The sequence below is a fragment of the Actinospineispora acaciae DSM 45401 genome (genome assembly GCF_000620785.1).
Classification (GTDB): Bacteria; Actinomycetota; Actinomycetes; order Mycobacteriales; family Pseudonocardiaceae; genus Pseudonocardia; species Pseudonocardia acaciae.
Genome location: NZ_JIAI01000014.1, coordinates 1 through 55,288, shown reverse-complemented (window position 1 = coordinate 55,288; position 55,288 = coordinate 1). Strand labels below are relative to the sequence as shown.

Below are 55,288 nucleotides of genomic sequence, written 5' to 3'. Positions count from 1 at the left end.
CGACCCGGATCCGTACCACCTCCTCGATGTCCACCCGAAACTCCTGGCCGGGGGTCTCGCCGGTCAGCTCCCGGGTGTAGACGGCCCGGCCGGCGATCTTGGCGTCGCCCTGCCAGCTCGATGGGGCGTCCTCCGGGGGGTCGACCGACGGGCTGTGCAGCGCCAGCCTGGGGTCGCGCACGAGGTCGGCGCCCTTGCGAGCGCCCGGCATCGAGCCGAAGGTCAGCTCGCCGCCCGCGAACTCCGCCTCGATGCCGCTGATCCTCGGCGCCCCGTCGGCCCGGAGCGTCGCGATCGTCTTGTGCTTGCCCTTGTCGAAGATCGCCCGCACGCCGGCCGCGAACTCCGGCGCCGATGCCTGTACATCCGCCCAGCTCACCATGTGCCCAGCGTGCCCGACGCCCCCGACAGTTTCAGCGCGGCAGGATCAGGTGCAGGTCGCCGAACTCGTGCCAGCGGTAGCCGTGCGCCAGCGCCTCGGCGTAGGACTCGGCCAGCAGCGCCCTGCCGGCGATCGCCTCCAGCATGAGCAGGTGCGAGGCCGCCGGCTCGTGCCACCCGGTGAGCAGGCCGTCCACCGTCGGTGCCCCGCGCGCCGGGGTGATCACCAGGTCGGTCCAGCCGGACGCGGCGCGCCCGCCCGCCGACTCCAGCGCGCGCACCACCGTGGTGCCGACCGCGACCACCCGGCCCCCCTCGGCCCGGGTGGCCGCGACCGCCTCGGCGGTGGACGCCGGGACCTCGAACCACTCCGGGTGCGGGCCGTCGCCGGGGTCCAGCGAGGACACCCCGGTGTGCAGCACCAGCCCGGCCACCCGCACCCCGCGCCCGGCCAGCCGGCGCAGTACCCGAGGGGTGAGCGCCCGGCCGGCGCTGGGCATCTCGGCGCTGCCCGGGGTGTCCGCGTACGGCGTGCGGTACGCCGAGAGCGGCCAGCGCGCCGAGACGTACCGGTAGCGGATCGGGTCGCCGTGCTCGGTGAGCCAGGCCAGCAGCGGCGCGGGCGTGCGCAGCTCGGCCGACCACAGCCGCCGGCTCGCGGTCGGGGCCAGCACGTCCAGCGCGCCGCCGCCGGCCAGCCGGATCCGGGCGCCGGTGCGGTCGGCCTGGGACGGCTCGCCGCCGAGCGGCCCGGCCGGCCAGCGCGGCCCGGTGCGGACCTCGACGACCCAGCGCGACGCGGTGGCCCGCAGCGCGGCCGGATAGCGGTAGTCGCCGCCCGGCTCCAGCGTGGACAGGTGCGCCTCGACGCGTTCGCCGTCGGCGGTGACGCCGGTCAGCGCGGCGGGCAGGGTGTCCGACGTGTTGACCACCAGCAGGTCGCCGGCCCGCAGCGCGCCGGCCAGGGTGGCCGCCGTGCGGTGCCGGAGCCCGTCCGGGCCGGCGACCAGCAGCCGCACCCCGTCCCTGGCCAGCCCGCGCGCCTCGGCCGGGGCGGTGGCCAGCGCGCCGTCGGGCAGGGTCGACGGGAGCGCGGCGGTCACGTGCCGGCCTCGGCGAGCAGGTCGCGCGCGGCGTACCGGCCGGATGGCAGCCCGCCGTCGATGAGCCGGCGCAGCGCGGGCACCGCCGTCTCCGGCTCCGGCCGGTCGCTGATGTCCTCGCCGGGGTAGGCCGCCGCATGCATCCGGGTGCGCAGGTCGCCGGGGTCCACCGAGTACGCCCGCAACCCGGGCTCCTCCGCCGCGAGCACTCGAACCAGCTGCTCCAGCGCGGCCTTGCTCGCGCCGTACCCGCCCCACCCGGGGTAGCCCTCGACGGCGGCGTCGCTGCTGATCGCCAGCACCGCCCCGGCCGCCGCCCGCAGCGCCGGCAGCGCGAGCTGGACCAGGCGCAACGGCGCGACGGTGTTCGTCTCCAGCACCGCGCGCAGCTCGTCGAGCCGGTACTCGGCCAGCGGCGGCAGCGGCGCCTGGCCGAGCGAGGAGGCGTTGAGCACCAGCAGGTCGAGCCGGTCACCGGCGGCGGCGACCAGCTCGACCCGATGGTCCTCGGAGGTGACGTCGCCGGGGATGTCCGTGGCGCGCGGCCAGGGCGCGGCGGCGTCGTACAGCTCGGTGGCGGTGCGGGCGTCCACGACGAGACGCCATCCGCCGGCGGACAGGTCGGACGCGAGCGCCCTGCCGAGCCCGGTGGACGCTCCGGTGATGATCGCGGTTGGCATGCCTCCACGCTGCGCTCCGACCGCGTCACCGCCCTCGGCCGCGAGCCCGGACCCGGTGCGACCTTCGTCCTAGGACCGCTCGGCGCGGACGTCAGCCGGCCGCGAGCAGGGTGTCGAGGGCGGCGTAGCTGGCGTTGAGGCCGTGCTCCATGCCGGAGTGGAGCATGCCGTCGCGCTCCTCGTCGGTGTGGAACAGGCTCTCCACCGTCACCTTGGTGCGGCCGTCGCCGAGGTCGGTGAACGTCGCCGTCTCGACGCAGACGTGGCCGGGCATGCCGTCCCACTCGAACGTCTGGACCAGCCGCTCGATGGGGGCGATCTCCCGGAACCGGCCCTCGAATCCGTGCGTTCCCGCGGCGTCCTCTTCGGAGTGCTCGACGAACCGCCAGTGGCCGCCGCGCTCGAACTCCCAGCGCTCGATCACCAGCTTGTTGCCCCGGCCCCACCACTGGGCCAGCTGCTCGGGCACGGTGTGCGCGTCCCACACCCGCTCCCGGGAGGCGTTGAACACCCGCTCGGTGCGGATGGTGCGGTCGGACGGGGTGGTGATCGTGGTCATCGGTCGTTCTCCGTTCGGTCGAGGAACTCTTCGAGGCGGTCCATGCGGGCGGCGAGGTCGCGCTGGTAGCCGCGGATCCACGCGACCTCGCGTTCGAGCGCGTTGGCGCCGAGCCGGCAGTAGCGGACCCTGCCGCGCTTCTCCGTGACGACCATGCCGGCGTCCTCGAGCAGACCGATGTGCTTCTTCATGCCGGTCAAGGTCATCTCGAAGCGCTCGGCCAGCTCGGTCACCGACGCGACACCCCGCGCGAGCCGCTCCAGGATGCCCCGTCGGGTGGGGTCCGCGAGCGCCGCGAACGAGGCGTCGAGGCCGTAACGCTGAACCATGTGGTTCAGTATTGCGCCGGTCGCGTCCCGTTGTCAAGGACGTGTCGAGCTAGCCGAGGCCGTCGCGGATGGCCAGCAGGGCGGCCTGGGTGCGGTCGGCCACGCCGAGCTTGGCGAGCACGGCGCTGACGTGCGTCTTGACGGTCTTCTCGGACAGCACCAGCTCGCGGGCGATCTGCCGGTTGGACAGCCCGCGCGCGATCAGCCGCAGCACCTCGCGCTCGCGCGGGGTGAGCGGGTCGTCGGTGGTGACCGAGCGCATCACGGTGGCGGCCACCGTCGGGTGCAGCGGCGACCCGCCGGCGTGCACCGCGCGCAGCGCGTCGGCCAGCTCGCGCGGCCCGACGTCCTTGAGCAGGTAGCCGTCCACCCCGGCGCGCACCACCGGGAGCACCTGGTCCTGGCCGGAGAACGAGGTCAGCACGACGATCTTGACGTCCGGGTGCGCCGCGCGCAGCGCCCGGGCCGTGTCCAGCCCGCTCATCCCGGGCAGCACCAGGTCCAGCAGCACGATGTCCGGCGCGGCCGAGGCGACCAGGGCCAGCGCCCGCTCGCCGCTGCCCGCCTCGCCGACCACCGCCATGTCGGCCTGCAGCTCCAGGAAGGTGCGCAGGCCCACCCTGACCAGCTCGTGGTCGTCCACCAGCAGCACGCGGATCACGCGCGTCATGGCAACGGCACCTCCAGCGTCACGGTGGTGCCGGCCCCGGGCGCGGTGTCGATGTCCAGCGTCCCGCCCAGCGCCTCGGCGCGCTCGCGCATGCTGGCCAGCCCCAGCCGCCGCGACGTGCGCAGGGTGGCGGCCAGGTCGAACCCGGCGCCGTCGTCGGACACGGTGAGCCGCGCGGTCGGGCCGGTCGCCTCGAGGCGGACGGTCACGCGGGCCGCGTCCCCGGCGTGGCGCAGCGCGTTGCCCACCGCCTCGTTCGTGATCTTCAGAAGCTCCCGGCCGAGCGCCTCGCCGACCGGGCGGGTGGCCCTGGCGTGCAGCGCGATCGGCACCCCGTGCACCGCGCGCAGCAGGTCGATCCGGGTGCGCAGCGCGCTGGCCAGCCCGTCGCGCCCGAGGTCGGCCGGGCGCAGCGTGTCCACCAGCTCGCGCAGCTCGTCCAGCCCGAGCTGGGCCAGCTCGCGGACCCGGTCCAGCTGTGCGCGCAGCTCCCCGGCTCCGTCCGGCGGGGCCAGCGCGGACGCCGACTCGGCCGCGAGGCTCAGGCTGAACAGCGTCTGGGTCACCGAGTCGTGCAGCTCACGGGCGATCCGGGTGCGCTCGGACACGATGGACAGCTCGCGCAGCCGCTCCAGCCGCTGCGCGGTGACCACCGCCAGCGCGGCGTGCCCGGCCAGCGCCTCCACCACGTGCAGGTCGGCGTCGGAGAACTCGGCGCCGCCGGCCGGGTTGGCCAGGAAGACCTCGGCCACCACGTCGCCGCCGGCCATGATCGGCACCGCCAGGAACGCCCCCATGTCCGGGTGCGCGCCGGGCCAGCCCCGGAACCGGGGGTCGGCGCGCACGTCGGCCAGCCGCAGCGCGTTCGGGTCGCACAGCACCACGCCGAGCAGGCCGTGCGTGCGGGGCAGCGCGCCGATCCGCGACCAGGTGGCCGAGTCGATGCCGGAGGTGAGGAACCGCTCGAACCCGCCGGCCCCGTCCGGCACCCCGATCGCCGCGTAGCCCGCGCCGGTCAGCTCGCGCGCCGCGTCCACCACCCGCCGCAGCACCGGCTCCACCCGGCGTTCCGCGCCGAGCCGCAGCACCACGTCGAGCAACTGATGCAACGTGCCCGTCCCCATGCGGCTCATGCTCCCGGAATTTCTGGCAAGTTGTGGATGCATGCGTGTAATACTGTAAGCATCGAACGTGAGACAGGGGAGTTGACGATGATGGTGGGACGCACGCACCGGGGATGGCCCGGCCGAGGCCCGGGACGCGGTCACGGGCGCGGCGGGTGGCAGCAGGCCGACCTGCCGTCCGCCGAGGACGCCGCGGCCTGGCTGGGCGGCCGGTTGCCGGACGGCTGGTTCACCGCCGCCCCCGAGGTCAGGGTGGACCGGGAGGAGATCCTGGTGATCGGCGAGCTGCCGGCGCTGACCGAGGAGTTCGCCGACGACGACGCCGGGCGCGCCAACCGGGCCGCGGCGATCTCCGGCCGGATCTCGCGGTTCCGCGAGCAGACCCGCGACGAGCGCATCGATATCGCGCGCCAGGCCGAGCACAAGTATCGCCGCAAGGTGGCCTGGGGAGCCCGGCTTGGGGGGACGGAGGAGCTGTTCACCACGCTGTCCGTGCCGGTGATGACCCGGCTGCGCCAGCCGGAGCGGATCGTGCTGGACACGCTGGTGGACGCGGGCGTGGCCCGGTCCCGCTCGGACGCGCTGGCCTGGGCGGTGCGGCTGGTCGGCCAGCACACCGAGGACTGGCTGTCCGAGCTGCGCGACGCGATGGCCAAGGTGGACGAGCTGCGCGGGCGGGGCCCCGACGGGTCAGGAACTGACTAGCACGAACCAGATGGCGACGTAGTGGCAGAGCGCGGCGAGCACGGTGGCCGCGTGGAAGAACTCGTGGAAGCCGAACGTCTCCGGCCAGGGGTTCGGGCGACGGATGGCGTAGCAGACCGCGCCGATGGTGTAGAGCAGGCCGCCGGCGAGCAGCAGGATCAGCGCGGTCGCCCCGGCCTGGCGCCACAGGTCGGGCAGCACGAACAGGGCGACGTAACCGAGCGCGAGGTAGAACGGCACGCCGACCCAGCGCGGCGCGCGCGGCCAGACCAGCTGCAGCGCCACACCCCCCAGCGCGCCGCCCCACACCACCGCGAGCACCACCACCCTGGTGTTCGAGCCCAGCGCCATGGCGGCCACCGGGGTGTAGGTGCCGGCGATGAACAGGAAGATCATCGAGTGGTCCAGGCGGCGCATCCAGGAGCGGGAGCGCTCCGAGCGCCACGGCCAGCGGTGGTAGAGCGAGCTGATGCCGAACAGGCCGAGCACGGTGGCCACGTAGACGGCGGTGGCCGCCACCGCGAGGCCCGAGCTGGTGATCGCCGCGGTGGTGACCAGGGTGGCTCCGGCCGCCATGGACGCGATGAATGACGCCTGGTGCAGGCGGCCGCGCAGCCGGGGCTTGGGCGGCATCGTCGAGAGTGCGTCGGCGGTGGTCGTCCCGCTGCTCACCCCTGAGATGGTAGGCCACGGCGGCGGGGTGTTCAGGACATTAGGACGGACTCGTGGTGACGGACACAGGTGCCGGCGGAGGGTGAGCGCGCGGGGGGTCGTTGCCACCGGCGTACTCTTCTCGTCCGTGGGCGTGCGCAACCTGCTGTATTCCGCATATGAACGGAAGCTGCGACGGCAGCTTGCGACGGCGCAGCGGCCCCGGCACGTCGGCGTCATCCTGGACGGCAACCGGCGCTGGGCCCGCGACGCCGGGCTGCTGGACGTCAACGACGGCCACCGCGCCGGCGCGTCCCGGATCACCGACCTGCTCGGCTGGTGCCGGGAGGCGGGCGTCGAGCTGGTCACGCTGTGGCTGCTGTCCACCGACAACCTGACCCGGCCGGACAACGAACTGCGCCCGCTGCTGGACATCATCGTCGGCGTCGTCGACGAGCTGAGCTCGCCGGGCCGGCCGTGGCGGGTGCGGGTGGTGGGCGCGCTGGACCTGCTGCCCACCGAGGCGGCGAGCAAGCTCAGCGGCGCGGCCGCGCGCACCGCCCAGCGCACCGGCATGCAGGTCAACATCGCGGTCGGCTACGGCGGGCGCCGCGAGATCGCCGACGCGGTGCGCAAGCTGCTGCTGCGCCACGCCGAGAGCGGCACCTCGATCGAGGAGCTGGCCGAGGTGCTGGACGTGGACCACATCGCCGAGCACCTCTACACCTCGGGCCAGCCGGACCCGGACCTGGTGATCAGGACCTCCGGCGAGCAGCGGCTGTCCGGGTTCCTGCTGTGGCAGTCGGCGCACTCGGAGTTCTGGTTCTGCGAGGCGTACTGGCCGGAGTTCCGCCGGGTGGACTTCCTGCGCGCGCTGCGCGACTACGGCATCCGGCACCGCCGCTTCGGCTCCTGACGCTCACCACGCTCCTCACGACATGCGAAAGGCGCCGGACCCAGGTGGTCCGACGCCCTTCGGTGCGGTGAGTGCTCAGTTCTCCGAGCTGTTGCTCTGCTCGCAGTCGCCGCTGTTGACCTGCTCGTTGCTCGCCTTGGCGCCGGGGCCGCCGGCGTAGGCACCGCTGCCGCCGCCGTGGTTGTTGCACGCCTGGATCGGCAGCTGAAGCGTCGTACCGTTGATGTTGACGTCGCCATGCTGGTCGGTGTCGCTCGCGAACGCCAGGGGGCTCACGGCGAGCAGACCGGCGGCGGCCGCCGCCACCACGATTCCAGCCTTTTTCAGCACGGTTGTTCTCCTGTTCGATCGGCGGCACCGTTGCCGCCCGGGGGTCGCGCCGGTAGTTGGTGGGGAGCCCTTACCGACGGGTAACGAGAGTACCGAACCCACTCGAGAATTCAACAGCCCTTAGCTTGATAACGAAAACTACTCAGTGCATTTCCGTCGGGAGTTATGCCCACTTTCGGGTGACCGACCCGCACCGGCCGTGTGACCGGCCCTAACAGACGAGAAGGGCGCCGGACCCGAGGTCCGACGCCCTTCTCAGGCAGTACTCAAGCTCAGTTCTCGGAGCTGTTGTTCTGCTCGCAGTCACCGCTGTTGACCTGCTTGTTCTCGGCCTTGCCGCCGATCCCAAACGCACCGTCGACGACGCCGACGTGGTTGCTGCAGGCCTGGGCGGGCGCCTGCACGGTGGTGCCGTTGACGTTGACGTGCCCGTCCTGCTCGGTGTCCGCGAAAGCGAGAGGGCTCACGGCCAGCAGACCAGCGGCGGTAGCCGCGACCACGATTCCAGCCTTCTTCAGCACAGTATTTCTCTCCTGTTGATCGATCGGCGGCAACTGCACCCGCCCGGGGGTCGTGCCAGTGGCATTTGGTTGGGGAGCCCTCACTGGCACTGATAAGTGTAACGGATCTTCTCAGGGGCTCAACATCCCCCACGCACTTTTACGAGGTTGCGCTGTGTATCGGCCTCGCGAGTTACGGTCACGTTCGAGTGAATGAGGCAGCTATCTTGTATAGCGAACGGCTGATGGGTGCCCTACACGCGCCGGAGGGGCGCCGGACAGCGGTCCGACGCCCCTCCGGGAGCGGTGCGGCGAGCTCAGTTCTTGGAGCTGTTCTCCTGCTTGCAGTCGCCGCTGTTTTCCTGCTCGTTGCTCGCCTCGGACTTAAGGCCGAGGGCGAATGCGCCATCGATGATCCCGACGTGGTTGTCGCAGGCCTGCGTCGGGTGCTGGCGGGTGTTGTTGTTGGAGTTCCAGTAGCCACCACTCTGGTCCGTGTCGCTCGCGAACGCGAGAGGACTCACGGCCAGCAGGCCGGCGGCGGCTGCCGCCACCACGATCCCAGCCTTTTTCAGCACGGTTGTTCTCCTGTTCGATCGACGGCACCGTTGCCGCCCGGGGGTCACCAGTGGCGTTCAGGTGGGGAGCCCTCACTGGCAGGTTTGAGTGTAACGAACCCTCTCAGGAATTCAACAGGTGCAAGTCCTTTTTACGAGGTTGCCGTGCGTATCGAGGGCGCGAGTTACGGCCACTTTCGGGTGAATAAGGTAGCTGAATTTCGGTCGAGCACGATCCTGGCCGGTCAGCCGCCCGTGACCGGACATGCAAGAAGGGCGCCGGACCGAGGTCCGACGCCCTTCTTGGCGGAAACGCTAAGCTCAGTCGTTCTCGGAGCTGTTGTCCTGCGAGCAGTCGCCGCTGTTGACCTGCTTGTTCTTGGCCGAGCCCAGGATGCCAAACGCGCCATCGACGATGCCGATGTGGTTGCCACAGGCCTGGATCGGCACCTGCACGGTCGTGTCATTGACGTTGACCAGGCCGTGCTGCTCGGTGTCCGCGAAAGCGAGAGGGCTCACGGCGAGCAGACCGGCAGCGGCAGCCGCCACCACGATTCCAGCCTTCTTCAGCACAGTTACTCTCCTGTTCCATTGGCGGCATCGTTCCGACGCTCGCCCCGTGGTTCGTCAGCGGTTGTTTGGGGAGCCCTCGCTGACAGGTCCAATATACCCGGTCTTCTCAGGGATCCAAAATTTGGGGCCGGAATTGGCACCCCAAGCAATCCACCAAAAGTTACGGCCACTTTCGGGTGAATCGGAAGATCGGCCCTGAGACATGCAGAAGCCCGGTGACGCACCGACAAAGGTGCATCACCGGGCTCCGGTCGAGCATTGCCCGCAGGGAAGTACGCCCGAGTGCTCGGGCGCGCCTCCCCGCAGGTCAACGACATGTCAGTCGTTGACCTGCTTGTTCTCGGCCTTGCCCAGGATGCCGAAGGCACCGTCGAGGATGCCGACGTGGTTACCGCAAGCCTGGATCGGAACCTGAGCGGTGGTGTTGTTCAGGTTGACGAGCCCGCTCTGCTTGGTGTCGCCGTTCTCCGAGCTGTTGTCCTGCTCGCAGTCGGCCTTCTTGGCGTGGTGGTGGCTCTTGCCGCCGTCGCCATCGTGGCCGCCATCGCTGTCGCCGTCGTAGTCGCCAGCGAAGGCCAGCGGGCTCACGGCGAGCAGACCGGCCGCGGCAGCAGCCACTACGATTCCAGCCTTCTTCAGCACAGTGTCATCTCCTGGATCGAGTCAACCAACGCCTGTGACGGCGTCGGCCCCCTTCTCACGACGTCAGCGATGGATGCTTGGGGAGCCCGCGCTGACTGGGACGAAACTACTGCCGAGATCGTCCCCGGCAAAACCACGTACCACTATCGTGTGACTTGACGCGTTTTGCCGAGGTTATGCCTCCGATCGGGTGACTTTTCAGAGCTCCGTCACCACTCATTTGCCGACGGAGCGTAGCACAGGGTAGTTGGTTCGTACCCGGATGGGGCAGCTACCCGCGGGTACCGCCCACATGGCGGCAGGCGGCGGAGAACGGCGAGAGACGCCGCGGTTGACGGGCCGGCCGAGTAGCATCCCGCGCCCGTGAAGGCCGGAGCGGTGGCGCGCGAGTACGTACTGCTCGGGCTGCGGTGCGGCCGGGTGCTGCCGGGCCTCGTCGACGCGTTCAGCGGCGACCCCTCGTGGCGCTCGGCGGTGGCGTCCGGGCCGCTGCCGGCCCCTGGTGAGCTGGCGGAACGGGCCGCTCGGCTGCGTGGCGAGGTGGCATCGGCGGGGTTGCCGGCGCGCCGGGCGGACTTCCTGGACCGCCAGCTCGCGGCGCTGGAGTGCGCGATGCGGCGGCTGGTCGGGCCGGCCCCGCCGTTCCGCACGGAGCTGCGCGCGTACTTCGACACCGAGGTCGAGTGGGGCGAACCGGACGACTACCGGGCCGCGCACGCCGAGCTGGCCGGGCTGCTGCCCGGCGGCGGGCCGCTGGCGGCGCGGATGGCGGCGTACCGCAAGCGGGAGGAGCTGCCCCGCGCGCTGCTCGGACCGGCGGTGCAGGCGTTGTCCGGCGCGCTGCGTGCGCTGACCGGTCGGACGGTGGAGCTGCCGGCCGGCGAGACCGTGTACTACGAGCTCGCTGGCGACCGGCCGTGGAGCGGCTTCAACCACTACCTCGGCGGCTACCGGTCCAAGGTGGTGGTCAACGCGGACATGGCGCGGCGGGCGTCGACGCTGCCGCACCTGGTGGCGCACGAGGCGTACCCCGGCCATCACACCGAGCGGTGCCGCCGCGAGCTGGTCCAGGTGCGCGGCGCGGGCTGGCCGGAGCACGGCCTGTTCCTGGTGAACACCCCGGAGTGCCTGGTCTCCGAGGGGCTCGCCGAGCTGGGCCTGGCCGCCGCCGTCGGCCCGGGGTGGGGGCGGTGGGCGCAGGGCGTGCTCGCCGAGCTGGGCATCCGGATGGACGGCGAGCTGGCCGAGCGGGTGGAGCTGGCGGCGGCCCGGCTGATGCCGGCGCGCCAGGACGCCGCGCTGATGCTGCACGAATCGGGCGCGGACCCGGACGAGGTGGTGGCCTACCTGCGGCGGTGGCTGCTGGTGAGCGAGGCGCGGGCGGTGCAGATGCTGCGGTTCATGCGCCATCCGCTGTGGCGGGCGTACACCACCACCTACGTCGAGGGGCACCGGCTGGTGGGGCGCTGGCTCGCGGCGGCGGCGCCCGGCGAGCCGGTGCTGGCCAGGTACGCGACGTTGCTGGACGGGGCACTCACCCCGTCCGCCGTGCGCGCGGCGCTGGCCATACCTGCCGGTGGTGACACCGACGTTAACGCTGGGTAGTTCTTGTCGATCTTTAAACGTCGTGCGGTTGACCTGGTGCGGCAAGCGGTAACTCGACCCGGTTGTTGCTCGTCACAGATCACGGAATGTGCCCGCGTTTTGTTGACCAGACCCCGTCCGGCGCCGGTAGCGTGCACCTTGGCGGGCCGTATCCGATGCGGGCCGCCCGGGAGGCCCAGATCGTGGCTGTCACTAGCACGGGGGGCCGGCACCCGGCCCTCGCGGCCGTGGTGAGGGGCGTTCGGTAACAGCGCCGACGTCCCGAGGCCACGTCCGGTCGGGGCCAGCCGGCCCACCACCAGTGCGGGTGCGGTGCCGTACCCGCGAGGGAGTAGCCGTGACCGCACGACGTCCCGCCTCCAGCTCCGCCCCGACCGCCGCCGCCAACGGCGTGACCGGGTCAGCAACCACCACACCGGCGGCCGGCCCCGGCCGCCGCTGCTACGTCCTGGACACCTCGGTGCTGCTGTCCGACCCCTGGGCGGTCACCAGGTTCGATGAACACGACGTGGTCCTGCCGCTGGTGGTCGTCTCCGAGTTGGAGGGCAAACGGCATCACCCGGAGCTCGGCTGGTTCGCCAGGGAGGCGCTGCGCCTGCTGGACGACCTGCGGGTCAAGCACGGACGGTTGGACACGCCGGTGCCGGTGGGCGACGGCGGCGGCACCGTGCGGGTGGAGCTGAACCACACCGACCCCGAGGTGCTCCCCGCCGGGTTTCGGACGGACACCAACGACAGCCGCATCCTGGCCTGCGCGCTGAACCTCTCCTCGGAGCGCGACGGCTCCGGCGTCACGCTGGTCACCAAGGACATGCCACTGCGGGTCAAGGCGGCCGCCGTGGGGCTGGTCGCCGACGAGTACCGCGCCCAGGACGTCGTTCCCTCCGGCTGGACCGGGCTGGCCGACGTCGAGGTGACCTGCTCGGACGCGGTGGACGCGCTGTTCAGGGACGGTTCGCTGGATCCGGCGGGGACGGAGCTGGAGTGGGTGCGCGAGCTGCCCTGCCACACCGGGCTGCGGCTGCTCGGCGCCGGCACCGCCGCGCTGGGCAGGGTCGCGCCGGACAAGCGGATCAAGCTGGTGCGCGGCGACCGGGAGGCGTTCGGGCTGCACGGGCGCTCGGCCGAGCAGCGGATCGCGCTGGACCTGCTGCTCGACCCGGACGTGGGCATCGTCTCGCTGGGCGGGCGGGCCGGCACCGGCAAGTCCGCGCTCGCGCTGTGCGCCGGGCTGGAGGCGGTGCTGGAGCGCCAGCAGCACCGGCGGGTGGTGGTGTTCCGCCCGGTGTACGCCGTCGGCGGGCAGGAGCTGGGCTACCTGCCCGGCAACGAGAGCGAGAAGATGGCGCCCTGGGCGCAGGCGGTGTTCGACACGCTCGGCGCGCTGGTCAGCTCCGAGGTGGTGGACGAGGTGCTGTCCCGGGGCATGCTCGAGGTGCTGCCGCTGACCCACATCAGGGGCCGCTCGCTGCACGACGCGTTCGTGATCGTGGACGAGGCGCAGTCGCTGGAGCGCAACGTGCTGCTCACCGTGCTGTCGCGGCTGGGTTCGGGCTCGCGGGTGGTGCTCACGCATGACGTGGCGCAGCGGGACAACCTGCGGGTCGGACGGCACGACGGGGTGGCCGCCGTGATCGAAAAGCTCAAGGGACACCCGCTGTTCGCGCACGTCACGCTGGCCCGGTCGGAGCGCTCGGCGATCGCGGCGTTGGTGACGGAGATGTTGGAAGGGGACGTCGCGTAGGTGCTACCCGTGAGTGGCTAGGGCCGTCATAGCGGCCCTAGCCACTCACGGCTTGGGGGTGCCTTCGGCGAAGCCGGACGCGGACTGGATGCCGAGGACGGCCTGGGCGTGCAGTTGTTCGAGGGTGGCGGCGCCCGCGTAGGTGCAGGCCGAGCGGACGCCGGAGCAGATCTCGTCCAGCAGGTCCTCGACGCCGGGGCGGACCGGGTCGAGCAGCATCTTGCCGCTGGAGATGCCCTCTTCGAACAGCTCCCGGCGGGCTCGTTCGAAGGCGTCCTCGCCCCGGCTTCGGGCGATCACGGCGCGCTTGGACGCCATGCCGAAGGACTCCTTGTACGGGCGGCCGGTCTCGTCGCGGAGTAGGTCGCCCGGGGACTCGTAGCTGCCGGCGAACCACGAGCCGATCATGACCGCGGACGCCCCGGCGGCCAGCGCCAGCGCCACGTCCCTGGGGTGGCGGACGCCGCCGTCGGCCCAGACGTGCCGGCCCAGCTCGCGGGCGGCGGCCGCGCACTCGGCCACGGCGGAGAACTGCGGGCGGCCCACGCCGGTCATCATCCGCGTGGTGCACATCGCGCCAGGGCCGACGCCGACCTTGACGATGTCCGCGCCCGCCGTCACCAGGTCCCGCACGCCCTCGGCGGTGACCACGTTGCCGGCCACGACCGGGACCTCGTGGTGGCCGTGACCGTCCACGGCGGCGCGCACGGCGGCCAGCGCGGCGAGCATCTTCTCCTGGTGGCCGTGCGCGGTGTCCACCACCAGCACGTCGACCTCGGCGTCCAGCAGCGCCTTCGCCTTGGCGGCCACGTCGCCGTTCACCCCGAGCGCGGCGGCCACCCGCAGCCGGCTCCGGTCGTCGAGCGCCGGGCGGTAGATGTCCGCGCGCAGCGCCCCGAGCCGGGTGAGGATGCCGGCCAGGCGTCCCTGGTCGTCCAGCCCGAGGGCGACGTGCTCGGGGCGGTGCGCCAGCGCGTCGAACACGTCCTTGGGGGCGGTGGCCAGCGGGAGGGTGACGGGGTCCGGGGTGAGCACGTCGGCGAGCCTGGTGAACCTGTCCACGCCGGCGCAGGCCGCCTCGTCCACGGTGCCCAGCGGCCGGCCGTGCTCGTCGACCACCACGACGGCGTCGTGCGCGCGCTTAGGCAGCAGGTTGATCGCGTCCGCCACGGCCTGGTCGGCGGTGAGGACCAGCGGGGTGTCCCAGACCGGGTGGCGGGACTTGACCCAGGCCACGATGTCCGCGACGGCCTCCGGGGCGACGTCCTGGGGGAGCGCGGTGAGGGCACCCCGGCGGGCCAGCGTCTCGGCCATCCGGCGGCCGGCCACCGCCGTCATGTTGGCCGCGACCACCGGGATCTGGGCGCCGGTGCCGTCAGCGGTGGCGAGGTCGACGTCGAACCTGGAGGCCACCGAGGAGCGGCGGGGGACGAGGAAGACGTCGTCGTAGGTCAGGTCGCGGGAGTGGGCGTCGTGCCCGGGTAGGAAGCGCACAGGATCTACAGGGTACGCCTGAGAAAAATCCCGACTCACCCTGACGAAAATCCCGACTCGCGGAGTTTTCGGACGGTGTCGATGGTGTCGGCGTCGGCGGGGGTCTTGTCGGGGCGGTAGCGCTGGACGCGGGCGAAGCGGAGGGCTACTCCGCCGGGGTAGCGGGTGCTGGTTTGGACTCCGTCCAGTTCGATCTCGACCACGAACTTTGGGGGGAGGTGGACTACGTGGCCGTCGGTGTGTTGGGCGTGTTCGGAGAACGTTTTGGTTTGCCAGTCGAGGAGGTCGTCGGTCATGCCTTTGAAGGTCTTGCCGACCATGATGGGCGGGCCGCCGTCGGGGTCGCGGGCGCCGAGGTGGATGTTGGAGAGCTTGCCGGTGCGGCGGCCGTAGCCCCATTCGACGGCGAGGACCACCAGGTCCAGGGTGTGGGCGGGCTTGACCTTCTGCCACGAGCGGCCACGGCGACCCGCGGCGTAGGGGGCGTCCAGGGACTTGACCATGACGCCTTCGTGGCCGTCGGCGAGGGCCTTGTCGAGCAGGGCGGCGGCGTCGGGCTCGGACGGCTCCATGAGGCCGGGCATTCGGAGTGGGGCTGCGACCTTGTCCAGGGCGGTCAGGCGCTCGTGCAGGGGGGCGTCCAGGAGGTCGACGCCGTCGAGGTGCAGGCAGTCGAAGAAGCGCGGCCGCTGCACGCCGGCGCTGGTGTTGCTCATGGACTCCTGGAACGGGCGGGGGCGGCCGTCGTCGGTGAGCGCCAGCGACTCGCCGTCCAGCACCACCGAGCGGCAGGGCAGCTCGCGGGCCAGCGCCACCAGCTCGGGCACCCGGGCGGTGACGTCGCGCAGGGTGCGGGTGAACACGGCGATCTCGTCGCCATCGCGGTGCACCTGGATGCGCGCGCCGTCCAGCTTGTACTCGACGGTGACGCGCCCGCCCAGCTCGGCGAGGGCGGCGTCCAGGGAGTCCGCCGGCGAGGCCAGCATCGGCCGGACGCCCCGGCCCACCTCCAGCCGGAACGCGGCCACCGCGTCCGCCCCGCCGGCCAGCGCGGCCCCGGCCGTCACGCCCAGGTCGCCGGACAGCATCAGCCCGCGCCTGACCAGCTCGGAGGGCACCTCGGAGGCCGCCGCCACCGCCTCGGTGAGCACGCCTTCCAGCGCGCCCTGCCGCAGCTCGCCGGTGAGCAGCCGGAACAGGAAGCGCTGCTCGTCCTCGGTGGCCGCGCCCCACAGCTCGGCGAGCAGCTCGGAGCGGCGGCGCGCCGAGCCGGCCCCGGTGTTGGCGGCGAGCGCGGACAGCGCGGCGTCCACCCGCTCGACGGCCAGCGTTGGGGCCGGCGCCGGCGTGACGTCCAGGGCGGCGAGGGTCCGCCAGCCGGTGCCGATGCGGCCCTGCCGGGGCTCGCCGGACAGCCAGGCCACGGCGGGCGCGACCTCGGCGTTGTCCAGCGCGCGGAGCAACCCGGCCAGCGCGGCGACCTTGGCCTTGCGCGACCGGGTGGCTCCCACGGCGGCGGACACCGCCACGACCTCGGCGAACAACACGCCCTCGATTATGACCTCGGGTCGGGCAGGCCGGCGGCGAGCACGCCGATGCCGATCGAGGACAGCACCTGCACCGAGGAGACGATCACCAGCGCGTACAACATGTCCACCGAGCTGAGCGCGGCGAACAGGCCCCGCCGACGAGCAGACCGCCGGGACGCTGCACCGGTTCCTGGGCTAGTCGGAGTCGAAGAGCTTCATCGGAGACGATCGACTGATGGTGTCAGCGCGCCGCCGGATCGCCTCCGCTGAGCGCTGACGCCGCCAGCGGGCGCCGCGAGCCCTGGCCAAGTACCACGCCAGCCAGTCTCGGAACGTCACACGCTCCAGTCGCGTCGCAAACCTGCGCTGACGCCACCGCTGGATCGCTCGCACAGGCTAGTATTCAGAGATACATTGAATATGCAAGCTACATTGACACACTCGCTGATCCGACTTGGACGAGATCGCCGCGTTCGCCCATCTGGTAGGCGCGGGCGAGCAGCTGGGATGGCTCGAAGCGGAACTCATCCCGGAGGTTTGATCGTCATGGATGCCGACGAGCTCGGCGGCTTCATCGACCAGCGTTTCCGGCTTCCTGGAGATCGTTTGTTCCGGATGGAGGTGCTGCCCGCGTACGAGGTTGACTCCGACGGCGACGACTACCGGCGCTGGCTCGATGGCGCCACGGAACCCACCTGGTCCCGGAAGCAGCCGTGGCTGGACTCGCTCCGCCGGGAGCGGGACAACGGACAGGTCTCCACCCGGGTCCGGGTGTTGTCCGACGAGCTGACCACATACGAGCGTTACGCCTGCGAGTTCGGCTACGTGCACAACGCGTCGGCCGGGGAGGACATCCGGGTCCTGCATCGAGGCGAGCACGCGCTCCCGCATGAGCTCCAGGAGGAGGACTTCTGGGTGATCAACGACGATATCGTCGTCCCGATGAGATACGACCAGCACGGCCGGTTCGAATCTGCGTACGTCGCGGAGCACGACGAGGTGGCCACCTATGTCCGCGCCCGCGACGTCGCATGGGCGGCTGCCGAGCCCTTCCTCGCCTGGTGGGCTCGGCACCCCGAGCTTCACAGGAGGACAGCCCAAGCCCAGTGACCGACGCACCCCACAGCCACGACGACCTGCCGAGCATCCTTGTCGCGTTGCGCACCAACGCCGGGCTCCGGCAGGTCGATGTCGCGTCGCGTGCCGGTATCGCCCAGGCGCGTATATCCCGGGCCGAGAACGGCCACGCCCTGCTCACCGTCGACGAGGTCAACTCGCTCGCGCGCCTCTACGGCGCGGATGAAGCGGACAGCGCGATCCTGCTGCGGATGACCCGCGATGCCCACGCCGGCTACGTCGATGCCCGGGTCGTCCTGCAGACCGGGACGACGGCGAACTTGCAGCGCAGGTTTGCCGCACTGGAACGCAACGCGACCCAGGTCCGGGCGTTCCAGCCCATGATGGTGCTCGGCGTGCTGCAGACCGCCGGCTACGCGGCCGTTGCCTTGGAGACCACGGTCGACGACCGACTGGTGCGCGATCGGCTGAACCGGCAGCGCCACATGCTGGAAGACGACCGACGGCACTGGGTGCTGGTCCAAACCGAAGGCTCGCTGCGTTGGGCGGTGCGCTCCGCCGGACTCATGGCGGAGCAGATTGAACACCTGATCGGCCTGAGCCGCCTACCGAACGTCGACCTGGGCGTGATCTGCTGGGAGACGGCCGTCGAGGTGTTCCCCGCAACGGCGTTCCACCTGTATGACCGGGCCACGGCGGTGGTCGGGACACACGACGGCACGGCGATCATTACCGAGACCGAGCGGATAGCCGGTTACCGCGCGTTGTTCGACCGGCTGGCTGCCTCGGCCGTGTTCGATGACGAATGCCGGACCCGGCTCGACCGCATCGCCGAGGACTACCGCGCATTGCGCTAGCCGTTTCTGGTCATGGCTAGGACGTCGAGGGCGGCGTCGAGTTGTTCGGCCGTCAGCTTGCCGTTGGTGACGTGGCCGCGTTCGAGGACGACGTCGCGGATGGTCTTGCGCTCGGCCAGGGCCTGCTTGGCGATGGACGCGGCCTCCTCGTAGCCGAGGTAGCGGTTGAGCGGGGTGACCACGGACGGGGAGGACTCGGCGTACTCGCGCATCCGGTCGGTGTCGGCGCGGACGCCGGCCACCACCTTGTCCGCCAGCAGGCGGGAGACGGCGGCGAGCAGGCGGGCGGACTCCAGCACGTTGCGGGCCATCACCGGCATCATCACGTTCAGCTCGAAGTTGCCCTGTGCGCCGGAGAACCCGACGCAGGCATCGTTGCCGATCACCTGCGCGGCCACCATCATGGTCGCCTCGCAGATCACCGGGTTCACCTTCCCGGGCATGATCGAGCTGCCGGGCTGCAGGTCGGGCAGGTGCAGCTCGGCGAGGCCGGTGCGCGGGCCGGAGCCCAGCCAGCGGATGTCGTTGGCCACCTTGAACAGCGCGACGGCCGCGGCGCGCAGCCCGCCGGACGCCTCCACCAGGCCATCGCGGGCGCCCTGCGCGGCGATGTGGTCGGCGGCCTCGGAGAGCACGTCAAGGCCGGTGGCGGCGCGCAGCTCGTCGACCACCGCCGCGCCGAAGCCGGCCGGGGCGTTCAGGCCGGTGCCGACGGCGGTGCCGCCGATGGGCAGCTCGGCCAGCCTGGGCAGGGCGTCGGCCAGCCGCGCGGCGCTCTGCTCCACCTGGGTGGCCCAGCCGCCGGCCTCCTGGCCGAGCGTGATCGGCACCGCGTCCATCAGGTGGGTGCGGCCGCCCTTGACCACGTCCTTCCACTCCTCGGCGCGGGTGCGCAGCGTCTGCGCCAGGTGGCCGAGCGCGGGGATGACCTCGGCCGCCACCGCCTCGGTCGCGGCCAGGTGGATGGTGGTGGGGAACACGTCGTTGGACGACTGGGACGCGTTGACGTGGTCGTTCGGGTGCACGTCCGCACCCAGACGTTGCCGCGCGAGCGTGGCGATGACCTCGTTGGCGTTCATGTTCGACGACGTGCCGGAGCCGGTCTGGAAGACGTCGACCGGGAAGTGCTCGTCGTGGCGGCCGTCCGCGACCTCGTCGGCCGCCGCCGCGATGGCCTCCGCGAGTTCGGGCGACAGCGCGCCGCCGCGCCCGTTGACCCGCGCGCAGGCCGCCTTGACCAGCCCCAACGCCCGGATCTGGGCGCGCTCCAGGCCCCGCCCGGAGATCGGGAAGTTCTCCACGGCCCGCTGCGTCTGCGCGCGCCACAGCGCGTCGACCGGAACCCGTACCTCACCCATCGTGTCGTGCTCGACCCGGAACTCGCTCATGATGCCGACGCTACTTGACCACCTGGACGACGTCGCCGACGCTCAGCGTGGCGAAGAACCTGCGCGCCACCGGGTCGGAGAGGTGGATGCAGCCGGCGGACTGGCGGCTCAGGCTGCCGGTGTGGAACGCGATGCCGCCCTCGGCGAAGAACACCGACCACGGCATCGGCGCGTCGTCGAACTCGGTGCTCTTGTGGTTGGCGTCCTTCCAGCTCACCCGGTGCAGGCCGACCGGCGTGCGTTTCCCCTTCCCGCCGCTGGTGATCGTCACCGGGCCGAGCACCACCCTGCCGTTCGAGATCAGCCAGGCCTGCTCGGTGGAGAGCTTGACGCAGGCGCTGGCGTTGCTCATGCACGGCGTGCCCTTGACCGGCTTCGGCGGTGGCGGGGGAGGAGGGGGAGGCGGCGGCGGTGGCGGCGGCGGGGTCAGGATCAGCGGGTTCGGCCGCCCCGGCGGGTCGGGCAGCGGCGGCACGGGTAGCGGTGGGAGCGCGGGCGGTGACGGTGCTGGCGTTGGGTTGAGGCCGGCGCGAGTCGCCGCCGTGGCGTCGGCGCGCTGCTCGGCGGCCATCCGGCCCTGCATGGACATGCCGGTGACGACGCCCACCGCCGACACCACGACGACCACCACGGCCAGCGCCGCGCGGACGATCATCCTGTCCAGAACGCTCGGACCCGCGATATCACATAAGGAATGACGCGGCCGGCCGCGTTGGGATGCGGCCGGCCGCGATTCTCACCGGATCAGGGCAACGGGGGTTGTTCGTGCTCCCCGCCGTGCTCGATGTCGTAGTTCACCGAGGAGTACGCCCGCAGCTTGGTGAGCCGGTGGTAGCCGTCGATCATGCGCACGGTGCCGGACTTGGAGCGCATCACGATGGACTGCGTGGTGCAGCCGCTGCCCGGGTTGTAGTGCACGCCACGCAGCAGGTCGCCGTCGGTCACCCCGGTGGCGCAGAAGAACACGTTGTCGCCGGCCACCAGGTCGTCGGTGGTCAGCACCCGGTCCAGGTCGTGCCCGGCGGCCAGCGCCTTCTCCCGCTCGGCGTCGTCGCGCGGCCACAGCCTGGCCTGGATGGCACCGCCCATGCACTTGAGCGCGGACGCCGCGATGATCCCTTCCGGGGTGCCGCCGATGCCGGCCAGCATGTCCACCCCGGTGCCGGGGCGGGCCGCCGAGATCGCGCCGGCTACGTCGCCGTCGCTGATGAAGTGGATGCGCGCGCCGGTGCGCCGCACCTGGTGCACCAGCTCCTCGTGCCGGGGCCGGTCCAGGATGCAGACCGTGACGTCGGCCACGTCGATGGACCGGGCGGCCGCCACCCGGCGCACGTTCTCCTCGATGGGCGCGGTGATGTCGATCGCCTCCGCCGCCTCCGGGCCGACCGCGAGCTTCTCCATGTAGAACACCGCGGACGGGTCGAACATCGCGTCCCGCTCGGCCACCGCGAGCACCGCCAGCGCGTTCGGCATGCCCTTGCTCATCAGCGTGGTGCCGTCGATCGGGTCCACCGCGACGTCGCACTCCGGCCCGGTCCCGTCGCCGACCAGCTCGCCGTTGTACAGCATCGGGGCCTCGTCTTTCTCGCCCTCCCCGATCACCACCACCCCGCGCATCGAGACGCTGTGGATGAGCTTGCGCATGGCATCCACCGCGGCCTGGTCGCCACCGTTCTTGTCGCCGCGCCCGACCCATCGGCCGGCGGCCATCGCCGCCGCCTCGGTGACCCGGACCAGTTCCATCGCCAGGTTCCGGTCGGGTGCTTCTCGCCGTCGCTGTGCCGTCTGGGGGGCTGGTTCCGAGGTGTTCATATCAGTAGATCCTGACAGACCGGGCCGACGACCAGGTCGGGTTGAGGAACACAATGGGTACGTGAGCACCCAGGAGCCGCCCCCGACCCGGGCGAAACGCGGCAGCGCGCTCGGCGCCCGGCCCCGTGACATGGTGCTGTCCCTGCTCATCCTGTTGCCGGTGGTCGCGCTGTTCGCGCTGTTCGGCAGCCGCTGCTCGTTCAGCCCGGCCGGACCCACGGTGGACCCGTCCGCGCTGCCCCGGGTGGACGTGCACGCCGGCCTGGTCAGGGCCGCGCGCCAGGTGCCGTTCGCCGTGCGCGAGCCCTCGGTGCCGGCGGGCTGGCGGGCGAACTCCGTGGACCAGCGGAAGGCCGACACCGTCCGGGTCGGATGGGTCACCGAGGGCGGCCGCTACCTGCGCCTGGTGCAGTCCAGCGCCGAGGAGGGCGCCCTGGTCGCCGCCGAGACCGGGGGACCGCCGAGGGCCGCCGCGCCGATCGACGTGGCCGGCGTGGCGTGGGTGCGCTACACCGGCGGCAACGGCGAGCAGGCCTGGGTCCACCAGGCCGACGGCGTCCGCTGGATGATCACCGGGGACGGCCTGGAGCCGGAGTTCCAGCGGCTCGCCACCTCGGTGGCCGCCGCACCCCCGCTGCCTCGCTGATCCGACCCATGACCGCGGCACAGGTTCCGCACAGGTTCGCTAACTACTATCTCGGTACGTAGATAGGAGTTATTCCCGCGAGCCATTGAAGGTGGTCACCGTGTTCTTCGTCGTGCCCGTCACGGTGTTCGTCCCGGCCCTGCTGCGCAAGCTCGACGACACGCTCCTCGGCCTCGCCTGCGGGCACCGGGCCGCCTGGCCGGTGGGTGACCCGCTGCTGGAGTGCACCGACCCGGCCGACGACGACGTGCCGAGCACCACGCACGGTGCCTGAGTCAGTCCTCGTCCGGGGACTCGGCGCGCAGCACGGCGTCGACGCGGTCGCGGGCGCCGGCGAGCTGTTGTTCGCAGCGGCGGGCCAGGCGCTCGCCGCGTTCCCAGAGCGCGAGCGCGTCGTCCAGGCTCAGGCCGCCGACCTCCAGCGCCCTGACCACCTCGGCCAGCTCGTCGCGGGCCTGTTCGTAGCCGAGCTGGTCGATCTCGTTCTCTGTGCTCACGCCGGCCATGGTGCCGCACGCCTCAGTCGGCGGTGCGGTCGGTCAGCGTGATCAGGGCGTGCGCGAGCGCGGCGTCGTAGCCGGCGCAGGCCTCGGCGAACTCCTCGCCGTCCCCCTCGGCGAGCGCGTCGGCGGCCCACCGCTCGAACTCGGCGACCCTGGCCCGGTGCGTCCGGCCGGCGTACGCCCCGGCGGCCTCGGTGAGCTCGCGCAACTGGTCGGGGAAGCGCCGGCGGTGCGCGCACGCGCAGTCGCCGAGCAGCGCCTGCCAGCTCAGCGCGGCGGCGGCCTCGGCGCGCCGGGCGCGGTCGGCCAGCGAGCCGAACTCCCCGGCGCGCAGTGTCGACAGGGTCAGCGGCAGGAACGCGCCGTCTCCGGTAGCGGGTGCCGGGGATCCCGGCAGGTCCACCGAGGGCATGACGTGTCCTCCCCGCCCGACCTCAGGTGGGGTCGGGTTCGTCCACCACCGCCGGGATCGCCCCGTCGGTGAGCCGGATGCGTAGCCGGGCGCCCGGTCGGGCATCGGCCACCGAGCGCAGCACCGGCGTTGTGTCGTCGGTCACGAGCTGCACTACCGCATATCCACGCGCCAGGGTGGCCGCCGGTCCGAGGCTCGTCAAGCGCGATTGCAGGTGAGACAGGTCGCGGGCGCGTTCGTCGAGGGCGCGCAGCGTGGCGGTGCGGACGCTCTGGCGCAGCGTCTCGACGTCGCGGGCGCGGTCGTCCAGGCCGCGGTAGGGGTCGGCGAGCACCGGGCGGGCGCGCAGCGCGTCGAGCAGCCGGCGCTCCCGGTCCACCCAGCCGGCCAGCGCGCGGCGGGCCCGGTCACGCAGGCCGGCGATCCGCGCGGTCTCTTCGGCGAGGTCGGGCACGACCGTCCGCCCGGCCGCCGTCGGGGTGGAACAGCGCAGGTCGGCGACGTGGTCGAGCAGCGGCGTGTCCGGCTCGTGGCCGATCGCGGAGATCACCGGGGTGCGGGCGGCGGCCACCGCGCGGCACAGCGCCTCGTCGGAGAACGGCAGCAGGTCCTCCACGCTGCCGCCGCCGCGCGCGATCACGATGACGTCGGTCTCGGGGTCGCGGTCCAGGGCCTCCAGCGCGTCGATGAGCTGCGGCACGGCCAGCGCGCCCTGGGTGGCGGTGTGGCAGATCCGGAACCGGACGGCCGGCCAGCGGTGTGTCGCGTTGGACACCACGTCGTGCTCGGCGGCGCTGGCCCGGCCGGTGATCAGCCCGATCTGGTTCGGCAGGAACGGCGGGCGGCGCTTGCGCTCGCGGTCGAAAAGGCCCTCGGCGGCGAGCAGCTTGCGCAGCCGTTCGATCCGGGCCAGCAGCTCGCCGATGCCCACCGAGCGGATCTCGTCCACCCGCAGCGAGAACGAGCCTCGGGACAGGAAGAACGTCGGCTTGCCGTGCACGATCACCCGGCTGCCGTCGGCGATGGTGACCTGGTTGCTCACCGCGTCGCGGATCAGGCCGATCGGACAGGTCAGGGTGAGCGACACGTCGGCGGCCGGGTCGCGCAGCACCAGGAACGCGGTGCCGGTGCCCGGGCGGGCGTTGACCTGGGTGACCTGGCCCTCCACCCACACCGAGCCGAGCCGCTCGATCCAGGCCGCCACCTTGCGGGCGACCGTGCGCACCGGCCACGGCTGTTCCGGGCTGGTCGGGCCGGCGTTCACCGCCCGGTGACGCTGGCGATCCGGTTGCTGAGCATGGTGACGTAGGGCGGCCGGTCCAGGTGGGTGGTCTCCCAGGCGAGCAGCTCCTCCAGCTCCTCCAGGCTCAGCCGGCGGAACCGGCCGCGCAGCTGCGGCAGGCTCCAGTGCTCGTACTCGGGCTGGCTCGGCGGCCCGGCGGCGGGCGGGGTCTCCGGCTCGGCGGCCTTGGTCTCGGCGGCGGGCTCGGGCTCCGGCAGCAGGCGCACCGGCGTGATCTTCGCCCCGCCGCCGGCCAGGCCGTTCGTACCGGGCGGCGGCAGCTCCTCGTCCTCGTCGAACCGGGCCCAGGTCGGCGTCTCCGGCACCGGCCGCAGCGCGCCGAGCGCCCGGTCGCCCTTGATGGCCAGCTCGGTCACCCGCTGCTGGAGCCGCATCGACGTCTGCAGCGCCCGGCTGACCGCCGTGACGGGCAGCTCGGTGAGCTTGCGGGGCAGCTCCTGCGCCTCTTCCAAGGCGGTGGCCACCAGGCCGGCAGCGATCCGGATCGGCATGGGCAGCGGTTTCATAGACGCACTCAGACACCTAGTAGCGGCAGTTGCGTCACCAGACTAGCCGCCGACCCGACCGGATCAATCGCCGCCGGTGAAACCGGGGTGACACGCGCGTCACACTGGGGCTGTGGAGCAGATCAACAAGAGGCTGCTGTCCTGGGCGTCCATGCTGGAGGACCAGGCGCGGCGGCAGGCCGTCGCCACCTCGACGCTGCCGTTCATCGCCCCGCACGTCGCGCTGATGCCCGACGCGCACTGGGGCATGGGCTCCACCGTCGGCTCGGTGATCCCGACCGAAGGTGTGGTGATGCCGGCCGCGGTCGGGGTGGACATCGGCTGCGGCATGTCCGCTACCCGCACCCGGCTGCGCGCGTCCGACCTGGCCGGCCGCGACCTCGGCCCGCTGCGCGAGGCGATCGAGCGCGAGGTCCCGGTGTCCATGGGCAAGTACCGGGCGACGCTGTCCGAGACCGCCAAGGGCCGCATCGACGAGCTGGAGCGGCTCGCCGAGCGCCAGGACGTGGACCCGGAGCGCTACGCCGGGAACTGGCGCCACCAGCTCGGCTCGCTCGGGTCCGGGAACCACTTCATCGAGGTCTGCCTGGACGAGGCGGACCGGGTGTGGGTGTTCCTGCACTCCGGCTCCCGGGGCGTCGGCAACAAGATCGCCATGCACCACGTCAAGATCGCGCAGCGGCAGTGCGAGAAGTGGTACGTCCCGCTGCCGCACAAGGACCTGGCCTACCTGCCCGAGGGGGACGACGAGTTCTGGGCCTACATCCGCGACCTGCGGTGGGCGCAGGCGTTCGCGGCGGCCAACCGCGCGGAGATGGTGGACCGGGTGGTCGGCTGCCTCGTCGAGTGGTACGGCGGTGAGGTCGGCGCGGAGGAGACGATCACCTGCCACCACAACTACACCGAGCGCGAGCGGCACTTCGGCCGTGACGTGTGGCTGACCCGCAAGGGCGCCATCAACGCCGCCGAGGGCGTGCGGGGGCTGATCCCGGGCTCGATGGGCACCCGCTCGTACGTGGTGACCGGCAAGGGCAACCGGCCCTCGTTCCACTCCGCGCCGCACGGCGCCGGCCGCAACTTCTCCAGGACCGAGGCGCGGCGGCGGTTCACCGTCGACCAGCTCGCCGAGGCGATGGCGGGCATCGAGTGGCGCCGGGACAACGCGAACGCCTTCCTGGACGAGATCCCCGGCGCCTACAAGGACATCGACCAGGTCATGGAGGACGCCCGCGACCTGGTCACCATCGACCACGAGCTGCGCCAGATCCTCAACGTCAAGGGCGACTGACGCGTCATCCACCCGGTGAGGGTCGTCCGACCACGGCCCGGATGAGGCGGATCCGTGGCTACCCTGGGGGCCATGACCGCTCGCTCCGCACACGGCACCAAGCGCGTCCTGCTCGCCAGCCCTCGCGGCTACTGCGCCGGCGTGGACCGGGCGGTGATCGCGGTGGAGAAGGCGCTGGAGCAGCACGGCGCGCCGGTCTACGTGCGCAAGGAGATCGTGCACAACCGGCACGTGGTGGACACCCTCGCCGAGCGCGGCGCGATCTTCGTCGACGAGGCCGACCAGGTGCCGGAGGGGGCGATCGTGGTGTTCTCCGCGCACGGCGTGTCCCCGGCCGTGCACGCGCAGGCCGCCGAGCGCGAGCTGCGCACCATCGACGCGACCTGCCCGCTGGTCACCAAGGTGCACCAGGAGGCGAAGCGGTTCGCGCGGGAGGACTACGACATCCTGCTGGTCGGTCACGACGGGCACGAGGAGGTCGAGGGCACCGCCGGCGAGGCGCCCGAGCACGTGCAGCTGGTGGACGGCCCGGGCGGGGTGGACTCGGTGCGGGTGCGCGACCCGGAGAAGGTGGTCTGGCTGTCCCAGACGACCCTGTCCGTGGACGAGACCATGGAGACCGTCCGCCAGCTGCGCGAGCGGTTCCCGAAGATGCAGGACCCGCCGAGCGACGACATCTGTTACGCCACCCAGAACCGCCAGGTCGCGGTGAAGGCGATGGCTCCGCACTGCGACCTGGTGCTGGTGGTCGGCTCGAAGAACTCGTCCAACTCGCAGCGGCTGGTGGAGGTGGCGCTGAACTGCGGCGCCGGCGCCAGCTACCTGATCGACTTCGCCCGCGAGATCGACGAGTCGTGGCTGGCCGGCGTCGAGACAGTGGGCGTGACCAGCGGCGCCTCCGTGCCCGAGGTGCTGGTGCGCGGCGTGCTCGACTGGCTGGCCGAGCGCGGCTGGGCCGAGGTCGACGAGGTCACCACCGCCGAGGAAACCCTGAGCTTCGCGCTGCCCCGAGAGCTGCGTCCCCGCCGCGCTCGGGGCTGACGGCCCGGACCTCAGGCGCGGCGGGCCCGGCGGGCGCCGCCGGGTGGGCGCTCGGCGCGGTGGCCTTCGCTCGGCAGCCGGCGGTCCATCGGGGGGCGCTCGCTCGGCGGGTACTCGTCGGCGCGCCGGCCGGTCGACCGCCGTCCGGACGCGCGCGTGCGCTGTCCCGGCGGGCGGCGGCGAGTCCGTACGTCCGACTTCGGCCGCCGCTGGAGCGCGTACCGCAGCAGCGCGATGGCCAGCGCGAACCCGGTGGTCACCGCCATCGTGGGGAACGCGTTGAGCAGCGGGGCGCCGATGGAGAGCAGGTGCTCGGCCATGCCGGGCGAGGAGCCGCCACCGCCGGAGAGCAGCACCACCGTGGGCACCGCCAGCGCCAGCAGCAGCGGGGGTTGCACCAGCGGACCGAACAGCGCGCGCCGCTTGACCCAGCACACCGCGAGCACGCAGCCGGCGAAGTAGCAGCCCTTGAAGATGGTGCCCAGCCCGTTGATCCGGTTCATGTCGATGAACACGCCGAGCGCGGTGAAACCTAACGCGATGCCGATGGCCGCGTAACCGGGCAGCCCGAGCACTGTGCTGAGGATGGACCGCTCGAGCACGGGCCAGCCGGAGGGGGCCGGTGGTGCGGGAGGCCGGGTCGTCACCCGGTCACGGTAGCCCGTCCGTCGTCCTCGTCGTTTTCGGCCGGGTGCGCGGACGTGAGCCCGGGCAGCGCGGGCTGGCCGGACTGGCGCTTGCGCAGCGCGACCAGCGCGTCGGCCGCCGAGGCGACCAGCTCGGGCGCCTGCACCTGGCGCGGCGCGCGCTCCACCTGGCTGGGCGCCGGCAGCTCGTCGTCGCTGACCTTCAGCTCGGTCAGCTTGCGGGCGGTGACCAGCACCCGCGACTCCAGCGAGCTGACAGTCTTGTTGTAGCTGTCCACCGCGGAGTCCAGCGTGCGGCCGAGCTTGGCCACGTGGGTGCCCATGGTGGCCAGCCTGGAATGCAGCTCGCGGCCCAGCGCGTGCACCTGGGCGGCGTTCGCGGCCAGCGCCTCCTGCCGCCAGGTGTAGGCCACCGTGCGCAGCAGCGCGATCAGCGTGGTCGGGGTGGCCACCACGACGTTGTGCGCGAACGCGTGCTCCAGCAGCGCCGGGTCCGCCCGCAGCGCCGCCTCCAGGAACGGGTCGCCGGGCACGAACAGGACCACGAACTCGGGGCTCGGCTCGAACGCCTGCCAGTACGACTTGGCGGCGAGCGAGTCGATATGCGTGCGGAGCTGGCGGGCGTGGGCGGTCAGCCGCTCGGCGTGCACGTCCGGGTCCTGTGTCTCCACCGCCTCCAGGTACGCCGCGAACGGCACCTTGGCGTCCACCACCAGCTGCTTCCCGCCGGCCAGGTGCACCACCATGTCCGGGCGGACGCCGCCGTCCTCGCCGGTTTTCACCACCTGCTGGTCGAAGTCGCAGTGCTCGACCATGCCGGCCAGCTGCACGATCCGCTCCAGCTGCAGCTCGCCCCAGCGGCCCCGGACCTGCGGCGCTCGCAGGGCGTTGACCAGCTGTTTCGTCTCTTCTTGGAGCTGCTCGGAGCCTCGGCGCATGGCTGAGAGCTGCTCGCGAAGGCCGGCGTAGGCGGACTCCCGCTCTTTCTCCACGGTGCGCAGTTGGCCCTCGACCCGGCGCAGGGTCACCGTCATCGGGTCGAGCATGGCGTTGATCGCCTGTTTGTTGGCCGTCGCGTCGCCCTCCGCCTTGGCGGTGAGCGCGGCGGTCACCTCCTTGAGCCGGCCCTCGGCGAGCGCCACGAACTGCTCGTTGTTGCGGGCCAGAGCGTCGGCGGACAGGGCCTGGAAGGTTTCCTTGAGCTCGGCGTCGCGGCGGGCCAGCAGCCGTTCGCGTTCCATGGCGGCGGTTCGCTCGGCGTCCAGCGCGGCGTTCGCCCCGACGGCCTCGGTCTCGGCTTGGCGGGCACGCTGTTCGGCGGACGCGACCTGCTCGGACATCTCGTTGATCCGCTGCATCATCGAGTCCCGCTCGACCCTGAGCGCGGCCAGCTCGGAGCGGGCGGCGGCCGAGGCATCGGCGGCGGACCGGGCGGCGTCCGCGCGAGCGACCTTGAACCGGGCGCCGATCAACACCCAGGCCACCCCGGCGCCGATCGCCGCGCCGGCCAGGAGGCCGGCCAGCAGCATGTTGAGCGCGGTGACGGTGCTCATGGCGTTCTAGGGTGCCGGGCGGGGCGACAGTTTTCGGGGAGACTCGCCGTTCGACCTTCTGTTCGAATGCTCAGGGGCGGTGAGTGGTTCGTTCGTGCTCGTGCGTGCCGTCTTGTGTTTCGTTCGAAAGTCGCTGGCGCGATTTCCGAGGACCTGAGTTTGTAGGTTGCTCGGTGCCGTCCCCGGCTGGTGGCTGGGCGCGTTGGGTGGGTTTGGTTCCGTCTGTGTCCGGGACGGCGGCGGCCCGGACGGCACCGCGACCAACACCGCCCAGGCGCTGCCGGCCGACCAGGCCGCCGCCGCGTACGAACGTCTCGACCGGCTGGCCAGGGCCGTCAAGCGCGCCGGCCACACCGGGTCGCTGGACGAGATCCGCGCCGACCTCTGCCTCGGCCTGCTCGACGGCAGCCTGCACCACCTGTCCGAGCGCGAGATCATCGCGTGCCTCCTCGGCGCCGGCTCGCGGCGGATCCGCCCGAAGGATGGGCGGCGGTGATCGCCGACATCGCCGAGCAGTACGCGAGCTGGCCGGAACGCGCCGGGCGACTGGACGGCGACCCCGGGCGGCGGCTTCCCACCACCGGACAGCGCCGATACGTCCGCCTCCGTGACCGTTCCTGCCGCGGGCCCGGCTGCCGCCGGCCCGCCGTCCGGTGCGACCAGGACCACACGATCGACTACCGCTCCGGCAGCCGGAACCGGGGGTGTTCGTTTGGATCAGCCCGCTCGGGCAGGTGTACCGGGCGCGCGGCGACCCGATCATCCCGCCGGAGGAGATCGACGAACCGCCGTTCTGACCGGCCCGACTACCCTGGACGCCCGTGAGCCTTACCCTCGGCATCGTCGGGCTGCCCAACGTCGGCAAGTCCACGGTGTTCAACGCGCTGACCCGCAACGACGTTCTTGCCGCCAACTACCCGTTCGCCACCATCGAGCCGAACGTGGGAGTCGTGCCGCTGCCGGACCCACGGCTGGACGTGCTGGCGAAGATGTTCGACTCGGCGCGGGTGGTGCCGGCCACCGTGTCGTTCGTGGACATCGCGGGCATCGTCAAGGGGGCGTCCGAGGGCGCCGGGCTCGGCAACAAGTTCCTTGCCAACATCCGCGAGTCGGACGCGATCTGCCAGGTCGTGCGGGTGTTCGACGACCCGGACGTGGTGCACGTGGACGGGCGGGTCGACCCGGCGTCGGACGTGTCCGTGATCGAGACCGAGCTGATCCTGGCCGACCTGCAGACGCTGGAGCGTGCGCTGCCCAGGTTGGAGAAGGAGGCCCGCACGCACAAGGACCGGCGGCCGGCGCTGGAGGCGGCGCAGCGCGCGCGGGAGGTGCTCGACTCCGACACCACGCTGTTCGCGGCGGGGGTGGACCGGGAGCCGCTGCGCGAGCTGGGGCTGCTCACCACAAAGCCGTTCCTGTACGTGTTCAACGCCGACGAGGCGGTGCTGGCCGACGAGGCGCGGCGCAAGGAGCTGGCCGAGCTGGTGGCGCCGGCGCAGGCGGTGTTCCTGGACGCGAAGGTCGAGGCCGAGCTGCTGGAGCTGCCCGAGGAGGAGGCCCGCGAGCTGCTGGACTCGATCGGCCAGCCCGAGCCGGGGCTGCACGCGCTGGCCAGGGCCGGGTTCGCCACGCTCGGGCTGCAGACCTACCTGACGGCCGGTCCCAAGGAGGCGCGCGCCTGGACGATCCGCGCCGGTGCCACCGCACCCCAGGCCGCCGGGGTGATCCACACCGACTTCGAGCGTGGCTTCATCAAGGCCGAGGTGGTCTCCTACGGCGACCTGGTCGAGGCCGGCTCGATGGCGTCGGCGAAGGCGGCGGGCAAGGTCCGCATGGAGGGCAAGGACTACGTCATGGCCGACGGCGACGTCGTCGAGTTCAGGTTCAACGTCTAGCTGCATCAGGCCTGATGCACGTATGATGCGGAGGTGCGTACCACCGTTGACCTGCCTCCGGCCGTGCATCAGCGTGCCTTGGAGATCGCCAAGCGCACCCACCGTTCTCTCTCGGCGGTGATCGCCGACCTCACCGTTCGCGGTTTGGGGCAGCTCGATCAACCGGTCGTGATCGGCACGGACGAGCGTTCTGGTTTCCCGGTCATCTCGATCGGTTGTCGGGTCACTTCGAAGCAGGTCGCGGCTGCGCTGGACGAGGAGTGACGACCTACCTTCTGGACGCGAACGTGCTGATCGCCCTCACGGTCGCCGATCACGAACACCATGCGCGGGCGTCCGCCTGGGCGTCGGGGATCACGAGCTTCGCGATCTGCCCTGTGGTCGAGGGCGCCCTGGTTCGTTTCCTGGTCCGTGTCGGGGAGAGTGCTGGCGTCGCGCGGCAGGTACTCGGTGCGGTTCAAGCACTCCCGGCATGCGAGTTCTGGCCGGACTCGCTCTCCTACGTCGAGGCAGACCTGGATCGTGTTCGCGGACATCGACAGGTCACCGACGCCTACCTCGTGAGTCTGGCCGCGGATCGAGCCGACGCGCGGTTGGCGACGCTGGATGAGGGGCTGGTGCGGTTGCGGCCCGAACGGACGCTCCTCGTCCCGGCTCTTCCGTGAGGTTGTTCGACAGCGAAACGTGGTCGAGTTCAGGTTCAACGTATGGCGGCATCGTGGTCGGCATCGTGCCGAATGTTCCAGACGGAGTTCTTGACCTGAAGTAAGGTTGATTGTTCACGATCGGGGCATGACCGCTGATGACCTGAACTCCGAACCGCCTCGGGCGGGGGTGCGCGAGTGGTGTGGCCTCGCGGTGCTCGCCCTGCCGTTGCTGGTGTTGGCGCTCGATGTGAGCGTGCTCTACCTGGCCGCGCCGGCGATGAGCGCGGACCTGGGCGCGACGGCCACGCAGCAGCTGTGGATCCTCGACGTGTACGGGTTCCTCATCGCGGGGTTCCTGGTCACGATGGGCGCGGTCGGGGACCGGATCGGGCGGCGCCGGCTGCTGCTCGCCGGGGGCGCGGCGTTCGCGGTGGCGTCGGTGGTGGCGGCGTACGCGCCGAGCGCCGGGGCGCTGATCGCCGCGCGGGGGCTGCTCGGCGTCGCCGGGGCCACGCTCATGCCGTCCACGCTCGCGCTGATCAGCACGATGTTCCGCGACCCCGCGCAGCGGACCTCGGCGGTGGCGATCTGGATGACGACGTTCTCCGCGGGCGTCGCGGCCGGGCCGGTCATCGGCGGGGCGCTGCTGGCGCGCTTCTGGTGGGGGTCGGTGTTCCTGCTCGGGGTGCCGGTGATGGTGGTGCTGCTGGTGCTCGGGCCGAGGCTGCTGCCCGAGCATCGGCAACCGGGGGCGGACGGCGGCGTCGACGCGGTCGGGGTGGTGTTGTCGCTGGCCGCGATGCTGCCGCTGGTCTACGGGGTCAAGGAGACCGCCGCGCACGGGCCGGCGCCGGTGCCCGCGCTGGCCGCGGCGGTCGGGCTGGTGGCGGGGTGGGCGTTCGTCCGCCGGCAGCGGCGCAGCGCCGACCCGCTGCTGGACGTGCGGCTGTTCACCAGGCGCGGGTTCGTCGGCGCGGTCGCGCTGGTGCTGCTCGGCCTGCTGGCGCTGAACGGGCTGTACTACCTGCTCCCGCAGTTCCTGCAGCTGGTCAGCGGGGTCGATCCGCTGCGCGCCGGGCTGTGGATGCTGCCGGTCGCGCTGGCCACCGTGGGCGGGTCGCTGCTGACGCCCCCGCTGGCCCGTCGGTTCGGCCGGACCCGGCTGCTCGCCGCCGCGTGCGCCGTCTCCGTGATCGGGTGCCTGGCGGTCACCAGGGTCGGCCCGGACGTCGACCCGCCGGTGCTGGTCGGGCTGCTGGCGGTGACGATCCTCGGGGTGGTGCCGACCGGCGTGCTGGGCACCGACCTGGTGCTCGGCTCGGTGCCGCCGGAGCGCGCCGGATCGGCGTCGGCGGTGACGGAGACCGCGGGGGAGCTGGGCGTGGCGTTGGGGGTGGCGGTGGCGGGCAGCCTGGTCGCGGCGGTCTACGGCGCCACGCTGGGATCGACGCTGCCCACCGGGATGCCGGCGGACGCCGCCGAGGCCGCGCGGGAGGGGCTCGCCCCGGCGCTGGGCGCGGCCGCCACCCTGCCGCCCGGCGCCGCCGCCGCGCTCACCGACGCCGCCCGCGAGGCGTTCACCACCGCGTTCACGGCGGTCGGCTGGTATGCCGCCGCCGTGCTGACGGTCGCCGTGGTGCTGGTCGTCACCGTGCTGCGCGAGCGGGCGTCACGCTGAGCCGGGGTTACAGCGCCTGGGACAGCTTGCCGATCAGCTCGAAGGTGCGGCGCTGGTCGTCGGCGCTGGCCGGGCCGGCCTGGGAGAGCACGATCTCGGTGGCGCCGGCGTCGGCGTAGCGGCGCAGCCCGTCGGCCACCTGGTCCGGCGAGCCGACCAGCGCGAGGTCACCGGCGCGGACCACCCCATCGCGGTCCAGCACCGCCCGGTAGGACGGGATGGACTCGTAGAACGCGAGCTGCTCGTACGCCCCGGCGCGCACCTCGTCGGGGCGGGAGGTCACGGTGGCCGGGACGAACGCGACGACCCGGGGCGCGGGCCGGCCGGCGGCGGAGGCGGCCTTGGTCAGGGTGGGTACCAGGTGCTCGGCCAGCGTCTTCGGCCCGGCCAGGAACGGCAGGGCGCCGTCGGCCAGCTCGCCGGTGACCCGCAGCGCCTGCGGACCCATCGCCGCGACCAGGACCGGGGGCGGGGGCTGGGCGCCGGGCAGGTCGCTGGGCCAGGGGGTGCGGGCGGTGACCAGCTCGCCGGCGTAGTCCACCTCGCCGGTGCGCAGCAGCGGGCCCAGCGCGGTGAGGAACTCGCGCAGGTGCGCGATCGGCCGGCTGGTGGTGGTGCCGAGCAGCGGGTCCAGGAACGAACCGGCGCCCAGCGCGATGCCCAGCTGGAAGCGGCCCGCGGTGGCCGCCTGCGCGGTCCTGGCCTGCGCCGCCAGCAGCACGGGGTGGCGTCCGATGATCGGCACCGCCGAGGAGCCCACGGTCAGCCCGGGCACCTCCCGACCGACCAGGGTGGCCAGCGCCGGCGAGTCGTAGCTCATGAGCTGGCCGAACCAGGCCGAGCGGACGCCCAGCTCGTGGGCCAGCCTGCCCTGTTCGATGGTGGCGTCCACGAAGTTGGACGGCTCGGGTGCGCCGGAGGGCTGTTGGGGGAAGACGGTGCCGATCTGCATATCCGTGGCCAACATTGGTGGTGGTCCGGGGATTCCGGGATCATCGGCGGGTGGACCTTCTCGCCATGTTGCCCGCGTTCGTGCTCGCCGTCGTGCTCATCTCCGCGTCCCCGGGGCCGGCGATGGCGCTGATCCTGCGCCGGGCGGCGCTGCGCGGGTTCCGGCGGACGGTGCCGATCGTGCTCGGGCTGGAGCTGGGGATCTACCTGTGGGCGGTGCTCGCGGCCGCCGGGGTGGCCGCGCTGGTCGCGGCGTCCGAGGTGGCGTTCACGGTGCTGCGGGTGGTCGGCGCGGTGGTGCTGGTGGTGCTGGGGGTGCGGGCGTGGCGGTCGGCGTGGCGTGATCGTGGTGTCACGGTGGTCACGGACGCGCCGGTCGCCGAGCGGGCCACCGACGGCTGGCGGGCGTTCGGCGAGGGCGTCATGGTGCAGATGGCCAACCCGAAGGCGGCGATGTTCATGGTCGCGTTCTACCCCCAGTTCGTGCCCGCCGACCGCCCGCTGTTCGCCACCACCGCCGGGCTCGCGCTGCTGCAGGTGGTGCTGGAGACCGCGCTGTACCTCACGCTGGCCGCCAGCGTGGCGCGCGCCGGCGCGTGGTTCCGCCGGCCCCGGGTGCGCCGCCGGCTGGAGGCGGTGACCGGCACGGTGCTGGTCGGGCTGGGTGTACGGGTGGCGGCCGCCAGCCACTAGGTACCGTGAACAGGTGCGGACGGTTCTCGTTGTCGACTTCGGGGCGCAGTATGCCCAGCTCATCGCCCGCCGGGTGCGGGAGGCCCAGGTGTACTCCGAGATCGTGCCCTCGGACACCCCGGTCGCCGACATCGTGGCGCGCGAGCCGGCGGCGTTGATCCTTTCCGGCGGCCCGGCGAGCGTGTACGCCGAGGGCGCGCCGAAGGTGGACCCCGAGCTGTTCAACGCCGGCATCCCGGTGCTCGGGCTGTGCTACGGCTTCCAGGCGATGGCGCAGGCGCTCGGCGGCGAGGTCGCCCCGGACGGCACCAGGGAGTACGGCCGCGCCGACCTGACGGTGGCCGCCGAGCACGCCGGCGTGCTGCACGGCGGGCTGCCCGGCACCCACCCGGTGTGGATGAGCCATGGCGACTCGGTGGTGCGCGCGCCGGACGGGTTCACCGTGACGGCGTCCTCCCAGCGTGCCGCGGTGGCCGCGTTCGAGGATGTTCAGCGGCGGCTGGCCGGCGTGCAGTACCACCCCGAGGTGGGGCATTCGCCGCACGGGCAGGAGGTGCTGCGCCGGTTCCTGCGCGACATCGCCGGCATCGCGCCGTCCTGGACCACGGCGTCGATCATCAACGACACCGTCGACGCGGTCCGGGCGCAGGTCGGCGACGGGCGGGCGATCTGCGCGCTGTCCGGCGGGGTCGACTCCGCGGTCGCCGCCGCGCTGGTCCAGCGGGCCATCGGAGACAGGCTGACCTGCGTGTTCGTCGACCACGGGCTGCTGCGCTCCGGCGAGCGCGAGCAGGTCGAGCGGGACTTCGTGGCGGCCACCGGGGCGCGGCTGCACACCGTGGACGCGGCGGAGAAGTTCCTGTCCGCGCTGGCCGGCGTCACCGACCCGGAACGGAAACGCAAGATCATCGGACGGGAGTTCATCAGGACGTTCGAGGACGCCACGGCATCGGTGGCCGCCTCACAGGAGAAGGTCAAGTTCCTGGTGCAGGGCACGCTCTATCCGGACGTGGTGGAGTCCGGCGGCGGGTCCGGGACGGCGACGATCAAGAGCCACCACAACGTGGGCGGGCTGCCGGACGACCTGGAGTTCGAGCTGGTCGAGCCGCTGCGGGCGCTGTTCAAGGACGAGGTGCGCCGGGTCGGCGCCGAGCTGGGGCTGCCGGAGACGATCGTCGGCCGCCAGCCGTTCCCAGGGCCGGGGCTGGCCATCCGGATCATCGGCGAGGTCACCGAGGACCGGCTGGCCACGCTGCGCGCCGCCGACGCGATCGCCCGCGAGGAGCTCACCGCGGCCGGCCTGGACCGGGCCATCTGGCAGTGCCCGGTGGTGCTGCTCGCGGACGTGCGCAGCGTGGGCGTGCAGGGCGACGGGCGCAGCTACGGCCACCCGGTGGTGCTGCGGCCGGTCAGCTCGGAGGACGCCATGACCGCGGACTGGACCCGGCTGCCCTACGACGTGACCGAGCGCATCTCCACCCGGATCACCAACGAGGTTGCCGACGTCAACCGCGTGGTCCTGGACGTCACCAGCAAGCCGCCGGGGACGATCGAGTGGGAATGAGACCTCTGGAGGACATCTACGCCGGCCCTCGCCCGGTCGTCTCCATCGAGTTCTGGCCGCCCAAGACCGAGCGCGGCGAGGCGTCGCTGTTCCGCGAGGCGGCGCTGCTGGCCGAGCTGAACCCGGCGTTCTGCTCGATGACCTACGGCGCCGGCGGGTCCACCCGGGAGCGGACCGTGGACCTGGTCGAGGCCGTGCACGGCAAGCTCGGGCTGGACGTCATGTGCCACCTCACGGTGGTCGGCCAGTCGCGGGCCGAGGTGCGGTCGGTGCTGACGCGGCTGCGCGCGGCCGGGGTGCCGAACATCATCGCGCTGGGCGGCGACCCGCCTCCCGGCGAGGACTGGGCGCCGCACCCGGACGGGTTCACGTACGCGAACGAGCTGGTCACCGAGGCACGGGCGGACGGGTTCTCGGTGGCGGTGGCCGGGTTCCCCGAGGTGCACCCGCGCGCGGAGAGCCGCGAGTCCGACCTGCGTTACCTCAAGGCGAAGGTGGACGCCGGCGCCTGCGCGGTGATCACGCAGCTGTTCTACGACAACGCCGACTACTTCAGGTTCGTCGAGGACGCCCGCCGCGCCGGCATCGAGGCACCGATCGTGCCGGGCGTGCTGCCGATCCAGTCCGCCGCGCAGATCCGCCGGTTCACCGCGCTGTGCGGCGCCCGCATCCCGGACCGGCTGGCGCGGGCGCTGGACACGGTGGCCGACGACGACGCGGCGGCCGTGCGGCTGGGCATCGACTACGCCACCGAGCAGGGCGAGGAGCTGCTGCGGTTCGGCGTGCCCGGGTTCCACTTCTACTCGCTGAACAAGTCCCGGTCCGTACTGGAGATCCACCGCCGCCTGTTCGACACGCCCGGCGATACTTCGACGCAACATATTTGATCACTGTCTAGTGATAACTGCGACGGCTGTTACCATCCCGTCCAACGTCTTACGAAGAGTGTGTGGGGGCATGCCCGCGCGAGAGCGACAAGCGCAGTTCGCGCCCGGCGATGAGGCAAGTGGCCGGGAGCGAGTCGAGCATGCGGCCTATCGACTGTTTAGTCGTCGCGGGGTGCGCGGCGTGGGCGTGGACACGGTGATCAGCGAGGCCCGCGTGGCCAAGATGACGCTGTACCGGAACTTCGCGTCCAAGGACGACCTGGTCCTCGCGTTCCTCATGCGCCGGGAGGAGCTGTGGACGCGCGGTTGGCTGTGCGCCGAGTCCACCCGGCGGGGCAGCACGCCCCGGGAGCGGCTGCTGGCCATCTTCGACATCTTCGACGAGTGGTTCCGCGACCCGGAGTTCGAGGGCTGCGCGTTCGTGACCACGATGCTGGAGTTCACCGAGCGGTCCAGCCCGGTGCGCCAGGCCAGCGTGGCGCACCTGGCCGAGGTGCGCGGCTACGTGCGGGGGCTGGCCGCCGAGGCCGGCGTGGCCGACCCGGACGCCTTCTCCCGGCAGTGGCACCTGCTGATGAACGGTTCGATCATCGCGGCGGCGGAGGGCGACGCGGACGCCGCCGTCCGCGCCCGCGACCTCGCCCTGCTGCTGCTGCGCTGCCACGGGATCTAGTGTCGTGTGAACGCGGGTAAGACGACCTCGTTTACTCGGCACTAGCCCCGGCGGCGGGTGCGCTTCGGTGAGCGCACGCTGGCGGCCAGCAGCAGCAGCCCGACCAGCACCGCCCCGGCGGCGAGCAGCCAGCGCACGTCGAACAGCGGCATCGCCGGCATCCAGCCGACCAGGGTCAGGACGGCCGCCGCGATGCAGACCAGCCCCATCATCAGGGTCAGTGCATCGGGCGTGCGCCGCCGCTTGGTGGGCTCGGCGGTTTCGCGTTCGGCCGGGCGGTTCGACTCAGCCACGACGCACCTCCACGGATCCGGTCTGGACCTTGAGGTCCAGTTCGAGCGGGCGTCCGGCGGCCACGCCGTCGGCACCGAGGTCGTCGACCGTCACGTCCTGGGACGGGCCGTCGTTCGTGCCCTCGTTCCCGAGGCAGTCCACGTCGCCGAGGTCCACCTTGCAGCGCACGTGCACGTCCGCGTTGGGCGGCAGCAGCACGACGATCTCGCCGACCTCCAGGTTGACCTTCGTGCGGGCCGGTTCGACGGGCACCTGGACCACGGCTCCTGGGGAGGCCGGGGCGCGCGGGGCCGGCGGGGGCGTCACGATCACCGTCGGCGCCGGTCCGCCGGGCGGGGCCACGATGACCGTCGGGGTCGGTGGCGCGGGTGCGGCCGATCCGGCGGGGGGCGGCGCAGAGGGCGGCGTCGGTGCCGAGGGCACGGTGGGCAGCGCGGGCACGGTGGGCAGCGCGGGCACGGCGGGCACCGCTGGCACCGAGGGTGCCGCCGCGCCGGTGAGGTCGAGCTTGCGCAGGTCGAGGGTGACCTCGCCGATCGTGCGGCCGTAGGTCGGGGCCAGCTGGGCGAGCGTCTTCGGCGCGACCCGCAGGTCACCGGCGCCCTGCCAGCGGGCCTGGATCGGCGACTTGGTGACGCCGTAGCTGAGCAGCAGCAGCGGGATGGCCGCCAGGATCAGCCCGCGCCCGGCGTGGCGCAGCGCGCCGACCAGCAGGCCCAGCCCGACCACCGCGAGCATCACGCCGAGCACCACCCGCATCCCGGCCGGACCCATCAGCGACACCGCGATCGCGGCGGTGATCCCGCCGGCGACCAGCGCCAGGCCGAGCGTGGCCATGGTCAGCTTGGAGCGTCGCCGGGGCGGCGGCTCGTCGTCGGGCGGCGGGCCGGGCTCGGGCAGGTCCCAGGCGAACGGGGCCGCCCCCAGCGGGTCCCAGGCCGGCGGGTTGGGCCGGTCGGGGGTGGTCGCCGGCACGGGGCCGGTCGCCGTGGCTGTGGCTGCCGTGGCGGTGGCGGTGGCGGTGGCGGCCGATGCGGTGGCGGTGGCCGGTTCCTGGCTCGACGGGCTCGACGGGCTCGACGGGCTCGACGTGTCCGGCGAGCTGGCCGCCGCGACATCGACGCTCGCGACCCGCTCGCCCCTGGCCTGGTGGAGCAGGTAGAGCAGCGCGCCGGCCACCCCGAGCCCGACCAGCACGCCCGGGTCGCCGGACATCAGCGAGCCGGCGCCGGCCACGCAGGCCACCACGGCGGCGATCAGCACCACCGGGTGGGCCGAGGAGCCCTTGCCGGCCAGCGGTCCGCGCGGGCGGTCGTTCGGGTCGGGCGGCAGCGCCACCCAGGCGGCCAGGTAGAGCAGGATGCCGACGCCGTAGAACGCGGCCACCACCAGCGCGATCCGGACCAGGACCGGGTCGATGTCGTAGCGGCGGGCGACCGCGGCGGCCACCCCGGCGATCTTCCGGTCGGACTGGCGGCGGGCCGGGCGGGTCTGCCAGATGGCGAGCACGGTGGCGCGTGGCTCGGCGTGTGGCTCAGGCGGGCTCATGCTGTTCACCTTGCGCCGCTCGCCACCCCGCGACATCGGGGGCAAACCCGGACATGCCCCTGATACCGCCGGTCACGGGCCGGACCGGCCCCGGCACGGACATCCGGGTCTTCCCCGATGACCGCGACGCCGCCGCGTGTGACCATGGTCGGCGTGAGTGTTAGCGAGTCGACCCGGATACCACTGCGCCGCCACCGGTCCGGGCGCATGGTCGCGGGCGTGGCCGGTGGGATCGCCGACCACCTCGGCGTGCGGGTGCTCTGGGTACGCACCGGGTTCACCGTACTCGCCGGGCTGTCCGGTGCCGGCGTGCTCGCCTACGGCCTGTGCTGGATGTTCATCGCCCAGGAGGAGGGCGGCCCGGTCCGGGAGGTGTCCGGCAAGGAGCGCCGCCAGGCCCTGGGGCTGTGCGCGCTCGGGCTGGGGGTGGCGATCGCCGCGTCGGCCGCCGGGAACGCGGCGATCGGCTGGGTGGCCGGGCCGCTCGGGGTGGCGGCGGTGGGCGTCGCGCTGGTCTGGCGGGAGGCGGACGAGACGCGCCGGCGGCGCTGGGTGTCGGCGGGGCGCTCCGGCGTGGTCGGCGGCGGCGGGCGCTCGGCGGTGGTCCGGATCTTCACCGGCGGGTTGTTCGTGGCCGGCGGGCTGGTGGTGTTCCTGATCGGCCGGCTGAACCTGGGCCAGCTTCAGTTCGCGCTGTTCGCGGTGCTGGCCACGCTGGTCGGGGTGGCGGTGCTGACCGTGCCGTTCTGGGTGCGGCTGTCCCACGAGCTCGGCGAGGAGCGCCGGGAGCGGATCCGGGGCGCCGAGCGCGCGGAGATCGCCGCGCACCTGCACGACTCGGTGCTGCAGACGCTCGCGCTCATCCAACGCCAGGCCGAGCAGCCGCGCGAGGTCCGACGGCTGGCCCGGGGCCAGGAGCGCGAGCTGCGCACCTGGCTGTACGGGCCGACCGGCTACGGCCACGCCGGCTCGCCCGCGGGCACGCCCGGCACCCCGGTGGCGAGCACCTTGGCCGAGGCGATCACCGCCGCGGCCGCCGAGGTGGAGGACACCTACGCGGTGGCGGTGCGCCCGGTGGTGGTCGGAGACTGTGGGCTGGACGACAAGCTGTCCGCGCTGGTCCAGGCGGCCAGGGAGGCGATGGTGAACTCCGCCAAGCACGCCCAGGTCGGCGAGGTGAGCCTGTACGCCGAGGTGGAGCCGCACGTCGTGCACGTGTTCGTGCGCGACAGGGGCATCGGCTTCGACCCGGACTCGGTGCCGACCGACCGGCACGGGCTGGTCGACTCGGTGCACGGTCGGATGGACCGCCACGGCGGCTCCGCCACGCTGCGCAGCGCGTCCGGCGAGGGCACCGAGGTACACCTGGAGATGCCCAGGGCGGTTGTCGACACCGAGCCGGCGCGGGCCGCCAGCAAGATCAAGAATGTTGAGGGAGCGTCATGACAACGCCAGAGAGCCCCGACGAGACCGGCCGGATCCGGGTGTTCCTCGTCGACGACCACGCGCTGTTCCGCAGCGGCGTGCGCGCCGAGCTGGACACGGTGGCCGATGACGTCGAGGTGGTCGGCGAGGCGGGCTCGGTGGCCGAGGCGGTGGCCGGGGCCAGGCACTACCTGCCGGACGTGGTGCTGCTGGACGTGCACATGCCCGACGGCGGCGGCGCCGAGGTGCTCCGCCAGGTGCGCAAGGACCTGCCGGACATGGTGTTCCTGGCCCTGAGCGTCTCCGACGCGGCGGACGACGTGATCGCCGTGATCCGGGCCGGCGCCCGCGGCTACGTCACCAAGACGATCTCCGGCCGGGAGCTGGCCGACGCGGTGCGCCGGGTCCGCGACGGGGACGCGGTGTTCTCGCCCCGGCTGGCCGGGTTCGTGCTCGACGCGTTCTCCGACCGCCCGGGCGCCGCGCCGCCGGTGGACCCCGAGCTGGACCTGCTCACCCCCCGGGAACGGGACGTGCTGCGCCTGCTCGCCCGCGGCTACGCCTACAAGGAGATCGCCGCCGAGCTGTTCATCTCCATCAAGACGGTGGAGACGCACGTGTCGTCCGTGCTCCGCAAGACCCAGCTCTCCAACCGGCACGAGCTCTCGCGCTGGGCTTCCGACCGAAGGCTCGTCTGACCCAGTTCTGTCGGGGGTCGCGTCCATACTCGCGCGCGCTGGAGCGAGCGAGAGGAGGCGCGATGCCGGAGACGATGAAGGCGGCCGTGGCGCTGCGGCCGGGTCCGCCCGAGGTGCTGTCCGTACGCGAGGTGCCCCGGCCGGAGGTGCGCGACGGGTGGACGCTGGTGCGGGTCAGGGCGTTCGGGCTGAACCGGTCCGAGCTGATGACCAGGCAGGGCCACTCGCCGAACGTCAGGTTCCCCCGGGTGCTCGGCATCGAGTGCGTGGGCGAGGTGGCCGAGTCGTCCGATCCGGCGCTGGCGCCGGGGCAGCGGGTGGCCGCGATCATGGGCGAGATGGGCCGGGAGTTCGACGGCGGGTACGCCGAGTACGCGCTGCTGCCGAACGAGCTGCTGATCCCGGTGACCACGAGCCTGGACTGGGAGACGTTCGCCGCGCTGCCCGAGACGTACCTGACCGCGCTCGGCTCGTTGGGCGCGCTCGGGGTGGACGAGGAGAAGGGCGGGCTGCTGCTGGTCCGGGGCGGTTCGTCGTCGGTCGGGATGGCGGCGCTGTCGCTGGCCAGGGACTGGGGCCTGGAGACGATCGCGACCACCCGCAACCCGGCCAAGGCCAACGGGCTGCGCGAGGCCGGCGCGGACCACGTCGTGATCGACAACGGTGACCTGGCCGACCCCGTGTGGGCGGTCGGCGCCGGCTGGCCGACGTACATCCTGGACCTGGTCGGGGCGAACACCGTGGTCGACTCGCTGCGGCTGGCCACCACCGGCGGCACCGTCTGCGTCACCGGGATGCTCAGCAATATCTGGGTGGTGCCGAACTTCGAGCCGGTGGCGATGATCCCGTCCGGCACCAAGCTCACCACGTACCACAGCGCCGACCTCACCGGCCGCGCCGCGGCACGGGCGCTGGAGGACGTCGCGCACGCGGTGGACACCGGCCGCTACCGGGCGAACGTGGACCGGGTGTTCCGGCTGGACGAGATCGTCGCCGCGCACCGCTACATGGAGAACGACAGGGCGACCGGCAAGATCGTCGTGACCACGTAGTCGCCGGTCAGCCGGCGTGGTGGCGCTGCTCCAGCGCCGTGACGAACCGCTCCAGCCCGGCGACGAACCGCTCGGCCTCCGGCTCGCCCCAGTCCGCGAGGACGTCCTCGAACAGCGCGGCGAGGGCGCGCCGGGCCGCCGCCACCGCCGCCTCGCCGCGCGCGGTCAGCTCCAGCGTGGTGGCCCTGCCGTCGCGCGCGTCGGGCACCCGGCGCAGCAGGCCCGCCGCCTCCAGCCGGCTGGCGTAGCGGGTGGTGGCGGTGCGGTCCAGCCCGATGGCCGCGGCCAGGCGGGTGGCGCTGGCCGGACCGACCCGAGCCAGCCCGGACAGCACCGGGTACGTGGTCGCATCCACCCCGTTGACGCCGTCGACCAGCCGCTCGTAGAGGTACGTCCGGTTACTCCGTACCAGAAACCGCCCGATCACGGCCTGCGCGCGCATCCCCAGCGAGCTCACCCGCGTCATATTACGTGACGCTTGCACGCATTTCGGCGTACCCTGGCCATATGCGTGCAAGTAGCACGCATATGCACCCGAGGAGGTTCCCATGAACGACTCACCAGGCGTCCGCCCCGAAGACGTCCTGCCCGACGAGGCGAACACCGTGACGATCGACGACCTGACCGTCCGCAAAGGCTCGGTCGCCGCCTTCGTCGCCAACGTCAAGCTGCTGGAGACGCTGCCCCCGGACTCGCCCGACCGGCCCGCGATCGAGGCCCGGATGCGCGCCCTCACGCCGGCGCTGCGCGCGGTCGGCGTGCTCGACGTGTTCGCGCCGAGGTCCGCCTCGGTCGCGGCCATCCTCGGCGAGGCGGGGTAGGGTCAGCCGTTGCCGACGCTGTCGATGAGCAGCTCGCCGTTGGGGCCGGTGACCAGGATCAGCCGCTGCGTCATCGTCTTGCTCTGGCCGTTCTCGGTCTGCATCCGCAGCTGAGCGCGGACCGTGCGGTCCGGCGCGGACACCGTGGTGCCGAGCAGGCGGACCCACTTGACCGGCCGCCAGAAGCCGTTGAACCCGGCCGAGCCGCCCAGCTCCTCGTGCGCCTTGGGGGTGAGCTTGGCCCAGGCGGCGGACGGGTTGGTGGGCAGCAGCTGGTAGTAGTCGCGCACCGCCGTGGTGAGGTCGACCTCGCTGACCGGCTTGGCGACCGCGGCGCTGGCGGCGGTGTTGGCCGGCTCCGGGGGCGGGCGCCGGTCGCCGAGCACTATCGAGGTGGCCACCACCGCGGTGAGCACGGCGGCCGTGGCAAGCCCGCCGACCAGCCAGCGCCGGCCCTTGGAGGACTTGGGCGCGGCGCGGTGGTGTGTCGCTCCCGGCGGCGGGGGCAGCACCCCGGACACGGGCGGGACCTTGGGGATGGAGCGCGTGCTGTCCGGCTCGGAGTCGCCGGGCGCGCCGGGGATCGGCACCGGCCGGGTGGCCAGCGCGGCGCGCTCGGACGGCCTCGGCGGCGCGACCTCGCGGGTGGGGCCGGTGCCCCCGACGTCGAGCAGGCCGGTCTCCAGCATGCCCCTGGCGTCGCCGGCGGAGGGCCGCCGGTCGGGGTCCGGGTCGAGCAGCCGGGTCAGCACCGGGGCGAGCCGGCCGGCGCGCTGCGGCGGGACGATGGCGCCGGACGCGATCACTTCCATCTGGGCCAGCGCGTTGCCGCTCAGGTCGAACGGCGGGCGGCCCTCCACGGCGCTGTAGAGCGTGGCGCCCAGGGAGAACATGTCGGCGGCCGGGGTGGGGCGCCCGCCCCTGGCCACCTCGGGCGCGGAGTACTCGGGGGTGCCGGTGAGCACGCCGGTCTGGGTGACGGTGACGTCGCCGGACGCCCTGGCGATGCCGAAGTCGGCCAGCTTGGCCGCGCCGTCCGCGCAGAGCAGCACGTTGCCCGGCTTGACGTCACGGTGCACGATGCCGACCTTGTGCGCGGCCTCCAGCGCGTCGGCCAACTGGGCGCCGATGCGTGCCACCGCGCGGTCGGTGAGCGGGCCGTCCAGGGTGATCACGCTGGCCAGGCTGCGTGCCCGCAGGTACTCCATGACCAGCCACGGCTCGCCGTCCTGCATGGTCACGTCGTAGACGGCCACCGCGTGCGGGTGCTGCAGGCGGGCCGCGATCCGGCCCTCGCGCAGGATGCGCTGCCGGGCCTCGGACGCCTGCCGGGGGTCGAGCCCGCGTTCCAGCACGACCTGTTTGAGCGCGACCTGGCGGTTGAGCCGTTGGTCAGTGCCCAACCAGACGGCACCCATCGCGCCCACCCCGATCTGGGCGAGCAGTCGGTACCGATCGGCGACGAGCAGGCCGGCATGGGCCAACGGCACAGTGGCCGAAGGCCAGCAAGGCCAGTCCGCGTCAGCCATACCAGGTTTGCTCCCTCGCGGCAGTCTAGGCCGGCTTAGTCGCCGCCGAGCAATGAGCCAACCAAACCGCCCGAATCTCCGCCACCCCGGGATCCCCCACGCGAGTTGGAGTGGCCCGAGTCACCGGACCGTCCGGAGGACTTGCCCGACCGCTCTGACCTGCTCGATCGGCCCTCTCCGTCGGAGTCGTCCGAGCCCGAGGACCGCTCCGACCTGCTCGAGGATTTCCGGGACGAGCGGCCGGAGTCCGAGCCGCCGCCGAGCAGCGAACCCACCGAACCGGTGACCGAACGCACCGCGTCACCACCGTTGCCACCGTCGCCGGCGGCGTCGCGGTGGCTGATCGGCTCGGTCAGGCTGCTCAGCGCGGACCCGGAGCGGCCGGAGGAGCGGGACGACTTCTTCTCGGCGGACCCGCCGGACTTCCCGGACCCGGTGACCGACTTGGCGCCGCCGGTCACCGCGCCGAGGCCGGACTTCGAGCCACCGACCAGCGCGCCGGTCAGGCCGCCGACCGTGTTGTCCACCGTCTTGGCGAGGGTCTTGGTGGTGCCCGACACGGTGCCGCCGAGGCCCTGCGCCACCGGGCCCACCACCGGCACCGGCAGCGCGCGACCGACCGAGCTCACCGTGGAGCCGAGCGCGCCGCCGGTACCGCCGACGACGCCGGAGACCGTGTGCACGCCCGTGTTCGCCACCGAGCCGACGGTGCCGACCGTGCCGTCCACCGTGCGGCCCAGGGTGGCCGTGGTGTTCGTGACCGTGTTGCCGAGGCCGGTGACCGGCCCGCCGACCGGGCCGAGCGCGCCGCCCAGCGAGCTGACCGTGCCACCGACGGCGCCGCCGCCACCGCCGACGAGCCCACCGACCGCGCCACCGACCACCCCGCCGGAGCCGCCGCTGCCGCCGGAGGACGGCGCGGACCGCTGGGCCGGGATCACGACAGGCGCCGCGCCGGCGGGGCCGGGGGTGGCCGCCGCGACGGCCTGGCCGGCGGGTGCGGACGCCGGCGGCTGCAGCGGCGTGAGCAGCGGATCGGCCGCGAGGTTGGCCGGGCTGGGGAACGCCACCGGGGCGACCGGGACCGGCGCGGCGGCCAGCGCGTCCGGGGCGCCGCTGACGGCCGCCCCCTCCGGTGCCCCGGCGCCGGGCGTGCCCCGCTCGGGGAAGCCGCCGTCCAGCGCGCCGGAGCCGGTCGGGCCGGGGACGGTGTTGCCGAGCAGCGCCGCCGCGCCGGCCAGTGAGCCGACGGCGATCACCGCGCCGGCCGCGTTGGCCAGCTTGCGGCGCGGGGCGGAAGACAGCCCTGGCAACGTCCGGCCGGTTCGGGGGTCGACCGGACGATCCAGGGTGTGCGGTGCGTGACCTTCTCGACGCATCAAGGTGCTGACGGATACCGCTGTGCGGATGCCGGTACGGATGCCGGGGGTGCGTCCGTCGGAAGCGCCGGTGGATCTGGACCGCCGACCGAGTAGGTCGGCAACTGTGATCACAGATCTCATGGGCTGACCACCGCGCTGGGGAGCGAAGTCTGCCACGATCGTGAGTCCTCCTGGGGGAGCTGCGGTCCCCCAGTGTTTACCGGATCGTGACCGGGCTGGCCAAGTGCTACTCAACCGTTCGTCGTCACTCACTGGAGTGGACTAATGCCCGCTCACAGATGATTACCTACCGCTCATCCCGCGACACGTCTCGCCGAACGGCAGGCCCGACCCGGTGAGAAGCGTGCTTCGCGCTGCTATACCGAAGGTCAGGAGCTGCCGCGGAACCGCTCGCGGGTCGAGTTCAGCGCCCGGTACCCGGCCAGCCCGCTGCCGCCGGCGAGCAGCAGCCCGAACACGTCGCCGACCGGACCGCTGCCGAGCACGATCAGCAGCCCGAGCAACCCGACCACCGCGAGCCCGCCGGCCAGCGCCCGCTGGCCCTTGACGTACTCCATCGTCGACTCGCCCGACAGCCCGCGCTTTTTCGCCGCCGAGGACAACATGGCCAGGTAACCGGCGTTGCCCAGGGTCACCAGGAACCCCACCAACGCCACCACCAACGCGACCACTCCGACAACCGCACCCATGACCCCAGAGTGCCACACGTCACCCCGCCCGCGCCGCCCTCGAACCACCGCCCGCGAGTCGGGATTTTCGTCAGGGCGAGTCGGGATTTTTGTCAGTCAGGCGTGCCCGAGGCGGCCTCGGCCCAGGCGCAGCAGCAGCATGGCCAGCTCGCGCCCCTCCGGCCCCAGCTCGCGGAACCGCGCCAGCACCGCGTGCTCCCGGCTGAGCACGATGCGCGGGCCGCCCTCGGCGCGGCGGATCGCCCCGATCTGGCGGGACACCTCGGTGCGGCGCAGGATCAGCCGCAGGATGTCGCTGTCCAGCTGGTCGATCTCCACGCGCAGCGCGTCGATGTCCGAGTCCGACAGCGCGGCGGCGTCGGTCGCCTCCGGTGTTTCGGGGGTGGTCACGGTTCCTCCAGGTCGGTCTGTGCCCGGTGCGCGGACCCGTGACGCGAAAACGCCCCGGGTCCGTGGACTCCGGGGCGGCGTGGGGCTGCGGTCAGGCGGCGTGCTCCACGGGCACCGGGGTCCGGTACCCGTAGGTAAACTCGCGCACGCGCGCCGACATGTTCTCGATTCTGCCACAGCCGGATCCGGACCGGCACGCCGTCGAGGTCCGACGGTAGATCGTGGGCGCCGGCCGGTACCGTGACAGGCACGATGAGCGCGCTGTTCGAACTGCCGACCCAGACCCCCTCTCGGCCGCCGAAACGGGATCCCGACGAGCTGCTGCGCGGGCTCAACCCCCGGCAGCGCGAGGCCGTGGTGCACGCCGGGTCTCCGCTGCTCATCGTGGCCGGCGCCGGCTCGGGCAAGACCCGTGTGCTGACCAACCGGATCGCCTACCTGCTGGCCGCGCGCGACGTCCACCCCGGCCAGATCATGGCGATCACGTTCACCAACAAGGCGGCCAAGGAGATGGCCGAGCGGGTCGCCTCGCTGGTGGGCCGGCGCAGCAACGCGATGTGGGTGTCGACGTTCCACTCCATGTGCGTGCGGGTGCTGCGCCGCGAGGCCAAGACGCTCGACATGGGCTCCAGCTTCTCCATCTACGACGCCGACGACTCCCGGCGGCTGATCACCCAGGTGGCCCGCGACCTGGACCTGGACGTCAAGCGGTACCCGGCGCGCGGGCTGGCGGCGCAGATCTCCAACCTGAAGAACGAGCTGCTGGACGCCTCGGACGCCGCCGACAAGGCGGGGAACGACTACGAGCGGCGGGTGGCCGAGGTCTATGGCGTGTACCAGCGCCGGCTCAAGCAGGCCAACGCGCTGGACTTCGACGACCTGATCATGACCACGGTGAGCATGCTGCAGGCGTTCCCGGACGTCGCGGAGTACTACCACCGGCGGTTCCGGCACGTGCTGGTCGACGAGTACCAGGACACCAACCACGCCCAGTACATGCTGATCCGCGAGCTGGTCGGGCACTCCGAGCGGGAGAAGGACGAGCACAAGCTGGAGCCCGCCGAGCTGTGCGTGGTGGGCGACGCGGACCAGTCCATCTACGCGTTCCGGGGCGCCAGCATCCGCAACATCATCGAGTTCGAGCGGGACTACCCGGACGCGCGCACCATCCTGCTGGAGCAGAACTACCGCTCCACCCAGACCATCCTGTCCGCCGCGAACGCGGTGATCGCCCGCAACACCGACCGCCGGGACAAGCGGCTCTGGTCCGACGCCGGGGACGGCGAGAAGATCGTCGGCTACGTGGCGGACAACGAGCACGACGAGGCCGCGTTCGTGGCCGCCGAGATCGACAGGCTGTCCGACGCGGGAACCGCGAAGAACTCCGACATCGCGGTGTTCTACCGGACGAACTCCCAGTCGCGGGTGTTCGAGGACGTGTTCCTGCGGGTCGGGCTGCCGTACCGGGTGGTAGGCGGGGTGCGGTTCTACGAGCGGCGGGAGATCCGCGACGCGCTGGCGTACCTGCGGGTGCTGTCCAACCCGGAGGACACCGTCAGCCTGCGCCGGATCCTGAACGTGCCGCGCCGGGGCATCGGCGACCGCGCCGAGGAGGCCGTGGCGCTGCACGCCGAGCGCCACCGCATCTCGTTCGCCACCGCGCTGCGCCGCGCCGCCGAGGGCGAGGTGAACACCCTCGCGACCCGATCGCAGCGGGCCATCCAGGGGTTCGTGGACCTGCTCGACGAGCTGCGCGAGCGGGTGGTGGACGGCGAGCCGGTGGCCGACCTGCTGGAGTCCGTGCTCGCGCGCACCGGTTACGCCGCCGAGCTGGAGGAGAGCGAGGACCCGCAGGACGAGTCCCGCCGGGAGAACCTGTCCGAGCTGGTCACGGTCGCGCGCGAGTTCGCGGGCGACGCGGCGGCCGACCCGGACGCGGTGGAGGCCGCCCGCGAGCAGGGGCTGGCGATCCCCGGTTCGCTGGCCGCGTTCCTGGAGCGGGTGGCGCTGGTCGCGGACGCCGACTCCATCCCGGACGGCGGGGACGGCGTGGTCACGCTGATGACCCTGCACACCGCGAAGGGGCTGGAGTTCCCGGTGGTGTTCTGCACCGGCTGGGAGGACGGCGTGTTCCCGCACCAGCGCGCGCTGGGCGACCCGAAGGAGCTGGCCGAGGAACGGCGGCTGGCCTACGTGGGCATCACCAGGGCGCGCGAGCGGCTGTACCTGTCCCGGGCGCTGATGCGCTCGGCGTTCGGCACGCCGTCGGCGAACCCGGAGTCGCGGTTCCTCACCGAGATCCCGGCCGAGCTGCTGGACTGGCGGCGCGCGGCGCCGGAGCGGTCGGCGCCGGTGGGCATGGTCGGGTTCGGCCGGCGCGGCATGGGACGCGGCGGCTCGGACCGGGGCAGCTGGCGCCCCGGCGCGGCCCCGTCGGCGCCGGCGATCTCGCTCGCGGTCGGCGACCGGGTCAGCCACGACAAGTACGGGCTGGGCACCGTGGTCGCGACCGAGGGCGTCGGCCCGCGCGCGAACGCCACCATCGACTTCGGCAGCTCGGGGACCGTGCGGCTGATGCTGATCGGCGGCGTGCCGCTGCAGAAGCTCTAGCTCAGTCGGAGCTGGAAGAGCCGGTCACGCGGATGCCCCGGGTGGCCAGCCAGCCCACGGGGTTGATCTTCTTGCCGCCCGGGTCCCAGATCTCCAGGTGCAGGTGCGGGCCGGTGGACTCACCCCGGTTGCCCATCTCGGCGATCTTCTCGCCGGCCGCCACGTGCTGGCCGACGCGCACCACCGAGCGGTTGATGTGCCCGTACACGCTGATGTACCCGCTCGGGTGCAGCACCCGCACCCACAGCCCGAACCCGGAGGCCGGCCCCGAGTCGATCACGACCCCGTCGGTGACCGCGTAGATCGGCGTGCCGATCTTGTTCGCCAGGTCGATGCCGTGGTGCACGGTGCCCCAGCGCGAACCGAACCCCGAGGTGAACGTCCCCACGCACGGCTTGACGAACTGCACCCCGTCGAACACCGACGCCGCCGGCGCCCCGCCGGCCAGCGCGGACTTGACCCGCAGCGCGTTGCTGGCCAGCTCCTCGCCGACCTTGACCGCCTTGGTCAGGCTCTCCACGTCCGCCACGTCGATGTTGTGGTCCAGCGCCGCCAGGTCGGGGGCGGACCGGGTGAAGTGCTTGGCGTCGTCCGGGACGCTGGTGCCGCCGGGGCGGCGGTGCGTGTCGGAGGGGGAGCTGCCCTGGATCAGCGCGCCGGCCGCCGTCTTGGCCACGCCCCGGTACTCGCCGTCGGGCTCCCAGTCGATCATGCTGTGGGCGGCCGCCATCGTCGCCCCGGTGGCGACCGCCGCTATTGCGACGCGGCCATGCCACGGCGAACTGGGCGCCGGAGTCCGGTGCTGTCCCCGGCGATGACGCGGAACGTGTCGCACGTCCTGCGTGCCGGGGGCCGGCTCGGCGCCGCGTGGGGAGCGGTCAAACGCCAAGTCTTGCCTGTTTCCTCATCTCAGGACAGGCGCGGGCGGCCTGGCTGGGGAACCGATCGAGCCGTCGGGGGCCGACTCGAACGCCGCCTTCGTAACCTGTCTGTGATACGGACCGTCGGACGGTAGCCCGATCCCGACGGATCACGCAAATCTACCCCGGCGTGTCGATGCCGCTCGGGGGGCCGCCCGGGGCGGTGGTCAGCGCGCCGGGCCGGTGCCGCCGCACCCGATCATCGGGCCGCGCCGGGCACGGTGGCCTCGGCGAATCGCTCGCGGCCCGTCCAGCCTGGTCAGCGAGGCGGCCACCCAGCGAACCACCGTCGGGTGAACCGACAGCGAGTGGTGCCCGACGTCGGCCAGCTCGAGGGTGTCGACATCCAGGTCCGGATGCTCCAGCCGGGCGTTGCGCCGCGGCACCACGAGCTGGTCCATCCGGCTCCAGACCACCAGGAACCGGGTCCGGCAGCGCGGCGCCGGCCCGGCGAGCTCGGTGAGCAGGTCGGAGCCGGGCTGCAGCTGGCGGGCCAGCGGGGTGGGCAGCAGGTAGGCCGCGACCGAGCCGCCGTGCGGGCTGCCCACCGTGACCAGGGTGTGCACCGCCTCGTCGCCGCCGAGCCGCTGCACGTAGTAGCGCGCGACCAGCCCGCCCAGCGAGTGGCCGACCACGTGCACCCGGTCCGCGCCGGTCCGCTCGCGCAGCCGCTCGACGTGCTCGGCCAGCTCGGCGGCGGCCGCGCGGACGTCCCCGGTGAGCGCGGTGCGCACGCTGAAGCTCATGCCGTGCACCACCCCGAACCCGCGCCCGCGCAGCGCCGCCCGGAACGCGGTGAACACCGAGCGGTTGTCCATCAAGCCGTGCACCAGCAGCACCGGCGTGCCTTCGGCCCTCAGGTCGGAGAGCAGGACGCTGCGTTCGGTGAGGCCGAGGGCGTCGGTGCGGTTGTGCGGGCCGGCCGGGCGGATCTGCTCGCGCAGCAGCTCCCAGGGGTAGCTGGCCACGTGCGCGGCGGACCGGGCGGTCTCCGCCGCGACACCGCGCAGGGCGTGCCCGGCGGCGCTGGCGAGCGAGCCCAGCGAACCGAGCGCGCCCTCGGCCGAGGAGCCAGACATGTATGCGACGGTACGTCAAGACCGGATTCAGGACACTCTGAGAGTGTTTTTCAGGCGCCGGCGTGTGCTCTTTCGGGCCGCGGCGGCGACCGGCCGGCCGGGATGATCGGGCGTTATAGCGAACTGGGGTTACCGTCCGCGGCATGCGGTCGAGGCTGCCGGCTGGCGTTCTCACTCCGCTCACGGTCGGCCTGACCTCGGCGGGGGCGCTGCTGCTCGCCGCCGCGCCCCGGTTCCCGGGGTCGCAGGTGTGGCCGCTGCTCGCGGTGCTCGCCTCGGTGTCGGCGGTGGTGACCGTGTTGTTGCTGGTGGCCGGCCAGCGGACGGCGGCGTTGGGAACGGCGGCGGCGACCGGCGTGATCGCGGCCGGCCGCGCGCTGCTGGACGGGCAGCTGCTGGTGGCGCCGGCCACGGCGGTCCGGCCGGAGCTCGCGCCGTTCGCCGGCGGCGCGCCGGGGGCCTGGTTGTTGCTCGCCGGGGAGCTGCTGACCGCGCTGGGTGGGCTGGCGGCGTTCACGGCGTTGGAGCGCAGCGGCGCGTTGGCGGCCGGTGGCGCGCTGGCGACGTCGTCGGCCAGCCCGGCGGGGACGGTGCCTCGCGCGGTGGGTTGCGCCGCGCTGGCCGGGGTCGGGCTGCTGCTCGTGCCGTTCGCCACCGACGGCCCCGGCGGGCCGCCGCGCGCGACGCTGGCCCTGCCGGGATGGCCGACGCTCGGCGGGCTGGCGCTGGTCGGGGCGGTGGTGCTCGCGGCGGTGCTGGCCGGCGCGGCGGTCGACGTGAGGGTGGTGGTCGGCGGGCTGGTCGGCGCGGCGTGCGGGGTGCTCGCGGTGGTCCTGCCCCGGGTGGCGGTGGCGGAGCTGACCGGGACGCATCTGGTCGAGTTCGGGCTGGTGCTCGCGCTGGCTGGTGGGTTCGGGCTGCTCGGGCTGGCGGCCTGGGTGGGGCAGGCGCGCCGCGGACGGGGCGTTTCGGTGCCGTCCGTTCGGGTTGCGGGGGGTTCTTTGCGGGCGGTCCGGGAGCCCGCGGTGCCGATACTGGCGCCGATCTCCCGGCCGGTGCCGGACCCGGTCCTGGACGGGGCGCTGCTCGCGGCCCGCTGCCGGCTGCTCGGCGGCCGGCTCGGCGTGCTGGCGGGGGTGTGCGCGGTCGCGGCGGCGCTGACCGACCCGCTGTCGCTGGCCGCCGACCTGCCGCGAGCGGAGCTGCCGACGCTGCGGGTGATGTTCGCGGTGGGCGCGGCGCTGGTGCCGCTCGGGCTGGCCACCGTGTCCCGCTCGCTCGGGCCGTCCGCCCGGCCGACGCTGGCGGTGGCGCTGGTGGCGGTGCCGATGGCCGCCGGCGAGCCGCTGAGCGACCTGCTCGAGGTGCTCGGGCTGGACGGGGTGCGGGCCGGGCCGGGGCTGTGGCTGCTGATCGGCTCGGTCGCCGCCGCGCTGGCCGGCGCGTGCGCGCTGGTGCTGGGCGGCGGGTTCGACCGGGAGGACGTGGACCTGTCCGGTGACCGGTTCGACCTGCTCACCGCCTCGGCGGCGTCGGCGGCCGCGCTGGTCGCGGTGCCGGCGTTCTGGCTGCCGCTGATCAACGGCGCGGGGTGGGGCGTGACGGGGGTGTTGCAGCCGCCGTTCGGGCTGGCGTCCTGGGGGCTGCTGGCGGCGTTCGCGGTCAGCGTCGGGGCGCTGCTGATCGGGCCGAGGTGCCGGCCGGACCGGGCCGCCTCGCTGCTGGTCGGGGTGGCCGTGGTGCTGGTCGTCCGGATGGTTCGGTTGATCTCGGTCCCCGACGAGCTGCCCCGGACCGGGCTGGGGGAGGGGGCGTGGGCGACCGGGCTGTGCATCCTTCTCGTGCTGGGCACCGGCGTGATAGCGCTGCGCATCGGGCCGTGGTGGGTCTTAAGCTCGGTAGGCGGTGGGGCCGGTGGAAGAACCGGTCGCGGCGGTGCCCGCGAATGGGAGAAGGTGGAACCATGACCGAGCGAATTCGTGTGGTGGTGGCCAAGCCGGGCCTGGACGGGCATGACCGGGGCGCCAAGGTGGTCGCCCGCGCGCTGCGCGACGCCGGCATGGAGGTCATCTACACCGGGCTGCACCAGACGCCCGAGCAGATCGTGGAGACCGCGCTGCAGGAGGACGCCGACATGGTGGGCCTCTCGGTGCTCTCCGGCGCGCACATGACGCTGTTCCCCCGGGTGGTGGAGCTGCTCAAGGAGCGCGACGCCGACGACGTCCTGGTGTTCGGCGGCGGCATCGTCCCGGAGGAGGACATCGCCAAGCTGACCGAGCTGGGCGTGGCCAAGGTGTTCACCCCCGGGGCGACCACTACCGAGATCGTCGACTGGGTGCGCGCGAACGCCCCCAACCCCGAACCCGCCGACGCCTGATCACGACGTGAGGGGTCTCACCAGGGCGCGACGTCCGTCACACGGTTGACGTCGATAGGGTCGTCGCAGCTCATGAGGTGAGTCGACTCGCCGGCTCGACGACGAGGCGATCCGTGACAGACATCGGGACAGGAGGGGCGAGTGGACCTGTACGAGTACCAGGCGAAAGAGTTGTTTGGCCGGCATGGGGTTCCGGTGTTGCCGGGGCGGACGGTGGATTCGGCGGCCGGGGCTGGTGAGGCGGCGGCTGAGTTGGGTTCGGCTGTGGTGGTCAAGGCGCAGGTGAAGACGGGTGGGCGGGGTAAGGCTGGTGGGGTGAAGCTCGCCAGCACTCCGGAGGAGGCCCGTGAGAAGGCGTCGG

61 protein-coding genes (1 of these 61 cut by a window edge) are annotated in these 55,288 nt (G+C 72.8%); 27 read left to right on the top strand and 34 right to left on the bottom strand.

What is annotated here, in order from left to right; genetic code table 11:
• From N912_RS0139335 to N912_RS0139305, 7 genes are all read right to left on the bottom strand, one after another.
• Positions 1-382, bottom strand: the 5' portion of a protein-coding gene (locus tag N912_RS0139335) for a pyridoxamine 5'-phosphate oxidase family protein (RefSeq protein ID WP_028926745.1). The gene continues 74 nt to the left of window position 1, outside the view; the window shows 382 of its 456 coding nt (coding positions 1-382); it begins with the start codon at positions 380-382; its stop codon lies off the left edge, out of view.
• A 31-nt stretch (positions 383-413) separates the two neighbouring features.
• A complete protein-coding gene (locus tag N912_RS0139330; protein WP_028926744.1) occupies positions 414-1,484 on the bottom strand; it encodes an S-adenosylmethionine:tRNA ribosyltransferase-isomerase in 1,071 nt (356 codons plus the stop codon).
• Positions 1,481-2,164: an SDR family oxidoreductase gene (locus tag N912_RS0139325; RefSeq protein ID WP_028926743.1), complete on the bottom strand. Its 684-nt coding sequence runs from the start codon at positions 2,162-2,164 to the stop codon at positions 1,481-1,483. Before N912_RS0139325 ends, N912_RS0139330 begins: the two co-directional genes overlap by 4 nt.
• Positions 2,165-2,255: 91 nt before the next feature.
• On the bottom strand, positions 2,256-2,723 hold the full coding sequence (locus N912_RS0139320; RefSeq protein WP_028926742.1) for an SRPBCC family protein: 468 nt from the start codon (positions 2,721-2,723) through the stop codon (positions 2,256-2,258).
• Positions 2,720-3,052 carry an ArsR/SmtB family transcription factor gene (locus N912_RS0139315; protein WP_028926741.1) on the bottom strand — a complete coding sequence of 111 codons (333 nt, stop codon included), beginning with the start codon at positions 3,050-3,052 and terminating at the stop codon, positions 2,720-2,722. The genes N912_RS0139320 and N912_RS0139315 overlap by 4 nt, the downstream gene beginning before the upstream one ends.
• Positions 3,053-3,101: 49 nt before the next feature.
• A complete protein-coding gene (locus N912_RS0139310) occupies positions 3,102-3,722 on the bottom strand; it encodes a response regulator (RefSeq protein ID WP_028926740.1) in 621 nt (206 codons plus the stop codon).
• The gene (locus tag N912_RS0139305) at positions 3,719-4,846 is read right to left on the bottom strand and encodes a GAF domain-containing sensor histidine kinase (protein WP_169748040.1); all 1,128 of its coding nucleotides are present in this window, start codon (positions 4,844-4,846) and stop codon (positions 3,719-3,721) included. The genes N912_RS0139310 and N912_RS0139305 overlap by 4 nt, the downstream gene beginning before the upstream one ends.
• A 90-nt stretch (positions 4,847-4,936) precedes the next feature.
• Here N912_RS0139305 and N912_RS0139300 point away from each other — a divergent pair, with 90 nt between their 5' ends.
• The gene (locus N912_RS0139300) at positions 4,937-5,551 is read left to right on the top strand and encodes a hypothetical protein (RefSeq protein WP_028926738.1); all 615 of its coding nucleotides are present in this window, start codon (positions 4,937-4,939) and stop codon (positions 5,549-5,551) included.
• Here N912_RS0139300 and trhA read toward each other — a convergent pair.
• On the bottom strand, positions 5,537-6,184 hold the full coding sequence (gene trhA, locus N912_RS0139295) for a PAQR family membrane homeostasis protein TrhA (RefSeq protein ID WP_028926737.1): 648 nt from the start codon (positions 6,182-6,184) through the stop codon (positions 5,537-5,539). The two genes, N912_RS0139300 and trhA, sit on opposite strands and share 15 nt — an antisense overlap.
• Positions 6,185-6,356: 172 nt before the next feature.
• On the opposite strand from trhA, the gene N912_RS0139290 reads away from it, so the two are divergent.
• A complete protein-coding gene (locus N912_RS0139290) occupies positions 6,357-7,118 on the top strand; it encodes an isoprenyl transferase (protein WP_028926736.1) in 762 nt (253 codons plus the stop codon).
• 75 nt (positions 7,119-7,193) lie between these two features.
• Here the strand turns inward: N912_RS0139290 and N912_RS0139285 are convergent, their stop codons facing one another.
• From N912_RS0139285 to N912_RS0139265, 5 genes are all read right to left on the bottom strand, one after another.
• Positions 7,194-7,448, bottom strand: a complete 255-nt coding sequence (locus N912_RS0139285) for a hypothetical protein (RefSeq protein ID WP_156994309.1) — start codon at positions 7,446-7,448, stop codon at positions 7,194-7,196.
• Positions 7,449-7,720: 272 nt separating this feature from the next.
• Positions 7,721-8,008 (bottom strand): hypothetical protein, encoded by a 288-nt coding sequence (locus N912_RS57475; RefSeq protein WP_245645756.1) that lies wholly within the window; start codon positions 8,006-8,008, stop codon positions 7,721-7,723.
• A gap of 257 nt (positions 8,009-8,265) precedes the next feature.
• The gene (locus N912_RS57470) at positions 8,266-8,526 is read right to left on the bottom strand and encodes a hypothetical protein (RefSeq protein WP_156994308.1); all 261 of its coding nucleotides are present in this window, start codon (positions 8,524-8,526) and stop codon (positions 8,266-8,268) included.
• 300 nt (positions 8,527-8,826) lie between these two features.
• Positions 8,827-9,078: a hypothetical protein gene (locus N912_RS57465; RefSeq protein ID WP_037068951.1), complete on the bottom strand. Its 252-nt coding sequence runs from the start codon at positions 9,076-9,078 to the stop codon at positions 8,827-8,829.
• Positions 9,079-9,396: 318 nt separating this feature from the next.
• Complete coding sequence (locus tag N912_RS0139265) at positions 9,397-9,720, bottom strand: hypothetical protein (protein WP_156994307.1); 324 nt, start codon at positions 9,718-9,720, stop codon at positions 9,397-9,399.
• Between the two features lie 363 nt (positions 9,721-10,083).
• On the opposite strand from N912_RS0139265, the gene N912_RS57460 reads away from it, so the two are divergent.
• Together N912_RS57460 and phoH2 are read left to right on the top strand one after the other, a co-directional pair.
• Positions 10,084-11,325 carry a hypothetical protein gene (locus N912_RS57460; RefSeq protein ID WP_051581428.1) on the top strand — a complete coding sequence of 414 codons (1,242 nt, stop codon included), beginning with the start codon at positions 10,084-10,086 and terminating at the stop codon, positions 11,323-11,325.
• Between the two features lie 391 nt (positions 11,326-11,716).
• Positions 11,717-13,069: an RNA 5'-3' helicase PhoH2 gene (gene phoH2 / locus N912_RS0139250; RefSeq protein ID WP_051581460.1), complete on the top strand. Its 1,353-nt coding sequence runs from the start codon at positions 11,717-11,719 to the stop codon at positions 13,067-13,069.
• A 45-nt stretch (positions 13,070-13,114) separates the two neighbouring features.
• On the opposite strand, the gene N912_RS0139245 is transcribed toward phoH2, so the two are convergent.
• Both N912_RS0139245 and N912_RS0139240 read right to left on the bottom strand, forming a co-directional pair.
• Positions 13,115-14,563: a GuaB1 family IMP dehydrogenase-related protein gene (locus N912_RS0139245; RefSeq protein WP_028926730.1), complete on the bottom strand. Its 1,449-nt coding sequence runs from the start codon at positions 14,561-14,563 to the stop codon at positions 13,115-13,117.
• 35 nt (positions 14,564-14,598) lie between these two features.
• Positions 14,599-16,110 carry an ATP-dependent DNA ligase gene (locus N912_RS0139240; RefSeq protein WP_028926729.1) on the bottom strand — a complete coding sequence of 504 codons (1,512 nt, stop codon included), beginning with the start codon at positions 16,108-16,110 and terminating at the stop codon, positions 14,599-14,601.
• A gap of 528 nt (positions 16,111-16,638) precedes the next feature.
• On the opposite strand from N912_RS0139240, the gene N912_RS57455 reads away from it, so the two are divergent.
• Positions 16,639-17,202, top strand: a complete 564-nt coding sequence (locus N912_RS57455; protein WP_037068949.1) for a DUF6879 family protein — start codon at positions 16,639-16,641, stop codon at positions 17,200-17,202.
• Positions 17,199-18,026, top strand: coding sequence for a helix-turn-helix domain-containing protein (locus N912_RS0139220; RefSeq protein WP_037068946.1), 828 nt, complete (start codon positions 17,199-17,201; stop codon positions 18,024-18,026). Before N912_RS57455 ends, N912_RS0139220 begins: the two co-directional genes overlap by 4 nt.
• Here the strand turns inward: N912_RS0139220 and N912_RS0139215 are convergent.
• From N912_RS0139215 to glpX, 3 genes are all read right to left on the bottom strand, one after another.
• Complete coding sequence (locus N912_RS0139215; protein WP_028926727.1) at positions 18,023-19,414, bottom strand: class II fumarate hydratase; 1,392 nt, start codon at positions 19,412-19,414, stop codon at positions 18,023-18,025. The genes N912_RS0139220 and N912_RS0139215 overlap by 4 nt on opposite strands.
• A gap of 10 nt (positions 19,415-19,424) precedes the next feature.
• Positions 19,425-20,069 (bottom strand): L,D-transpeptidase, encoded by a 645-nt coding sequence (locus tag N912_RS66110; protein WP_051581427.1) that lies wholly within the window; start codon positions 20,067-20,069, stop codon positions 19,425-19,427.
• 89 nt (positions 20,070-20,158) lie between these two features.
• A complete protein-coding gene (glpX, locus tag N912_RS0139205; RefSeq protein WP_028926726.1) occupies positions 20,159-21,226 on the bottom strand; it encodes a class II fructose-bisphosphatase in 1,068 nt (355 codons plus the stop codon).
• A gap of 61 nt (positions 21,227-21,287) precedes the next feature.
• Here glpX and N912_RS57445 point away from each other — a divergent pair, with 61 nt between their 5' ends.
• A complete protein-coding gene (locus tag N912_RS57445) occupies positions 21,288-21,872 on the top strand; it encodes a DUF4245 domain-containing protein (RefSeq protein WP_051581426.1) in 585 nt (194 codons plus the stop codon).
• A 100-nt stretch (positions 21,873-21,972) separates the two neighbouring features.
• A complete protein-coding gene (locus N912_RS0139195) occupies positions 21,973-22,146 on the top strand; it encodes a hypothetical protein (protein ID WP_156994306.1) in 174 nt (57 codons plus the stop codon).
• A 1-nt stretch (position 22,147) separates the two neighbouring features.
• Here the strand turns inward: N912_RS0139195 and N912_RS0139190 are convergent, their stop codons facing one another.
• Genes N912_RS0139190 through N912_RS0139175 form a run of 4 tightly spaced genes read right to left on the bottom strand, consistent with a single transcriptional unit; the run spans position 22,148 to position 24,596 of the window.
• A complete protein-coding gene (locus N912_RS0139190) occupies positions 22,148-22,369 on the bottom strand; it encodes an exodeoxyribonuclease VII small subunit (RefSeq protein ID WP_245645754.1) in 222 nt (73 codons plus the stop codon).
• 22 nt (positions 22,370-22,391) lie between these two features.
• Positions 22,392-22,787: a hypothetical protein gene (locus N912_RS0139185; RefSeq protein WP_051581425.1), complete on the bottom strand. Its 396-nt coding sequence runs from the start codon at positions 22,785-22,787 to the stop codon at positions 22,392-22,394.
• A gap of 22 nt (positions 22,788-22,809) precedes the next feature.
• Positions 22,810-24,051 (bottom strand): exodeoxyribonuclease VII large subunit, encoded by a 1,242-nt coding sequence (gene xseA / locus N912_RS0139180; protein WP_028926722.1) that lies wholly within the window; start codon positions 24,049-24,051, stop codon positions 22,810-22,812.
• Positions 24,048-24,596: a lipid droplet-associated protein gene (locus tag N912_RS0139175; RefSeq protein ID WP_028926721.1), complete on the bottom strand. Its 549-nt coding sequence runs from the start codon at positions 24,594-24,596 to the stop codon at positions 24,048-24,050. The genes xseA and N912_RS0139175 overlap by 4 nt, the downstream gene beginning before the upstream one ends.
• A 112-nt stretch (positions 24,597-24,708) precedes the next feature.
• Here N912_RS0139175 and N912_RS0139170 point away from each other — a divergent pair, with 112 nt between their 5' ends.
• Entirely contained in the window at positions 24,709-25,884 is a 1,176-nt protein-coding gene (locus N912_RS0139170; RefSeq protein ID WP_028926720.1) for an RtcB family protein, read from the top strand.
• Positions 25,885-25,956: 72 nt separating this feature from the next.
• On the top strand, positions 25,957-26,925 hold the full coding sequence (locus N912_RS0139165) for a 4-hydroxy-3-methylbut-2-enyl diphosphate reductase (RefSeq protein ID WP_037068942.1): 969 nt from the start codon (positions 25,957-25,959) through the stop codon (positions 26,923-26,925).
• A gap of 11 nt (positions 26,926-26,936) precedes the next feature.
• Here the strand turns inward: N912_RS0139165 and N912_RS57440 are convergent, their stop codons facing one another.
• Together N912_RS57440 and N912_RS0139155 are read right to left on the bottom strand one after the other, a co-directional pair.
• Entirely contained in the window at positions 26,937-27,572 is a 636-nt protein-coding gene (locus N912_RS57440; protein WP_156994305.1) for a DUF6542 domain-containing protein, read from the bottom strand.
• The gene (locus N912_RS0139155; protein WP_028926718.1) at positions 27,569-29,125 is read right to left on the bottom strand and encodes a DNA recombination protein RmuC; all 1,557 of its coding nucleotides are present in this window, start codon (positions 29,123-29,125) and stop codon (positions 27,569-27,571) included. Before N912_RS0139155 ends, N912_RS57440 begins: the two co-directional genes overlap by 4 nt.
• 166 nt (positions 29,126-29,291) lie before the next feature.
• Between N912_RS0139155 and N912_RS0139150 the strand changes: the two genes are divergently transcribed.
• The 5 genes from N912_RS0139150 (at position 29,292) to N912_RS0139125 (ending at position 33,345) form a co-directional block, all read left to right on the top strand.
• Entirely contained in the window at positions 29,292-29,621 is a 330-nt protein-coding gene (locus N912_RS0139150; RefSeq protein ID WP_028926717.1) for a hypothetical protein, read from the top strand.
• 325 nt (positions 29,622-29,946) lie between these two features.
• Complete coding sequence (ychF, locus tag N912_RS0139140) at positions 29,947-31,020, top strand: redox-regulated ATPase YchF (RefSeq protein ID WP_028926716.1); 1,074 nt, start codon at positions 29,947-29,949, stop codon at positions 31,018-31,020.
• A 33-nt stretch (positions 31,021-31,053) separates the two neighbouring features.
• Positions 31,054-31,284: a hypothetical protein gene (locus tag N912_RS0139135; RefSeq protein WP_028926715.1), complete on the top strand. Its 231-nt coding sequence runs from the start codon at positions 31,054-31,056 to the stop codon at positions 31,282-31,284.
• Entirely contained in the window at positions 31,281-31,685 is a 405-nt protein-coding gene (locus tag N912_RS0139130) for a TA system VapC family ribonuclease toxin (RefSeq protein WP_028926714.1), read from the top strand. The genes N912_RS0139135 and N912_RS0139130 overlap by 4 nt, the downstream gene beginning before the upstream one ends.
• Before the next feature lie 127 nt (positions 31,686-31,812).
• Entirely contained in the window at positions 31,813-33,345 is a 1,533-nt protein-coding gene (locus N912_RS0139125) for an MFS transporter (RefSeq protein WP_037068940.1), read from the top strand.
• A 7-nt stretch (positions 33,346-33,352) separates the two neighbouring features.
• Here the strand turns inward: N912_RS0139125 and N912_RS0139120 are convergent, their stop codons facing one another.
• On the bottom strand, positions 33,353-34,312 hold the full coding sequence (locus tag N912_RS0139120) for a TIGR03564 family F420-dependent LLM class oxidoreductase (protein ID WP_245645752.1): 960 nt from the start codon (positions 34,310-34,312) through the stop codon (positions 33,353-33,355).
• A 35-nt stretch (positions 34,313-34,347) separates the two neighbouring features.
• Here N912_RS0139120 and N912_RS0139115 point away from each other — a divergent pair, with 35 nt between their 5' ends.
• From N912_RS0139115 to N912_RS0139100, 4 genes are all read left to right on the top strand, one after another.
• Positions 34,348-34,989, top strand: coding sequence for a LysE family translocator (locus tag N912_RS0139115; protein WP_028926711.1), 642 nt, complete (start codon positions 34,348-34,350; stop codon positions 34,987-34,989).
• 13 nt (positions 34,990-35,002) lie between these two features.
• Positions 35,003-36,553 carry a glutamine-hydrolyzing GMP synthase gene (gene guaA, locus N912_RS0139110; RefSeq protein WP_028926710.1) on the top strand — a complete coding sequence of 517 codons (1,551 nt, stop codon included), beginning with the start codon at positions 35,003-35,005 and terminating at the stop codon, positions 36,551-36,553.
• The gene (gene metF, locus N912_RS57435) at positions 36,550-37,440 is read left to right on the top strand and encodes a methylenetetrahydrofolate reductase [NAD(P)H] (RefSeq protein WP_051581423.1); all 891 of its coding nucleotides are present in this window, start codon (positions 36,550-36,552) and stop codon (positions 37,438-37,440) included. The genes guaA and metF overlap by 4 nt, the downstream gene beginning before the upstream one ends.
• Before the next feature lie 70 nt (positions 37,441-37,510).
• Entirely contained in the window at positions 37,511-38,113 is a 603-nt protein-coding gene (locus N912_RS0139100) for a TetR/AcrR family transcriptional regulator (RefSeq protein ID WP_028926709.1), read from the top strand.
• A 41-nt stretch (positions 38,114-38,154) separates the two neighbouring features.
• On the opposite strand, the gene N912_RS0139095 is transcribed toward N912_RS0139100, so the two are convergent.
• Together N912_RS0139095 and N912_RS66615 are read right to left on the bottom strand one after the other, a co-directional pair.
• Positions 38,155-38,406 (bottom strand): hypothetical protein, encoded by a 252-nt coding sequence (locus N912_RS0139095; protein WP_028926708.1) that lies wholly within the window; start codon positions 38,404-38,406, stop codon positions 38,155-38,157.
• The gene (locus tag N912_RS66615; protein ID WP_169748039.1) at positions 38,399-39,955 is read right to left on the bottom strand and encodes a PspC domain-containing protein; all 1,557 of its coding nucleotides are present in this window, start codon (positions 39,953-39,955) and stop codon (positions 38,399-38,401) included. Before N912_RS66615 ends, N912_RS0139095 begins: the two co-directional genes overlap by 8 nt.
• Before the next feature lie 144 nt (positions 39,956-40,099).
• Between N912_RS66615 and N912_RS57430 the strand changes: the two genes are divergently transcribed.
• From N912_RS57430 to N912_RS0139075, 3 genes are all read left to right on the top strand, one after another.
• A complete protein-coding gene (locus tag N912_RS57430) occupies positions 40,100-41,401 on the top strand; it encodes an ATP-binding protein (protein WP_245645762.1) in 1,302 nt (433 codons plus the stop codon).
• Positions 41,398-42,078, top strand: a complete 681-nt coding sequence (locus tag N912_RS0139080; protein ID WP_028926706.1) for a response regulator — start codon at positions 41,398-41,400, stop codon at positions 42,076-42,078. The genes N912_RS57430 and N912_RS0139080 overlap by 4 nt, the downstream gene beginning before the upstream one ends.
• A gap of 62 nt (positions 42,079-42,140) precedes the next feature.
• Positions 42,141-43,130 (top strand): zinc-binding dehydrogenase, encoded by a 990-nt coding sequence (locus N912_RS0139075; protein WP_037068937.1) that lies wholly within the window; start codon positions 42,141-42,143, stop codon positions 43,128-43,130.
• 7 nt (positions 43,131-43,137) lie between these two features.
• Here the strand turns inward: N912_RS0139075 and N912_RS0139070 are convergent, their stop codons facing one another.
• Complete coding sequence (locus tag N912_RS0139070) at positions 43,138-43,587, bottom strand: MarR family winged helix-turn-helix transcriptional regulator (RefSeq protein ID WP_245645748.1); 450 nt, start codon at positions 43,585-43,587, stop codon at positions 43,138-43,140.
• A 91-nt stretch (positions 43,588-43,678) separates the two neighbouring features.
• On the opposite strand from N912_RS0139070, the gene N912_RS0139065 reads away from it, so the two are divergent.
• The gene (locus tag N912_RS0139065) at positions 43,679-43,951 is read left to right on the top strand and encodes a hypothetical protein (protein WP_028926703.1); all 273 of its coding nucleotides are present in this window, start codon (positions 43,679-43,681) and stop codon (positions 43,949-43,951) included.
• A 2-nt stretch (positions 43,952-43,953) separates the two neighbouring features.
• Here N912_RS0139065 and N912_RS57425 read toward each other — a convergent pair whose 3' ends face one another.
• From N912_RS57425 to N912_RS0139045, 4 genes are all read right to left on the bottom strand, one after another.
• On the bottom strand, positions 43,954-45,435 hold the full coding sequence (locus N912_RS57425; RefSeq protein ID WP_211261555.1) for a serine/threonine-protein kinase: 1,482 nt from the start codon (positions 45,433-45,435) through the stop codon (positions 43,954-43,956).
• An 80-nt stretch (positions 45,436-45,515) separates the two neighbouring features.
• A complete protein-coding gene (locus tag N912_RS0139055; RefSeq protein ID WP_028926702.1) occupies positions 45,516-46,793 on the bottom strand; it encodes a hypothetical protein in 1,278 nt (425 codons plus the stop codon).
• Positions 46,794-47,230: 437 nt separating this feature from the next.
• Positions 47,231-47,551 carry a hypothetical protein gene (locus N912_RS0139050; RefSeq protein WP_028926701.1) on the bottom strand — a complete coding sequence of 107 codons (321 nt, stop codon included), beginning with the start codon at positions 47,549-47,551 and terminating at the stop codon, positions 47,231-47,233.
• A 96-nt stretch (positions 47,552-47,647) separates the two neighbouring features.
• The gene (locus N912_RS0139045) at positions 47,648-47,941 is read right to left on the bottom strand and encodes a chorismate mutase (RefSeq protein WP_028926700.1); all 294 of its coding nucleotides are present in this window, start codon (positions 47,939-47,941) and stop codon (positions 47,648-47,650) included.
• 252 nt (positions 47,942-48,193) lie between these two features.
• On the opposite strand from N912_RS0139045, the gene pcrA reads away from it, so the two are divergent.
• Positions 48,194-50,551 carry a DNA helicase PcrA gene (pcrA, locus tag N912_RS0139040; RefSeq protein WP_028926699.1) on the top strand — a complete coding sequence of 786 codons (2,358 nt, stop codon included), beginning with the start codon at positions 48,194-48,196 and terminating at the stop codon, positions 50,549-50,551.
• A gap of 1 nt (position 50,552) precedes the next feature.
• On the opposite strand, the gene N912_RS0139035 is transcribed toward pcrA, so the two are convergent.
• Positions 50,553-51,281 (bottom strand): M23 family metallopeptidase, encoded by a 729-nt coding sequence (locus N912_RS0139035; RefSeq protein ID WP_037068936.1) that lies wholly within the window; start codon positions 51,279-51,281, stop codon positions 50,553-50,555.
• A gap of 357 nt (positions 51,282-51,638) precedes the next feature.
• Positions 51,639-52,550, bottom strand: a complete 912-nt coding sequence (locus tag N912_RS57420; RefSeq protein ID WP_064745518.1) for an esterase/lipase family protein — start codon at positions 52,548-52,550, stop codon at positions 51,639-51,641.
• 143 nt (positions 52,551-52,693) lie between these two features.
• On the opposite strand from N912_RS57420, the gene N912_RS0139025 reads away from it, so the two are divergent.
• From N912_RS0139025 to N912_RS57415, 3 genes are all read left to right on the top strand, one after another.
• Positions 52,694-54,517: a hypothetical protein gene (locus tag N912_RS0139025; protein WP_028926697.1), complete on the top strand. Its 1,824-nt coding sequence runs from the start codon at positions 52,694-52,696 to the stop codon at positions 54,515-54,517.
• Positions 54,514-54,927: a coenzyme B12-dependent isobutyryl CoA mutase small subunit gene (gene icmB / locus N912_RS0139020; protein WP_028926696.1), complete on the top strand. Its 414-nt coding sequence runs from the start codon at positions 54,514-54,516 to the stop codon at positions 54,925-54,927. Before N912_RS0139025 ends, icmB begins: the two co-directional genes overlap by 4 nt.
• A gap of 141 nt (positions 54,928-55,068) precedes the next feature.
• Positions 55,069-55,288: ATP-grasp domain-containing protein (locus tag N912_RS57415; protein ID WP_037068934.1), on the top strand; the 220-nt coding region annotated here is incomplete at its 3' end.

Bases quoted from the DNA above. Each gene is read 5' to 3' on its own strand.
- N912_RS66110 (WP_051581427.1), bottom strand. From the start codon at position 20,069: ATGATCGTCCGCGCGGCGCTGGCCGTGGTGGTCGTCGTGGTGTCGGCG.
- N912_RS0139165 (WP_037068942.1), top strand. From the start codon at position 25,957: ATGACCGCTCGCTCCGCACACGGCACCAAGCGCGTCCTGCTCGCCAGC.
- N912_RS0139175 (WP_028926721.1), bottom strand. From the start codon at position 24,596: ATGAAACCGCTGCCCATGCCGATCCGGATCGCTGCCGGCCTGGTGGCC.
- glpX (WP_028926726.1), bottom strand. From the start codon at position 21,226: ATGAACACCTCGGAACCAGCCCCCCAGACGGCACAGCGACGGCGAGAA.
- N912_RS0139080 (WP_028926706.1), top strand. From the start codon at position 41,398: ATGACAACGCCAGAGAGCCCCGACGAGACCGGCCGGATCCGGGTGTTC.
- N912_RS0139215 (WP_028926727.1), bottom strand. From the start codon at position 19,414: ATGAGCGAGTTCCGGGTCGAGCACGACACGATGGGTGAGGTACGGGTT.
- N912_RS0139185 (WP_051581425.1), bottom strand. From the start codon at position 22,787: ATGCCCTCGGTGGACCTGCCGGGATCCCCGGCACCCGCTACCGGAGAC.
- icmB (WP_028926696.1), top strand. From the start codon at position 54,514: ATGACCGAGCGAATTCGTGTGGTGGTGGCCAAGCCGGGCCTGGACGGG.
- metF (WP_051581423.1), top strand. From the start codon at position 36,550: ATGAGACCTCTGGAGGACATCTACGCCGGCCCTCGCCCGGTCGTCTCC.
- N912_RS57420 (WP_064745518.1), bottom strand. From the start codon at position 52,550: ATGTCTGGCTCCTCGGCCGAGGGCGCGCTCGGTTCGCTGGGCTCGCTC.
- N912_RS0139125 (WP_037068940.1), top strand. From the start codon at position 31,813: ATGACCGCTGATGACCTGAACTCCGAACCGCCTCGGGCGGGGGTGCGC.
- N912_RS0139315 (WP_028926741.1), bottom strand. From the start codon at position 3,052: ATGGTTCAGCGTTACGGCCTCGACGCCTCGTTCGCGGCGCTCGCGGAC.
- N912_RS0139120 (WP_245645752.1), bottom strand. From the start codon at position 34,312: ATGTTGGCCACGGATATGCAGATCGGCACCGTCTTCCCCCAACAGCCC.
- N912_RS0139300 (WP_028926738.1), top strand. From the start codon at position 4,937: ATGGTGGGACGCACGCACCGGGGATGGCCCGGCCGAGGCCCGGGACGC.
- N912_RS0139075 (WP_037068937.1), top strand. From the start codon at position 42,141: ATGCCGGAGACGATGAAGGCGGCCGTGGCGCTGCGGCCGGGTCCGCCC.
- N912_RS0139155 (WP_028926718.1), bottom strand. From the start codon at position 29,125: ATGAGCACCGTCACCGCGCTCAACATGCTGCTGGCCGGCCTCCTGGCC.
- N912_RS0139325 (WP_028926743.1), bottom strand. From the start codon at position 2,164: ATGCCAACCGCGATCATCACCGGAGCGTCCACCGGGCTCGGCAGGGCG.
- N912_RS0139320 (WP_028926742.1), bottom strand. From the start codon at position 2,723: ATGACCACGATCACCACCCCGTCCGACCGCACCATCCGCACCGAGCGG.
- N912_RS0139035 (WP_037068936.1), bottom strand. From the start codon at position 51,281: ATGGCGGCCGCCCACAGCATGATCGACTGGGAGCCCGACGGCGAGTAC.
- N912_RS57455 (WP_037068949.1), top strand. From the start codon at position 16,639: ATGGATGCCGACGAGCTCGGCGGCTTCATCGACCAGCGTTTCCGGCTT.
- pcrA (WP_028926699.1), top strand. From the start codon at position 48,194: ATGAGCGCGCTGTTCGAACTGCCGACCCAGACCCCCTCTCGGCCGCCG.
- N912_RS0139050 (WP_028926701.1), bottom strand. From the start codon at position 47,551: ATGGGTGCGGTTGTCGGAGTGGTCGCGTTGGTGGTGGCGTTGGTGGGG.
- N912_RS0139305 (WP_169748040.1), bottom strand. From the start codon at position 4,846: ATGGGGACGGGCACGTTGCATCAGTTGCTCGACGTGGTGCTGCGGCTC.
- N912_RS0139065 (WP_028926703.1), top strand. From the start codon at position 43,679: ATGAACGACTCACCAGGCGTCCGCCCCGAAGACGTCCTGCCCGACGAG.
- N912_RS66615 (WP_169748039.1), bottom strand. From the start codon at position 39,955: ATGAGCCCGCCTGAGCCACACGCCGAGCCACGCGCCACCGTGCTCGCC.
- N912_RS0139310 (WP_028926740.1), bottom strand. From the start codon at position 3,722: ATGACGCGCGTGATCCGCGTGCTGCTGGTGGACGACCACGAGCTGGTC.
- trhA (WP_028926737.1), bottom strand. From the start codon at position 6,184: ATGCCGCCCAAGCCCCGGCTGCGCGGCCGCCTGCACCAGGCGTCATTC.
- N912_RS0139100 (WP_028926709.1), top strand. From the start codon at position 37,511: ATGCCCGCGCGAGAGCGACAAGCGCAGTTCGCGCCCGGCGATGAGGCA.
- N912_RS57430 (WP_245645762.1), top strand. From the start codon at position 40,100: ATGGTCGGCGTGAGTGTTAGCGAGTCGACCCGGATACCACTGCGCCGC.
- N912_RS0139025 (WP_028926697.1), top strand. From the start codon at position 52,694: ATGCGGTCGAGGCTGCCGGCTGGCGTTCTCACTCCGCTCACGGTCGGC.